The following is a 55,127-nucleotide window of genomic DNA, read 5'->3' as shown; positions in this document are numbered from 1 at the left end:
CAATGAACGAGCCGCCAAGAATCCAGCGCAAGACTTCGGGGCCGAGCCATCGGGTGATGTAGTTGCCGACGGCGCCCGCCAGGGCGTGGTTGATGAGGGTGGCGGCAAAGATGCCGAGCACGATGGGCCAGGGTTTCCTGAAACGGGCTGCGAGCAAGAGGGCCAAAAGTTGGGTCTTGTCGCCCATTTCGGCGAGCGCAACTACGCCGGTTGCTACGAGAAAAGCTTCCATGATGAACGTGGGTTCCTTGGGCCGAAGGACGCAATTGACCGTGCAACACCTTCGGCCATATTCCCGAAGTTGCACGGTCAAAGGTCTCGCCAGGTGTGTTCACTGCACGCGCCATGTCCTGTGTGGGGCAGGACAAGTCTGTTGACGCGGGCCCTTCTCGAAGTCGGAAGGCGGCTACTCCCCAATGACGGGCGAATTCTACCTGTAGCGCGAAGGACCTCGACTTTGGGTGTAAGCGTGCGCTAGCTTTTATTAGTTTTGACAAGTGCTACCTCAAGAAGCAATTTCCTGCTTGCTTTTCGGATATTTCACCCATAATGCACGAGCCTCCCTCTTCATTTTGGTCGGGGGGTAGTTCGGTGATCGGTCAGTTTCGCGCGACTCGACGGCTCTCGTTTGAGTGATGCTTTCGGGACTCCATCGCTTTTCTTGATGTGTTTATAGGAGTCCCTTGATGGGCAACAAACTGTACGTCGGCAACCTGCCTTACTCGGTGCGCGACGGTGATCTCGAACAGGCATTCGGGCAGTTCGGCGCAGTGACCAGCGCCAAGGTCATGATGGAGCGCGACACGGGCCGCTCGAAGGGCTTCGGCTTCGTCGAGATGGGCAGTGACGCAGAAGCGCAAGCAGCCATCGCCGGCATGAACGGCCAGCCCCTGGGCGGCCGCAGCGTCGTGGTCAATGAAGCACGTCCCATGGAAGCACGTCCCCCGCGCAGCGGTGGTGGCGGCGGCTACGGTGGTGGCGGCGGTGGTTATGGCGGCGGTGGTGGCGGAGGCTACGGCGGCGGCGGTGGTGGCTACGGTGGTGGCGGCGATCGCAGCGGTGGTGGCGGTGGCCGCTCCGGCGGTGGTGGCGGCTACGGCGGCGGTGGCCGCAGTGGTGGCGGCGGCGGCGGTGGTGGCGATGGCGGTTTCCGCAGCCCCTACGGTGCCGGTCCCCGTGGCGGCGGCGGCGGTGGCCGCAGCGGTGGTGGCGGTGGCTACGGCGGCGGCAACAGCGGCTACTGATCAGACCCGATCACCGCGCTTTCCGACCAAAGTGCACACAGGCAAAAGGCTCCTCACGGAGCCTTTTTCTTTGGGCCTGCGCCACACGGCGCGGCGCCTTCAACCCGCGTTCTTCAGGCTTCGCCGCTGCGCTTCTTGCGCTCGCGGCCCTGCACCGCGCGGTCGAGCACGGCATTGGGCAACATGCGCATGATCTTGGCGACCACGCCCATCTGCCAGGGAATCACCCGGTAGCTGGTGCCGGCCTCGATGGCGCGCAACGCCTGCGCGGCAAAGTCCTCGGCCTTCATCAGGAAGGGCATGCCGTAGCGGTTGCCCTGCGTGAGCGGCGTATCGATGTAGCCCGGGCAGAGCGTGACGACCTTGACGCCGCTGTTGTGCAACTCCCCACGCAGGCTCTCGCAGTACGCCACCACGCCGGCCTTGCTGGCGCAGTACGCGCCGTGGCCCGGCAGTCCGCGAATGGCGGCAACGCTGCCGATGCCCACCAGCCGGCCGCTGCCGCGCTCGACCATCGCTTTCACGAACGGATGGAAAGTCGCGGCCAGCCCGACGTTGTTGGTGGCAAAGGTCTGCGCCAGCACATCGAGGTCGGAGCGCTCGGCCGTATCGATGCCCACGCTGATGCCGGCATTGGCGATCACCACGTCGGGCAGCCCTTGCTGCGCGATGCATGCGGCGCCGGCAGCCACGATGCTGTCCGTCTGCGCCACGTCGGCGCTGTAGATCCGGTAGCGGTCGGCGCTCAGTTGGCGGCCATTGGCCCACGACTCGATCTCCGCCGTGCGCCGCGCGACCAGCGCGAGCCGATAGCCCGCGTCGTAGAAGCTCGCCGCCAGGGCCTGGCCGATGCCACTCGAAGCGCCGGTAATGAAAACTAGCGGGGACGTGGTCATGCGTTGGGGGCTTCCGGTAACGGCTGGCTTCAGCGTTTCTTGGCGGGCGCCGCGGCCATTGCAGGCGACGGCATCAGGAGGCCGCGCACCCGGCCGTTCAGGTTGGCCACGCCGCTCAGGTTGTCGTAGTCGAGCGTGTCGCCCGTGAACTGGTCGGTGCCGCGGATGAGCGTGACCGGCTTGTTCGATACCACCCGCTCGGTGTCGAGGAAGGTGTGCAGGAATTCGCCACGGAATTCGAGGCGCGGCATCGGCTTGCCATTGGGCGCCACCGAAGGGTCGCGGATGACGATGGCGTTGCCGAACAGCTGGATTTCGCTGCCGTCGGAATTGGACAGGCCGCGATTCGCCGTGGAGCGCGTGACCAGCCCTTCGGGCGACACGGAGCGCATGCGCACCTTGTCCACCTCGATGGTGTCGGTGTCGGGGTAGTGCCGGCCCTCAACACCATGGAGCTCGCTGCGCAGCTCGCCGCTGGGCAGGAAATTCTTGATCACGAAATCGCGCATGAAGTAGTCGGGCTCGTGCGTCGGCGCGACCTTGGCGGCGGGCGCCAGCAGCTTGGGCGCGTTGCGCACCAGCCAGTAGGTGCCGAGCGCCACGGCCGCCGTCAGGATGATCGGCAGGTAGATGGTCGCGCGGTCGAGCACGTCGCGCACCAGGTTCCACGCGCGTTTGATGTCGGTCATCGGTTCGGGCCCATGGCAGCGTCGAGCAGCGGCCGGTACTGGCCGCAGGCTGTCAGAAGCAGATCGCAGAATTCGCGCGCCGCGCCTTCGCCGCCGCGCGCCTGGGTGACGTAGCGCGCAATGCCGCGCACTTCGGCGTGCGCATTGGCGGGCGCCGCCGCAAAGCCGACGCGGGTCAGCACCGGCAGGTCGGGCCAGTCGTCGCCAATGGCGGCGGCCTGCGCCCAGGTGAAGCCCAGTTGGTCGAGCATGGCTTGCGCGGCGGGCAGCTTGTCTTCGGTGCCGTAGCGCACGTGCTCGATGCCCAGTGCTTCGAGCCGCACGCGCAGCGGCTTGGAATCGCGCCCGGTGATCACCGCCGGCGTGATGCCGGCCTTGCGCAGCAGCTTGAGGCCGTAGCCATCGAGGATGCTGAAGCGCTTGAGCGTTTCGCCGTGCTCGGTGAAGTACACGCCGCCGTCGGTCAGCACGCCGTCGATGTCGAAGAAGACGATGCGCACGTCCTGCGCAGCGAGCAAGGTCTCGGCCTGGAACGCGAGCGGCATCAGATGACCTTCGCGCGCATCAGGTCGTTGGTGTTGATCGCGCCGACGATCACGCCCGCGCCGTCGATCACGAACAGGCGGGTGATGCCGCATTGCTCCATCAGCTCGGCGGCTTCCACCGCCAGGGCGTCGACGCGGATGGTGCGCGGGTCGCGGTGCATCACGTCGGCGGCCTTGGGCGTGCGCAGGTCGGCGCCCGCTTCGATCAGGCGGCGCAGGTCGCCGTCGGTGAAGATGCCCGAAGCGCGGCCGTCGGGCTCGACCACCGCGGCGGCGCCGAAGCCCTTGATGCTCATGGCACGCATCAGCTCGCTGATGGTGGCGGAAGGCGGCACGCGCGGCACTTCGTCGCCCGAGCGCATCACGTCGCTCACATGCGTGAGCAGCTTGCGCCCGAGCGCGCCGCCCGGATGCGAGCGCGCGAAGTCTTCCGAGCCGAAGCCGCGCGCGTCGAGCAGCGCCACGGCCAGCGCGTCGCCCATCGCCATCTGGGCGGTGGTGCTCGCGGTGGGCGCGAGGTTGAGCGGGCAGGCTTCCTTGGCGACGCCGGCGTCGATCACGATGTCGGCGTGGCGCGCCAGGGTGGATTCAAGGCGGCCGGTCATGGCAATCAGGGGCACGCCCTGGCGCTTGACCACCGGCAGGATGACGGTGAGTTCGTCGACCTCGCCGCTGTTGGAGATGGCCAGCACCAGGTCGACCGACTTGATCATGCCGAGGTCGCCGTGGCTGGCCTCGGCCGGGTGCACGAACATGGCCGGCGTGCCGGTGGAGGCGAGGGTGGCGGCAATCTTGCGGCCGACGTGGCCGCTCTTGCCCATGCCCATCACGACCACGCGGCCGCGAACGTCGAGGATCTTGCGCACGGCCTCGACGAAGCTCGGGCCGACCCGGGTCTTCAGACCGAGAACGGCTTCGGCTTCGATGTCGAAGGTGACGCGTGCCCGAGCGAGGATGGCTTCGGGGTCGACCACATGGGCCGGGGCGGGGCGGGAGCTCATTGTCGGATTTTACGGGCCAGAGTGTTGCCCCCACGCCCGGCACTGCGCGTCCTCGCTGCCCCCCCGAGGGGGCCGCTTGCGCCTTGGGGCGACCCGGCGCCGCTCGGTGCCCTTCCGGACGCGTGCGCACAACTCTTGCTCTAGCATCGGCACCCATGTCTTCGTTCGATCTCACGCTGTTGTATTTGCTGGCCGCGGTGATCGGCGTGGTGGTCTGCCGGTCGCTCAAGCTGCCGCCGATGCTGGGCTACCTTTCGGCCGGCGTGCTGATCGGGCCGCATGCGCTCGCATTGGCGCAGAACTCCGAAGGCATCCGCCACCTGGGCGAATTCGGCGTGGTGTTCCTGATGTTCGTCATCGGGCTCGAATTCAGCCTGCCCAAGCTGCGGGCAATGCGCAAGCACGTGTTCGGGCTCGGCCTGCTCCAGGTGCTGCTGACCATGACCATCGCGACGGCCGGCGCGCTGGTCATCGCCACACAGTTGCCGCCGGCCTGGCGCCTCGGCTGGCAGACGGCGCTGGCGCTGTCGGGCGCGCTCACCATGAGCAGCACCGCCATCGTCGTCAAGCTGATGGCCGAGCGGCTCGAACTCGAGAGCGAACACGGCAAGCGCGTGATGGGCGTGCTGCTGTTCCAGGACCTGGCCGTGGTGCCGCTGCTGGTGCTGATTCCCGCGCTCGGCGCACCGCCCGAGGCATTGGCCAAGGCGCTCGGCCTGGCGCTGCTGAAGGCCACCTTTTTGATCGGCCTGCTGCTCTACGGCGGGCCGCGCATCATGCGCTGGTGGCTCACGCTGGTGGCCCGTCGCCGCAGCGAAGAGCTGTTCATCCTGAACGTGCTGCTGATCACGCTCGGCCTGGCCTGGCTGACCGAGCTGGCGGGCCTGAGCCTGGCACTGGGTGCATTCATCGCGGGCATGCTGGTGTCGGAGACCGAGTACAAGCACCAGGTCGAGACCGACATCCGCCCCTTCCACGATGTGCTGCTGGGGCTGTTCTTCATCACCGTCGGCATGTCGCTCGACTGGCACATCGTGGTCGAGCGCTGGCTGCTGGTGGGCGTGCTGCTGCTGGTGCCGCTGCTCTTCAAGCTGGGGCTGGTGACGGTGCTGGCGCGCGTGCTGGGCGCCACCTCGGGCGTGTCGCTGCGCACCGGCCTCTACCTGGCGCAGGCCGGCGAATTCGGCTTCGTGCTGCTGACGCTGGCGCAGGAGCGCAGCCTGCTGCCGCCCTGGCTGGCCAACCCGGTGCTGGCGTCGATGGTGCTGTCGATGCTGGCCACGCCGTTCATCATCATGTACAGCAACGCCGTCGTGCGAAAGCTGGTGGCCAGCGACTGGCTGCAACAGTCGCTGCAGATGACCAGCATCGCGCGAAAGACCATCAACACCGCCAAGCACGTGATCATCTGCGGCTATGGGCGTTGCGGCCAGAACCTGGCGCGCATCCTCGAGCGCGAAGGCATTCCCTACATGGCGCTCGACCTCGACCCCGACCGCGTGCGGCAGGCCGCCGCCGCCGGCGACTCGGTGGTGTTCGGCGACGCGGCGCGGCTGCAGGCGCTGATGGCCGCCGGCCTGGCGCGCGCCAGCGCCGTGGTCGTCACCTATCTCGACGTGCCCGGCGCCATGAAGGTGCTGGCCAACACCCGCGCCCATGCCGCGCACGTGCCGGTGATCGTGCGCACGCAGGACGACCACGACCTCGAAAAACTGCAGGCCGCGGGCGCGACCGAGGTGGTGCCCGAGGCCATCGAGGGTTCGCTGATGCTCGCGAGCCATGCGCTGGCGCTGGTCGGCGTGCCGATGCGGCGCGTGATCCGCGTGGTGCAGGACCAGCGCGATGCGCGCTACAACCTGCTGCGCGGCTATTTCCACGGCGCCGACGACGACACCTCCGACGAGATCGACCACGAGCGGCTCAACAGCTTCACCCTGACGCCCGGCGCCCGCGCCATCGGCCAGACGCTCGAACAGCTCGCGCTGCCGACGCTGAACGTGCGCGTCGCGGGCCTGCGCCGCCATGACGGCCAACCCCGCACGCCGGCCGGCGACACGGTGCTTTCGGACGGCGATACGCTGGTGCTGTCCGGCAAGCCCGCTGCATTGGCCGTCGCCATCGAACGCCTGCAAAAAGGCTGATTTCCCCCAGGGCGGCAGGCCCTGGCGCAGCTTCAGTTGATCAGCGTGGGATTGCGCTTTTCTTCTTCGATGCGCTGCTGGCGGCGCACCGCCTCGCACTGTGCGTGCGCCTTGTATTCAGGCTTCAGGCACTGGGAGGCCATGCACTGCGCCTTGGCGATGAAGTTGCGGTCGCCGCACATGGCTTGCGGTTCGGCTGGCGCGGCGGGTGCGGGCGGTGGCAGGACGGCCGCGACAGCCGGCGCGGGGGCCTCGGGCGCGCTCGATGGCGGAGCCGCAACCGCCGCCTGCTTGCGTGGCTTGGCGGCGGTCTTGGGAGTGGTTGCCGTCGCCGTCGGAGCGGGGCTCGCTTCCGCTTCCGGAGCGGGTGCAGGGGGCTCGGCCGCCTGAGGCGCCGAAGGCGCTGGCTCGGCAGCGGGAGTCACGACGGGAGCGGGGGCGGCCGCTGGCTCTGAAACAGGCGGCGCCGCATCCTCGACAGCCGCTGGCGTCTTGCGCGTTCCGTAGCCATACCAGCCGGCCACGATCATCACCAGCGCCACCACCAGCAAACCCAGCCACAGCAGGATCACGCGCTTGCGCGGCGGCCGTTCGACCGGCACCTTCCGCCGGACCTTGACCCGGGTTCTTTTTCTCTCGGCCCGCTCGGCCCGGTCTGCGTCCGATGCCGACGACGTAGCGGAAGAAGGCGAGGGCGCGCGCGTCGGCCCGCCCGGGGTCACGATCACGGTTCCTTCCTGCTCTTCCTCTTCGTACGCCGGTGGCGGCGCAACGGGCGCCTTGCCAAAGAAGGAACGCGAGGCCACCGGCTCGCCGGGATCGAAGAGCGGCGCCGGAATGGTCGGTGCGCGCAACTGGGCCGGTGCGGTGGTGGCCCACTCGCGCTCGGGGCTGGGAGCCGGCGGCATCCGGGTCGTCGTGGCGACCAGCGGGTCGCCGCAGCTTCTGCAGAAATTTGCGCCGTCACGGTTTTCCGTGCTGCAGACCGGACAGATCAAGGCCATGGCTTACTTACTGACTACTCTCGGGAACCAAAACGAAAACTTGCGGCGGCTGCCGCTACGGGCTGGCGTGGCCGGCTGCATCTCAGGGTCTGCGGGGGATAGGGTGCGCGGTATGCGTCGAGGCTTCAGGTCACGGCGACGCGCTTGGAGCGATGCGCCATGCGCTTGGCGATCACGGCGCCGAGCGCCATCGCGATTTCCAGCGCCAGGTTGGGCTGCCGGTTCGACATTTCCGCAAAGCGGATCGCAGTGAGCCGCCACACGCGGCCCGCGCCGGTCACCACCACGTTGGCCGAGTGCGGCTGGCGCGAGAAGAACGAGCCTTCGCCGACCACCGAGCCGGGCGTGAGCACGGCAAGGCGCATCTGCTCCTTGCTGCTGACGCGGTGCACGCTGATGGCGCCGCTCTCGATGAAGAACACCGAACGGTCCGGCGTGCCCTGCTCGATCAGCACGTCGCCGACACTGGTGTCGATGGGCTGCAAATAACCCACCAGCGTTTCCCATTGCTGGACGCTGAACGTCAACGCGAAAGCGTCGGTGCTCGTGTTCTCCGCGATGGCGCGGCTCAGGTTCTGAATGGACATGTTTTCTCAACCCCGCATCTGTGCCGAAGTATCCGCGATGGGCGTGAGATTCGGCTACAAGTGTTTACGGTTTGGCAAACCGCCTGTCGCCAAGTGTCGCTATTTCCCGATACAGAAGCGCGAAAAGATGACGCCCAGCAGATCGTCGGCGCCAAACTCGCCCGTGATCTCGTTGAGCGCGTTCTGCGCCAGCCGCAGCTCTTCGGCCAGCAGATCGAGCAGCTGGGCCTGCGCCGCCAGGTGGCTGGCGGCCAGCGCAAGGTGGGTTTCGACCCGGCCCAGCGCCTGTACGTGGCGCGCCCGCGCCAGGTAAACGCCTTCGGGCACCGACTGCCAGCCGGCCATGGCCAGCAACTGGTCGCGCAGCGCCTCGATGCCCAGCCCGGTCTTGGCGGACAGCGCAATGCCCTGCGCCGGATGGGCGGAAGGCGCCGCGTCCTGCTTGTTCCACACGTCGAGCACGGGCACGCTCGCGGGCAGCTTCTGCCTGAGGCTGCCCAGGATCTCGGCGTCGGCGGCGGCATAGTCCGGCTGGTCGGCGCGCGTCAGGTCGTGCAGGAACAGCACGGCGTCGGCGCTCTCGATCTGGCCCCAGGCGCGCGCCACGCCGATCTGCTCGACCTCGTCGCTGCTCTCGCGCAGGCCGGCGGTGTCGGCCACGTGCAACGGCACGCCATGGATCTGGATGGTCTGCGAGACCACGTCGCGCGTGGTGCCCGCCACCGCACTCACGATGGCCAGCTCGGCGCCGGCCAGCGCATTGAGCAGCGAACTCTTGCCCGCATTCGGCTGCCCGGCAATGACGACCTTGATGCCCTCGCGCAGCAACGCACCCTGCCTGGCGCGCTGCTGCACCGCCGCCAGCTGTGCCTGCAACCTCAGCAGTTGCCCGGCCGCATCGGCCTTTTGAAGGAAGTCGATCTCTTCTTCCGGGAAGTCGAGCGTGGCCTCGACCAGCATCCGCAGGTGGATCAGCGCATCGCGCAGCGTATGGATCTCGCGCGAGAACGCACCAGACAGCGAGCGCCCGGCACTGCGCGCCGCAGCCTCGGTGCTGGCGTCGATCAGGTCGGCAATCGCCTCGGCCTGGGCCAGGTCGATCTTGCCGTTGAGAAACGCCCGCTGGCTGAACTCGCCGGGCTCGGCCACGCGCAGGCCCGGCAGGCGCGGGCGTCCGGTGACCGCATCGGGCTCGGCCGAGGCTTCGAGGCAACGCGCCAGCAGCAGTTGCAGCACGACCGTGCCGCCGTGGGCCTGCAGCTCGAGCACGTCCTCGCCGGTGAAGGAATTCGGGGAAGGAAAGTGGATCGCCAGGCCGTGGTCGACCGGCTCGCCGCCGACATCGCGAAACGGCAGGTAGGTGGCTTCGCGCGGCTTGAGCGCGCGGCCGCACAGGGCCTCGATCAGCGGCGCCAGCCGGGCGCCCGACACGCGAACAATGCCGACCGCTCCGCGCCCCGAGGCGGTAGCGATGGCGACGATGGGATCGGTGGTGCGAGCGAAGGTCATGGCAACGCGATTCTTTCAGCAAAAAGGAAAAGGGCCGCGGATGCGGCCCTTTGCGATGGCGGAGGAGCTTGCGCGGCTTACTTGCCCAGCACGCCCAGCCGCTTGTTGATGAACCACTGCTGCGCAATCGACAGCACGTTGTTCGTGATCCAGTACAGCACCAGGCCGGCCGGGAAGAAGATGAACATCACGCTGAACGCGAGCGGCATGATCCACATCAGCTTGGCCTGCATCGGATCGGGTGGCGTCGGGTTGAGCCAGGTCTGGAACAGCGAGGTGAGCGTCATCACGACCGGCAGGATGTACCAGGGGTCCGGTGCCGACAGGTCGGTGATCCAGCCGAGCCACGGTGCGTGGCGCATTTCGACCGACGACAGCAGCACCCAGTACAGCGCGATGAACACCGGGATCTGGATCACGATGGGGAAGCAGCCGCCCATCGGATTGACCTTCTCGGTCTTGTAGATCCGCATCATTTCCTGCTGCATTTCCTGCGGCTTGTCCTTCAGCCGCTCGCGCATTTCCATGATCTTGGGGTTGATGGCCTTCATCTTGGCCATGCTGGCGTACGCCTTGGCGTTGAGCCAGTAGAAGGCGGCCTTCAGCAGCACCACCAGCGCCACGATCGACCAGCCCCAGTTGCCCAGGATGCCGTGCAGCTGGGTGAGCAGCCAGTACAGCGGCTTCGAGATGATCGCGAAGATGCCGTAGTCCTTCACCAGGTCCAGGCCCGGGGCGATGGCTTCGAGCTTCTTTTCTTCTTCGGGGCCGGCGAACAGCGCGCTGTTCACGACCTGCGTGGCGCCCGGGGCGATCTTCGGCAGCGTGGCCACCATGGCCACGGTGAAGAGGTTGTCGCCCAGGTCCTTCACGCGGAACTCGCGGCGCAGCTGTTCGCTGGCCGGGTCGCCCTTGAGCAGCCACGCCGATGCGAAGTAATGCTGCACCATCGCGATCCAGCCGTCGTTGGCCGGCGGCGGCGGCTCGATCTTGCCCTTGGCGATGTCCTTGAAGTCGAGCTTGTGGAACTTCTTCTCGTTGGTGTACGCGGCCGGACCGGTGAAGGTGTTGGTGCCGAACATGGTGCCGGCGGCCACGGTGCCGTGGCGCAGCAGCTGCAGGTACAGCTGCGCATCGCGCGGCTGGTCGCTCACGTTGACCACTTCGTGGCGCACGCCGATGACGTAGTCGCCACGGTGGAACACGTAGGTCTTGATGTACTTCAGGCCACCGACGGGCGCGCTCTCGAAGCCCACTTCCAGCGTGTTCTGGCCATCGGCCATTTCGCGCGGACCGGCCTTCGGCGTCATCGGCGTCAGGTGGTTGGGGAAACGCTCGCCGGTGTCGACCTGGTTCAACAGGCCCGTCTGCGCCACGTAGCGCGTGGCCGGCGAACCGTTTTCGAACAGCACGACGCGCTTGGTGCGGTCGGCCTCGTCGTACTTCTGCAGTTCGAGGTGGTTGACCGTGGCGCCTTCGCTGTCGATCGTTACCTTGAACAGGTCGGTGGTGACATTGACCTGCTCACGCGGCGCGGCCGCCGCGGCTTGCGTGGGCACGGTGTTGCCACCGGCCGCACCGGCGGCGGTCGGCACGCCGTTGTTGGCAGCGGGCGTGCCGGCCGGGGCGGTGGCCACGGCTGCCGGCTTGCTCGATGGCAGGAAGGTCGGCTTGTTGCCGTTGAAGACCTGCCATTGGTCCCACAGCAGCACCAGCGAGAACCCAAAAATCACCCACAGGATCGTGCGGCGGATATCGTTCATGACGAAGACTTCTTGTCGGAGGAGAGAAGAGACGAAAACAGCGATCCTGACTTGTCAGTGCGACGCTGTGATTTCGGGGGAACCGGATCGTGGCCGCCCTGGCACCAGGGCTGGCAGCGCGCGATGCGGTGCAGAGTGAGGTAGCTGCCCTTGAGCGCGCCGTGCACCTCGAGCGCTTCGATCGAATACACCGAGCAGGTCGGCGTGAAGCGGCACGACTGGCCGAGCCAGGGGCTCAGCAGCAGGCGGTAGCCCTTCACGAGGCCGATCAGCAGGCGTTTCATGGCGATCCGGAAGAAGGCGCGGAAGAAGAGGGTGAACGTTCGGCGCGCTCGCGCGGCGGCGCCGGCGGGCGCGCGGCACGCGCCAGCAGTTGCTGCAATTCGGCGCGCACGGCGGCCTTGAGCTTGTCCGAAGAGGCGCTCACGAATTCCTTGCGGTCGAATCCCGCGCGCAGCCGCACCACGTGCGCGGCACGAGGCAGGCCGACGCCGGGCGCGGCACTCACGGTATATATCTGCCGCTTGATGGCGTTGCGCGTGACCGCGCGGCGCGCCCAGCGCTTGGGCACCATGGCACCCAGCCAGACATCGTCGGACGCGAACAACGGCGGTGCGCCCGATGCGAGATCGAGCGCACAGCGGTGCAATGCGAAATGAGCAGTGCGCGCCACGGTGGCACCTGCGAGGACGGCCTGGAATTGCGCGCGGGTCTTGAGCCGCTGCATGGAAGCCGGGCCGGGCAGGTCAGACGCGATGGCTGCGGGAGCCTGCGCTGGCGTGTCGGCTGCTGGCAACGGCAGGTGGGCTGCCGTCAGACAGCCAGGCGCTTGCGGCCCTTGGCGCGGCGTGCGTTGATGACGGCACGGCCGCCGCGGGTCTTCATGCGGACCAGGAAGCCGTGGGTACGGGCGCGGCGGACTTTAGAAGCTTGGTAAGTGCGTTTCATGGTGATTTCCTAATTCCCTGTTCGCGCTGACTCTTCGTACGGAAAGCATGAAGAACCTGCGGGGCGCCGGGGGAGCGAGTTGGGATGACCCCTGAGCTCCTACCTGGTGACGCTCGGAACGAGCGCAAAGAGGTTTTCAGGGAAACCCGCAATTATCGCAAACATTGGCGCCGGGAACAATCTTCGACTGGATTTGCGGGCCTTTCGCCGCCATCGGCAGCGTGTGGATAAGGTTTTGACAAGTTAGAATGCCGGGCGCCTTCCAGCAGAGAATATCCACAATACCTATACCAAGAAATGCCCGAAGGTTTCCTCACTTTTTCAAGCGCTCATGTCAACTGACGGCATCGGCGAAAGCCTCTGGCAGGCCTGCGTCGACCAGCTCGCGCAGGAACTGTCCGAGCAGCAGTTCAACACCTGGATCAAACCCCTGACAGCGCAGGTCGCCGACGACCTTTCGCGCATGACGGTGTTCGTTGCCAACCGCTTCAAGCTCGACTGGATCCGGGCCCAATACGCCGGCAAGATCGCGGCCATGGCCGAGAAGATGTACGGCCAGCCGGTGGCTGTCGAGTTAGCGCTCGCTCCGCGTGAAGCGCCCGTGCGCTCTGCGCCTGTCGCCGTTCTGGCCGAAACCGATGTGCCCCGCGATGTGGCCGGGCCGGGCGAAGAGCCCGCCGCCGCCGGTTTCAAGAACCGGCTGAATTCGGGCCTTACGTTCGACACCCTGGTCGAAGGCACGGCCAACCGCATGGCGCGCGCCGCGGCCATGCACGTGGCGGGCATGCCCGGCCATCTTTACAACCCGCTTTTCATCTACGGCGGCGTCGGCCTGGGCAAGACCCACCTGATGCACGCTGTGGGTAACCGGCTGCTGGCCGACCGGCCCGATTCCAAAGTTCTCTACATCCACGCCGAGCAATTCGTGTCGGATGTGGTCAAGGCCTATCAGCGCAAGACTTTCGATGAGTTCAAGGAACGCTACCACTCGCTCGATCTGCTGCTGATCGACGATGTGCAGTTCTTCGCCAACAAGGACCGGACGCAAGAAGAATTCTTCAACGCGTTCGAAGCCCTGCTGGCCAAGAAATCCCACATCGTGATGACCAGCGACACCTATCCGAAGGGCCTGGCCGACATCCACGAACGCCTGGTTTCGCGTTTCGATTCGGGCCTGACCGTGGCCATCGAGCCCCCCGAGCTCGAAATGCGCGTGGCCATCCTGATCAACAAGGCGCGCGCCGAATCGGCCGAAATGCCTGAAGAAGTAGCCTTTTTCGTCGCCAAGAACGTCCGCTCCAACGTGCGCGAGCTCGAAGGCGCGCTGCGCAAGATCCTGGCTTACTCGCGTTTCAACCAGAAAGAGATCTCGATCGCCCTGGCCCGCGAGGCGCTGCGCGACCTGTTGTCGATCCAGAATCGGCAGATCTCGGTCGAAAATATCCAGAAGACGGTGGCCGATTACTACAAGATCAAGGTCGCCGACATGTACAGCAAGAAACGCCCGGCCAGCATTGCGCGGCCGCGGCAGATCGCGATGTACCTGGCCAAGGAGCTCACGCAGAAAAGCCTGCCGGAAATCGGCGAGCTGTTCGGCGGGCGCGATCACACGACGGTGCTGCACGCGGTGCGCAAGATCTCGGGCGAGCGCCAGCAGCTCACCGAGCTCAACCAGCAGCTCCACGTGCTCGAACAGACGCTCAAGGGCTGAAGCCGGATGTCGTTCAAAGTGTCCCTTCGGACAGCGGAGAATGGCGGCTTCGACGGGGCGGGTGAGGCTCCGATCTACGACTACCAAGCAGATTCAAAGAGATAAAGAGAAGAGGTAAGCAGACATGATCGTTTTGAAGGCAACCCAAGACAAGGTCCTCGCTGCGCTGCAGTCGGTAGCGGGCATCGTGGAACGGCGCCATACCCTGCCGATCCTGGCGAACGTGCTGATCCGCAAGACCGGCGGCCAGCTCCAGCTGACCACCAGCGACCTCGAAATCCAGATTCGCACCACCGCCGAGCTCGGCGGCGACGAAGGCAACTTCACCACCACCATCGGCGCGCGCAAGCTCATCGACATCCTGCGCACCATGCCGTCCGACCAGACCGTGAGCCTCGAGTCGAGCGCGAGCAAGCTGGTGCTCAAGGGTGGCAAGAGCCGCTTCACGCTGCAGTCGCTGCCCGCCGAAGACTTTCCGCTGGTGCAGGAGGCCGCCAATTTCGGCCCCGTGTTCAGCGTGCCGCAAAAGACGCTGAAGGACCTGCTCTCGCAAGTGTCCTTCGCAATGGCCGTGCATGACATCCGCTACTACCTGAACGGCATCCTGTTCGTCGCCGAAGGCAAGCAGCTGAGCCTGGTCGCCACCGACGGCCACCGCCTGGCTTTCTCTTCCGCCACGCTCGACGTCGAAGTGCCCCGGCAAGAAGTCATTCTTCCGCGCAAGACCGTGCTCGAAATGCAGCGCCTGCTGTCGGACGCCGAAGGCGCCATCGAGATGCAGTTCGCCAACAACCAGGCCAAGTTCAGCTTCGGCGGCATGGAGTTCGTCACCAAACTGGTCGAGGGCAAGTTCCCCGACTACAACCGCGTGATTCCCAAGAACCACAAGAACACCGTCACGCTGGGCCGCGCGCCGCTGCTGGCCAGCCTGCAGCGCACCGCCATCCTGACCAGCGAGAAGTTCAAGGGCGTGCGCCTGAACATCGAGCCCGGCACGCTTCGCATTGCGTCGAACAACGCCGAGCAGGAAGAAGCACAGGACGAGCTCGACATCGACTACGGCGGCGACGCCATCGAGATCGGCTTCAACGTCACCTACCTGATCGACGCTCTGTCGAACATGGACCAGGACATGGTCAAGCTGGACCTGGCCGACTCCAACAGCTCGGCCTTGTTAACCATCCCCGAGAACGCATCTTTCAAGTACGTCGTGATGCCGATGCGTATCTAGAAGACAAACCACACAGCGCCTTGCGCATACAGCCCGCGGCCCTCCGCGGGTTTGCGCTTTCAAGAGGCGGCGAATTGAGTTCTTGAGAGCCCGAAAAATCACGTCAATGCCGTGAGAGATAGAGGAATATCCGAATGAGTGCAGAAGAAAACAAGCCCGAAGTCCCGCACACCGAGCCGGTCTACACCCCTGAAATCCAGGTCGTGGCGCCCGAAGCCATTCCCGCCGACACCAGCTACGGCGAAGGCTCCATCACCATCCTCGAAGGGCTCGAGGCCGTGCGCAAGCGCCCCGGCATGTACATCGGCGACACCTCCGACGGCACCGGCCTGCACCACCTGGTTTTCGAAGTCGTCGACAACTCCATCGACGAAGCACTCGCCGGCCATTGCGACGACATCGTCGTCACCATCCATTCCGACAACTCGATCTCCGTCACCGACAACGGCCGCGGCATCCCGACCGGCGTGAAGATGGACGACAAGCACGAGCCCAAGCGCTCGGCCGCTGAAATCGCGCTGACCGAGCTGCACGCCGGCGGCAAGTTCAACCAGAACAGCTACAAGGTCTCGGGCGGCCTGCACGGCGTGGGCGTGAGTTGCGTGAACGCGCTGAGCGTCAAGCTGCGCCTGATCGTGCGCCGTGAAGGCAAGATCCACGAACTCGAATTCAGCCGCGGCTTCGTGCAGAACCGCCTGCTCGAAACCGTGAACGGCTTCGAAGTCTCGCCCATGAAGATCATCGGCGACACCGACAAGCGCGGCACCGAAGTCCACTTCCTGCCCGACACGGAAATCTTCAAGGAAAACAACGATTTCCACTACGAGATCCTGAGCAAGCGCCTGCGCGAGCTGAGCTTCCTGAACAACGGCGTGCGCATCCGCCTGCTCGACGAACGCACCGGCAAGGAAGACGACTTCTCGGGCGCCGGTGGCGTGCGCGGCTTTGTCGAGTTCATCAACAAGGGCAAGACTGTCCTGCACCCGAACTCGTTCTACGCAGCGGGCGAAAAGCCGGCCGACACCTACGGCGGCATTCCCGGCACGCACATCGGCGTCGAAGTGGCGATGCAGTGGAACAGCGGCTACAACGAGCAAGTCCTCTGTTTCACCAACAACATCCCGCAGCGTGACGGCGGCACCCACCTCACCGGCCTGCGCGCCGCGATGACCCGCGTCATCAACAAGTACATCGAAGAAAACGAATTCGCCAAGAAGGCGAAGGTCGAAGTCACCGGCGACGACATGCGCGAAGGCCTGTGCTGCGTGCTGAGCGTGAAGGTGCCCGAGCCCAAGTTCTCCAGCCAGACCAAGGACAAGCTGGTGTCCAGCGAAGTGCGCGCACCGGTGGAAGACATCGTCGGCCGCCTGCTCACCGACTACCTGCAGGAACGCCCGAACGACGCCAAGATCATCTGCGGCAAGATCGTCGAGGCCGCCCGCGCCCGCGAAGCCGCCCGCAAGGCCCGCGAAATGACGCGCCGCAAGGGCGTGCTCGACGGCATGGGCCTGCCCGGCAAGCTGGCCGACTGCCAGGAAAAAGATCCCGCACTGTGCGAGGTCTACCTGGTGGAGGGTGACTCCGCCGGCGGTTCCGCCAAGCAGGGTCGCGACCGGAAGTTCCAGGCCATCCTGCCGCTGCGCGGCAAGATCCTGAACGTCGAGAAAGCGCGCTACGAGAAGCTGCTCACCAGCAACGAAATTCTCACCATGATCACCGCCCTGGGCACCGGCATCGGCCGCGCCGGCGCGACCACGGCGGGCGGTGGCGCGGACGACTTCAACGTCGCCAAGCTGCGCTACCACCGCATCATCATCATGACCGACGCCGACGTCGACGGCGCCCACATCCGCACGCTGCTGCTCACGTTCTTCTACCGCCAGATGCCCGAGCTGGTCGAACGCGGCCACATCTACATTGCGCAACCGCCGCTGTACAAGGTCAAGGTCGGCAAGGAAGAGCAGTACCTGAAGGACGGCCCCGCGCTCGACGCCTTCCTGCTCAAGGTGGCGCTGAAGGACGCGAGCATCCAGACCGGCGGCGCCAACTCCACCACGCTGAGCGGCGACACCCTGGGCGAACTGGCGCGCAAGCACCAGGTGGCCGAGGCCGTCATCGCGCGGCTGCGCAACTTCATGGACGCCGAAGCCCTGCGCGCCATCGCCGACGGCGTGGCGCTCGACCTCGACACCACGCCCGCCGCCGAAGCCTCGGCCGTGGCGCTGCAGGCCAAGCTGCGCGAGCTCAACACCACCGGCGTGCCAGCCGAGGTGAGCAACGAGTTCGACGCCCGCACCGACAAGCCGTTGCTGCGCATCAGCCGCCGCCACCACGGCAACATCAAGAGCAGCGTGATCACGCAGGACTTCGTGCACGGCGCCGACTACGCGGCCCTGGCCGAGGCGGCGAACACCTTCCGCGGCCTGCTGAGCACCGAGGGTGCGCTGGTCAAGCGCGGCGAGGGCGAGCGCGCCAAGGAAGAAAAGGTCGACGACTTCCGCCAGGCCATGAAGTGGCTCATCAGCGAAGCCGAACGCGCCACCTCGCGCCAGCGCTACAAGGGCCTGGGCGAAATGAACCCCGAGCAGCTGTGGGAAACCACCATGGACCCGACCGTGCGCCGCCTGCTGCGCGTGCAGATCGACGACGCGATCGAAGCAGACCGCGTGTTCACGATGCTGATGGGCGATGAAGTGGAGCCGCGTCGGGAGTTCATCGAGCAGAACGCGCTGCGGGCTGCGAATATCGACGTTTGATCTAAAACGCCGATTCGCGTCGGGGCCGATACATGGAGTGGTCGCGGGAAGAAGTCGAAGCCATCGTCGCCGACTATCTTCAGATGCTCACGCTGGAGCTTGCAGGGCAAAGCTTCAACAAGTCGGCGCGTCGGCGGGCCTTGTTGCCCAAGCTCGATGGACGCAGCGAAGCGTCCATCGAGTTCAAGCACTGCAACATCACCGCTGCTCTTCAAGACCTCGGTATTCCCTCGCTGTCCGGCTACAAGCGGCGCGCCAACTATCAGGCCCTGCTGCTGGATGTTGTCGTGAGCCAGATCCGCCAGCAATCGATATTGGACGAAGCCGCCCTGGCGGCGGTGGAACGCCCAGCGGTCGAGCCCCCGCAGACCGATTTCTCCAAAGTGAAGTCGGAAGCGCCACGACGTCAACATCGTGTGGCCGAAGCGCCTCACCCGAGCACCTTCGTCGGCGTCAAACGCGACTACCTGGAGCGCGAGGCCCGCAATCGCTCGCTTGGCTCCGCGGGCGAAGCGTTCGTGATCCATTTCGAGCAATGGCGTCTCGCGCAGTTCGGGCAGGAACAACTGGCAAAACGCGTCGAGCGGGTCTCCGTCTCGAAGGGCGACGGGTTGGGCTTCGACGTGCTGTCCTTCGACGCCAGCGGCCGGGAACGGTACATCGAAGTCAAGACAACGAGCTTCGGCGGCGATACGCCTTTCTTTGTCTCGCAACGCGAACTGGCCCTTTCCAAGCACGAGCAAACCCAATTCCATCTCTATCGGCTGTTCGAGTTCCGCAAGGCGCCGCGAATGTTCGATCTGGTCGGCAACCTGGAACAGCATTGCCAGCTCGACCCTGTGAGCTACTGCGCCGCTTTCAACTGAACTTCGCTGCTGCCACTATGGGCAGCCCAACCTGAACTGCCTGTCCCGCACTCGCTTGCGGTCATCCCGCAGCCGGTCGTGCTGGTACGTGTCCTGTGGCTGGCGCGCTTCGGCGTCGATCGCCCTGATCCGCTCGGCCAAGCCGCTGCACTCGCTCATCGCGTTGCCGACGTTTTGCGCTACTTGCCGCTCGTATTGCTGCTGTTGCGCGGCAATGACCGCGTTGTCCCGATTCGAGGCCTCGCGCTGCTCGACGCTCATGCCATCCGCCAGATTCACGTCACGGCGCAGCCGGACTGTTGTTGCCCGCGAACCTTCGGGGCAGGGGCCGTCCGAGTAGGCCGCCTTGCCCGACGGGGTGAGGCACTTGGTCACTTCGAAGGTATCGGGTGCTGCGGCATCCATGGAAGTACCGGGCGCTGAAGGCACGGTGCGCATCGTCGGCGGAGGCGGGTTCGCACGCGGAAGCTCGGTGGTCGACAGCTCCGGTTTCTTCTCCGCCTGCTGCCGCGCCAGCAGCCACTCGGCGCCGCGATAGAGCAGGAACACCGTCAGCACCGCCAGCGCCAGCCACAGCACCCAATGGCGCTCCGGCTTCGGCCGAAGGCCTTGCTCCCAAGCCGTCATCGCCTCACGGCGCTCGCGCAATGGGTCGGGTGGCTGGTCGTCGGTACTCATGGAAACGCAGTATCTCCGCTGCAAGCACCTCGACACCGCGGTTAGCGCAGCTGACTGCTACCGCTTCGGGACCGCGCCCCCGGCACCCCTCACGCCCTGCAACCCCCGCGCCAATCGCGCAATCCCTCCCGTCCCACTCGCCGCACGCCCGATCAGCGCCCCGCCGGCCGCGCCCGCCGCAATCCGGGCAAGAAAAGACCGGCTGCGCCCAGCGGCCAGCAGCAGCAACACGCCCGCGCCCAGCACCACCAGGTGCTCGCCAGGAAAGTCCGCCCGCTGCGCGTCCACCTTCTTGAATTCGTTGATCGTCGATTCGAGGGTCATGTCAAAGCTCCTTTGCTGTTCATCAGCCCTTCATAGCCCGTGCAACCATGCACCGCCGTAGGCGCCGGCCCTGCCCAGGCCCGGAATCGTGCGCAAAACACCGCGTCTCAGGGTTTCCGTGAGGTGACGGTCACGGAATTGACTTCACGCCCGTCACACGGGCGTCACCAGCTATGAAAACAATAGCATTCAACTTCAATCCGAGGATCGTTCCTCGTAAACGCTATATCTAGCCCGACTCTTGCTAAGCAAAATCCTCGACGGATTTCACGTCACGCAAGATCGAGGACCACACAGCAATGAACCCATCGCGTCTCCGGCAGCCACTGGCTGCCCTGGTATTGGGCGGTACAGCAGCATTCCTCGGGGCCCTGTCTTTCTCGGCCCACGCGTTCACGAACCCGCCCATCCAGGTGGCGCAGGGCATCGAGTACATGAGCGGGGGCGCCGCCAGGGATGAAGCCGCCTTCATGGAAATGGTGTCGCCGCGCTGGGCCGCGACCATCGAGTTCGGCGTGAGCGACGGCAAGGGCGCGCAGCAGCCGGGCTTTCCGGCCAAGGCGCTGGTCGAGGTTCGCCAGAAGTACACCGGCCAGGTGGTGATGGACGTGCAATCGCAAGCGCCGTACATGCTGGCGCGGCTCAATCCGGGCGCCTACGATGTGAACGTGACGCTGGGCGGGCTGACGCTCACGCAGTCGCTGGTGGTGATCGCCGGCGTGCCGGCGCGCGCATCGTTCGTCTGGCCGTCGAATTTCGACATGGCCTCGGTGACGCCGCCGCTGCCGCAAACGCAGGCGCTGGCGCAGACCTCCGCCGCCCGCTAAGACTATCTCTCCCTAAAAAGCACGGCCACGCCCCTGCGGCGTGCCTGCCGTGTTGCCGGTCAGCCTTTCCTAAGCTGCGCGCCGCACAGTGGCCGCGTGGCCTCTCGCCACAACGACGAAGACAAGGAAAGGACCCAGACCATGACCTCCCGTTTTTCATCATCGCGCACGCGGCCCCTGGCGGCTGCGGTGCTGTGCGGCGCCGCCGTGCTGCTGCTGGGCGCGCTTTCGCCGGCCCACGCCGCGGTGAATCCGCCGATCTACATGGCGCACGGCATCGAATACATGAGCGGCGGCATCGGCAGCGACGAAGCACAACTGATGGAAACGGTATCGCCGCGCTGGCCCGCCACTTTCGAGTTCGCGATCAAGGACCGCAAGGGTGCCGATTTCGCGGCCAACGTGCACGTGACGGTGCGCGACGGAAGCGGCGCCGCGCTGCTCGACAACGTGGTGTCGGGCGGCCCGTTCATGGTGGCGCGGCTGGAGCCGGGCAACTACGAAGTCGAAGCGCGAATCGGCAGCCAGATGCTCAAGCAACCGCTGCATGTGCTGCAGGGCGCGCCCGCCAAGGCGACCTTCGTGTGGCCCGCGGGCACCGACATGGCTTCGGCCAGCACGCGCACGGTGCAGTGATACGGTGAAAGTGGGCGCAGGCACCGCTTTTCGCCGGCGCAAAATTGCGGGCTTTGCAGGGCCAAGACGACCGCTATCCGGGCGCCTCGCGCTATAGAAAAAATAGCGACCACGGCGCCTTTCACCGCCTTGAATGCGCGGCATGCGCCTTGCAGATGGTGTATCCCGGGCAGTGCCCGACCCCATTGCCCCGATGCCGATTCGTCTCCTGAGCGTCCTGACTGCATTGCTGCACGTCTACATCGCGCTGCGCCTGCTGCCCGCGCTGGCCGCGCTCACGCCTGCGTGGCCGTTGGCGCTGCTCGCGCTGGCGGTGTCGGCGCTCACCATTCCCTTGCCCTTCGTGTCTCGCCGCATTGCGCGCAATGCCTCGGTGGGCGACGTGCTCAAGTGGGTCGGGCTGATCAGCATGGGCTGGTTTTCGTCGATGTTCGTGCTGACGCTGGTGCGCGATGCCGGCCTGTTGCTCGCCTGGCTGGCGAGCGCGGTGGGTGGCCTGCAGGTGCAGTGGAACGCGCTGCTCCCATGGAGCGCGCTGGCGGTGCTGGCGATGGCCACGGCCACGTCGCTCGTGGGTTTCGTCAACGCGCGCCGCACGGCCGGCGTGAAGCGCGTCGACGTGCCGATCCGCGGCCTGCCGCAGGCGCTCGAGGGCTTCACGATCGCGCAGTTGAGCGATATCCACGTGGGCCCGACGATCAAGAGCGCGTACATCCAGCGCATCGTCGACGCGGTCAACCGGCTGGGCGCCGACGCCATCGCGATTACCGGCGACCTGGTCGACGGCAGCGTGCCCGAATTGCGCGAGCACATCGCGCCGCTGGCCGACCTGCGCGCACGCCACGGCACCTTCGTGGTGACGGGCAACCACGAGTACTACGCGGGCGCGCACGCCTGGATCGACGAGCTGCGCCGGCTCGGCCTGAAGGTGCTGCTGAACGAGCACGTGGTGCTGCAGACGCGCAACGTGCGCGGCGCGCAAACCGACGAAGAGCTGTTCGAAAGCGCGCTGGTGCTGGCCGGCGTGACCGACTTCACTGCCGGGCACTTCGATGCGGCGCATGCGAGCGACCCGCACCTGGCGTTGTTCGACGCGCCTCCGCTGGTTCACACGCGCGTGCTGCTGGCGCACCAGCCGCGCAGCGCGCCGTTGGCGGCTGCGGCGGGCTACCAGTTGCAGCTGTCGGGCCACACGCATGGCGGCCAGTTTTTCCCGTGGAATCTGTTCGTGCCGATGCAGCAGCCCTTCACGGCGGGCCTGCATCGGCTGCATGACATGTGGATCTACGTGAGCCGCGGCACCGGCTACTGGGGACCGCCGAAGCGCTTTGGCGCGCCGTCCGAAATCACGCTGCTGACCTTGGTGCCGGCGCGGCCCTGAGCGCTGGCGGCCGCTCCCGCTTCTTCTTTTTCTTTCTCGTCCCCGAACCCGTCAGGCTTGCAGCTCGGCCAGGCGCCGCGCATTCGACGTGGCCGCGGCATGGATGGGCTTGAGCCCTTCGTGCGCAATGCAGGCCGCGGCATCCGACAGCTCGCTGGCCGCGATCGCGGTGCCTGCCGTGGCCTGAACCAGCGCGTCGCTGTGCACCGCCGCCTGGGCCGGCGTGACGCTGCCGGCCAATGAGAAGAAAGCCGTGGTGCCCTGCAGCCATTGCTGCAGCGCGCGGTTCGCCAGCGAGAAATGGCTGCTGTGCCACTGCCTGGCCATCGCCATGCCCGATTCGCTCGCGGCCGCGAGCTTCTCGTGGCCCATCAACTGGAATTCCTCCAGGTCGACCGCGCTGGGCAGCAGCCCGGCCTTGGCGATGCGCTCGGTGCGCATGCGGATCACCGAGCCGGAAGACAGCAGCATCTCGTGGGTCTTGACGGCCAGGTCGACCCATTGCATCAAGGGATCGGTAAGGCGGGCGGCGGAAATGAGCGATGGCATGGGGTGTGGCCCGTGGAGGTGGTCGGCCCACTATAGGCTTCGTGCGTTTCGATTGTTGCACTGCAACAAAAAGGTCCGTTTTCAGTGAAGAAGTCGCGCATTTCCGGCTCTGAAGTGCGCGCTGATCGCACGCTTTGCTGCTGCTCGGCGTTACGAATGACCCGACCGAAGCCGCCGGGCCCGCATCTCGGTGACCAGGTAGCCCAACGTGGCCACCACCAGCGGCAGCAGGTAATAAAGCCCGCGATACGCCAGCAGCGCCCCCAGCAGCTTCGTTTCCGCCACCTGGTGCGACAGCAGCGCCACGAACACGGCCTCGAGCACACCGAGCCCCGCCGGCACATGCGTGACCACGCCGGCCACCGCCGCCACCAGCAGCACGGCCAACACCTGCGGATAGTCGACCTTGCCCTGCAGCAGGAACCAGATCACGCCGCCCATCAGCGACCAGTTGAGGCACGACATTGCCAGTTGCAGCATCGCCATCGGAAGCCCCGGCGCACTGAATTCATGGCCGCGCACGCGCCACGTGCGGCCCCTCGAGAACGCGCACAGCGCCACGTAGGCCGCGGCCAGCAACAGCAACGCCGCGCCCAGGATGCGCAGCCCCTGGTTGTCGATCTTCCAGTCGGGCGGCAGCGCCATCGGCCAGAAGCAGAAGGCCGCGCCGGCCACCACCAGGTAGCCCAGCCAGTTGGTCAGCATGCTGAAGCCCAGCACGCGCGTGATGGTGTCGTTCTCGAGCCCCAGGCGCGAATAGAGCCGGTAGCGAAACGCCACGCCGCCGACCAGCGAGCCGAGGTTGAGGTTGAAGGCGTAGCTGATGAAGGTCACGCCCATCACCGTGCCGGTGCCGAGCTTGTGTTTGGTCACATGCCGGCCCAGCAGGTCGTAGGTGCTGTAGAGCGCAAAGCTGCAGGCGGCCAGCGCGCCTGCCGCGAGCAGGGTGGACGCGGGCAGCGCGCCAATCGCGTCGAGCACCTCGTCCCATTCGATGGTGCGCGCCTGCTTCACCAGCAGCCACGCGATCAGCCCGAAGAAGCCCCACACCGCCACACGGCGGGCCCAGGGCCACCACGACTGGCGGGTGAGGGTGAGGCCGAGGGTGCTCACTTCGTATCCGAGGTCATCAGGCCGCGTCCGTCTGCGTGGCGCCGCCGGTCGGGTTGCTCTTGCCGGTGTCGCGCCGGCTCGCAAGGTCGGTCGCCTCGGCGGGCGTCAGGCGTGGCACGTGGCGCGGCAGCCGCCCCAGCAGCGCCGGATACCAGCGCAGGATGTGAAAGACGAAGAAGCTGCGCACCAGCCGCCAGCCGCTCCATTCGCTCGCAAGGTCGGCCGTGTCTATCCGCTTGCAGCTGTGCTGCATCAGCTGGTCCATGCGCTCCCACAGCACCTTGTTGAAGGCCGCGTCGCGCACGATCACGTTGGCTTCGAGGTTCAGCGACAGGCTGAGCGGATCGAGGTTGCTCGATCCCACCGTGCTCCACTGGCCGTCCATCAGCGCGACCTTGCCGTGCAGCGGCCGGTCGCAGTACTCGTAGATGCGAACGCCGGCGTGCAGCAGGTGGTGGTACAGCATGCTGGCGGCCGTCTTGACGATCGGCATGTCGGGCTCGCCCTGGAGAATCAGCCGCACGTCCACGCCGCGCCGCGCCGCGCGCCGCAGCTCCTTGATGAGCCGGTAGCCCGGAAAGAAATACGCGTTGGCGATCACGATGCGTTCGCGCGCGGCACGGATGGCGGCGCGGTACTGCTGCTCGATGTCGTTGGTGTGGCGCCGGTTGTCGCGCGTGACGAACATCGCGTCGGCTTCGCCGGCATGGCTGCCGCTCGCGGGCGGGGCCTGCTTCAGGCGGCGCCGGAACCAGCCCGCGCCCTTGCCGCCGAGCGCGATGGCGCGCAGCACGAACTGGTGAATCTCTCCCACCACCGGGCCAGCCAACTCGACCGCGTAGTCCTGCTTGGCCTTTGGGCCGAAGTCGAGCAGGTGGTCTTCCGAATAGTTGATGCCGCCGACGAAGGCGCGCTCGCCATCGACCACCACGATCTTGCGGTGCATGCGGCGGAACACGTTGAGCCGCTGGCCCATGAAGCGCTGGCCGGGGTCGAACACCCGTACCTTCACGCCGACCGAAGTCAGGCCCTCGATGAACTCGCGCGAGAGGTCGGGCGAGCCGAAGCCGTCGATCATCAGGTCGACCTTGGCGCCGCGCTGGGCCGCCGAGCGCAGGGCGGCGTGCAGCTGCAGGCCGACCTTGTCCTCGAACAGGATGAAGGTCTCGACGATCACTTCGCGCCGGGCCTCGCGGATGGCATCGAACACGCGCGGAAAAAATTCTTCGCCGTTCTCCAGCAGCTCGATGCGGTTGCCGCCGATCCAGTGGTTGTTGTTGTTCATGTCGCCGGGGTTCACAGGTCGATGTCCGCCACCAGCGGGGCGTGGTCCGACAGGTGCGACCACGGCTTGCGCGGCAGCACCACGGGTGCATGCACGCCAGCGTTGCGCACGTAGATGCGGTCCAGCGGCAGTACCGGAAAGCGCGCCGGAAAAGTGTTGGCGGCGCGTCCGTTGGCGTGCACGAACACCTCGCGCAGCGCGGCGCCTTTCTCCAGCACGTCGTGCGCACGGGCACGCCAGTCGTTGAAGTCGCCGGCCACGATCAGCGGCGCATCCGCCGGCACTTCGTCGCGCACGATGTGGCACAGCAACTCCAGCTGCTGTTGCCGGTGCGCCTCGGCCAGCCCGAGGTGGGCGCAAATGACGTGCACGTCGACGATGCGGCCCGGCAGGCGCAGCACGCAATGCAGCAGGCCGCGTTTTTCGGGGCCGCTCACCGACACGTCGTGGTTGCGGAAATGCACGATCGGAAACTTCGACAACACCGCGTTGCCGTGGTGGCCCTTCGGATACACGGCGTTGCGCCCGTACGCGAACTGCGGCCACATGGTGTCGGCCAGGAATTCGTAATGCGGCGCGTCGGGCCAGTTGCTCACCTTGCGCGAATGCCGCGAGTGCGTGCCCAGCACTTCCTGCAGAAACACCACGTCGGCCCCCACCGTGCGCACCGCATCGCGCAGCTCCGGCAGGATGAACTTGCGGTTGAGCGCGGTGAAGCCCTTGTGGGTGTTCACCGTCATGACCTTGAGCGAGGCCGGCGCGGGGGCGGTGGCAACGGGAATGGGGGAAGAAGACATCGGTCCTGGGGTTGTACGTTGCCGCGCCCGCCGCGCCTGTAGGAACGCGCCACCTTCTAGGGCGGCTTTCATGCCTGGGCGGCCGACTCCTACAGGCAAGCCTGCCGCACCCCCACACGGCACCTTTTTTCAGCCTCCTACGGTGATTTCAGGGCTTGAGAAAAGAGCAGCCCACGTTTCCATCCATTCATCCATCGATTCGAGACAGACAGGCAGACAAGCCAAAGGAGCATTCCATGAAGCAGTCAATCTTTCACGCCACCGTTCTTGCCGCGCTACTGGGCACGGCAGGCATTGCCGGCGCCCAGACCACCTCGGTTCCCGCCCAGCCCGATCCCTCGGTGGGCGGCCAGGCCAGCACCATGACGCCGGCCGGCGTGGCAAACCCGACGCAGCGCCCCGACAACTCGATGCCCGCGTCGCGCGAAGCCGTGAAGGCCGAAGCGCGCACGCAGAACCGCAACAACGCCAACAGCATGGTGCCCAAGGGCGAGGCCACGACCACCGTCAACCACCAGCCGAACGCCATGCCGCAACCCACCGGCGAGCGCTCGCGCGCCGAAGTGAGCCAGGAGGCCCGCAAGGTGAAGCCGCAGTTCGGCCAGAAGGGCGAACGCCCCGACGTGGCGACCAACCCGACCGACAAGACCGGCACGCCGAAGTAACCGTTCGACGAACCGAATCACAGGCAAGAAAAAGCCCGCAGCGCTTTCGCGTTGCGGGCTTTTTCGATGGCGCCACGAATGGCGCACCGGGCGCGCGGATCAGCCCTTGGCGGGCGCCGCACCGCGCGGGCCGCCGTGTTCACCGTGGTGACCGCGATGGCCGTGGCCGCCGAAGTGAACGGTCTCGGCATCGAAGGTCTTCTGCTGCTCGGGCGTCAGCGCGGCATAGAAGGTTTTCGTGGCGTCGGCACGCTTGGCGAACATGGCGCTGCGTTCGGCCTGGCGGGCCTGCATGCGCTCCAGGCGTTCCGGCGTGGTCAGCTTGGCGAACTCGGCGCGGTCCATGCGCGGACGCGGTCCGGCACCTGCGGGCGGCTGGCTGGCGGCAGTGAAGGTGCTCCACGCGCCTTCCTGGGCCGAGGTCAGCTTGAGCTTTTCCTTCAGCGCGGCAAGGCGCTTGGCGCGGTGGGCCTGCATGCGCTCCATGCGCTGTGCGGGGTCCATGCGCTTGTGCTCGGCCTTGGCCTTGGGGGCCGCAGCCGTGCCGTCGGCCTGGGCCACCGCGGCGGCCGGTGCAGCGGGTGTGGCGGGAGCGGCCGGCGCTTGAGCGAAGGCGCCCGAAGAGGCGAGAGCGGCCGAACCCAGCAGGCTGGCCCAGACGATGCGTTGGCGAAGAGAAATCATGAGAAGTGCTTCCTTTCGAAGAAGCCCGCCACCGAGGGGCAGCAGGTGAGACGAAGTGTGGAAGCGCTCTGTATCGCCACCGTTAGCCGGGAGTGAGCTTGCGTAAAGAAGAATGAACTAGCCGCCCAGCTTGCCGTTCTGGAAGTCGTGCATCGCCTGCTTGATCTCTTCCTGCGTGTTCATCACGAAGGGGCCGTATTGCGCAATGGGCTCGTGCAGCGGCTTGCCGGCAATCAGCAGTGCGCGCGCGGGGCTGTGGTTGGTGGCGCCGGCGCGCAGCAGCACGCCGTCGCTGTCCGGGTCGTTGGCCAGAATCGCCATGCGGCGCGTCGGCACTTCGCTGCCGGCAATCCACAGCGATTCGCGGAACACGTAGACCAGCACGTTGTGGTCGGCCGGCAGCGGCTGCGCGAATTCGGCGCCGGGCGGCAACGTGATGTCCAGGTACAGCGGCTCGGTGTGCTCGCGCCGCACCGCGCCCTCGATGCCGTGGCTCGCACCGGCAATCACGCGCACGTGCACGCCGGCGGCGGTGGTGTATTCAGGGATCTCCTCGCTCTGGATGTCGCGGTACCAGGGCTCGCGCATCTTGTCTTTCGCGGGCAGGTTGAGCCACAGCTGAAAGCCTTCCATCAGGCCTTCTTCCTGCTCGGGCAGCTCGCTGTGCACGAGGCCGCGGCCGGCGGTCATCCATTGCACGCCGCCGTTTTCGAGCAGCCCTTCGTGGCCCTCGCTGTCGCGGTGGCGCATGCGGCCGGCAATCATGTAGGTGACGGTCTCGAAGCCGCGGTGCGGGTGGTTCGGAAAGCCGCCGATGTAGTCGCCCGAGTTGTCGCTGCCGAAGGCATCGAGCATCAGGTACGGGTCGAGCCGCTTCTGCAGCGGCTGCTGCAGCACGCGGGTGAGTTTGACGCCGTCGCCATCGCTGGTGGAAACACCGGCCACGATGTGGTCGATGCCGCGCGGCGTGGCCACGGGATCGGTGGGGTGGTTGGCATGGTGATTGGCGTTCTTCATGCGGCCATGGTGGCACTAACGCGGCCGCCGCGCCACCCATGGCCACGCGGCCCCCTGGCGGGAGGTGCTCAGCCGCCGGTTATTTCGGCCACTGCTGGCGCTGCCAGTAGCAGTACTGCCATGTAGTCTCGAAACCCGCGCGCCGGTACAGCGCCAGTGCCGGCGGGTTCGCCGCATCGACCTGCAGGAACACGCGCTCGAAACCGTTCGCCAGTGCCGCCTGCGCCAGCCCGGCCAGCACGCGCCCCGCCAGCCCCCGGCCGCGTTGCGCCTTGTCGGTCCGCATGCCGTGCACGCTGGCCCAGCCGTGGCCAAAAGCCATCGCACCCGCCGCGACGGTGCGGCCGCCTTCGCGCACGCTGGCGTAGAGCGAGCCCTTGGCGCGCGCCAGCGTTCGCACGCGGTGCGCGCCGTCCACCGGGTCGAACCCCTCGCCGAGAAACAGCGCCGCCCAGGCATCGTCGGGCGTGCGGTCGACATCGGCCAATGCGCCGCCGGGCGCCACCACCTGGCGCATCTGCTTTGCGGAGCCGACCTGCACGCAGGTCGGGCTGTCGTGGGTGTAGTGCCGCCGCGCCAGTTCGCTGCGCAGGCCGTCGAAGCAGGCCGCGTCGGCCAGCCGCAGCGCGGGTGCAACCTGACGGCTGTCGTAGCGGTCTTCGATGCGGTCCAGCGTGGCGTGATCGACGGCGCCGCGGTGCAGCGGCACGGCCGACCGGGCGCGCTTGACGGTGCCGCCGTCGAAGGGCAGCAGCCAGCCGTCGAGTTCTTCGGTTATTTCGGGCGACACCGCCGCGACGGTGGCGCGCTCGATGGCTTCGACGTCCGCTTCGGTCACAAGAACGGTCATTGCATTGCTTTCATGCCTGGCAGGTATTGCGGTGGCGCTCAGGGCGTTGCCGGCGGCGCCGAGAACTTCGCGGCGGCCACGCCCTTGAGCATCGCCTCGCGCTGGTTGCGGCTGATGCCGCGAATGCCTTCCGCCACCCACTTGGTGCGTTCGGCGTCGATCTGTCCGTCGCGCCGCCACTGTTCGAGCACGGCCTGCGGCTTGTGCAGCATCGCGGCCAGCCAGACGGCCTGCGCCGGTTCCAGCGTGCGCGCGCTGCGCTTGAAGTAGCGGCGCGCCGCGGCCTCGGCACCGCAGATGTTGCCGCCCCAGGGGGCGTTGTCCAGGTAGAGCTGCAGGATGCGGGCCTTGCCCAGCGTCTGCTCCATCTCGACCGCGTAGAGCATCTCGCGCAGCTTGCGTTCGGCGGTGCGGTCGCTGCCGGTCACCAGCAGCTTGGTGAGCTGCTGCGTCAGCGTGCTGCCGCCGCGCCGGACCTGGCCGGGCTTCTGGTTGTTGTCGATCGACGCGAGGATCTCGGTCAGGTCGTAGCCGGTGTGCGTGAAGAAGCGCTGGTCTTCCGCCGCGATGACCGCGCGCGCCAGCCAGCTGTCGTTGGCCAGCCTGGCCGACGGGCCGCAGCTGGTGCGCGCGTCCAGCATGGCTTCGGTGCCCAGCCCCTCGACCGTGAACTGGCTGATGGCCGGCAGCACCGAGAACGTGGCCTCGGGCAGCACGAGCTGGCCGTGCAGCGCCAGCGTGCCGCCGATGCGGGCGCGCTGCAGTTCGGGCAGCGTGGGCACCAGCACCGCGTACCAGCGCGCAATGGGCGCGTCCTGCACGTTGGCGCTGAGCTGCAGGTTCTTCGGCGTGAGCTTGCCTTCCCAGTGGCCCTGGAGCCGGGTGGTGTCGGTGCTCTGCGGCGTGGCTTCGAGCGCGCCGCTCAGCACGTTGCCGTCGCGCCGCACGGTGGCGACCAGGCGCTCGACCTTGATCGGCTGGCTGCCGAGCGCCGACACCTCGGCGCTGCAGGGTGCGCAAGTCATCTCGAGCATTTCGCCGGCCGGTTTCCAGGCAAAGCGCACGGTGCCGAAACGGGTGTCGAGCGAATGGCCGTCCAGGCGCGGCGAGAACCAGGGCGAGGTGGCCAGGCGCAGCGCGGTGGGCACGCCGATCTCGAAATTCAGCGGGCCCGCCTTCACCGTGGTGCTCCACTCGCCGGCGGCCGGCGCAAGCACCAGCTTAACTATCAAAAAGATAGCTACAAGTGCAGTAATGACAAGGGCCAACAGCCCGAAAAGCAAAAATCGCAGGGTCTTCTTCACAGACACATTCTCAGGTCGTCAGATGGGTTTTGCCACGGTGACCGCTTGCCATGGGCCATGCGACTGGCCGCTGGCCGCTGCCCAGTACCAGGCTGAAGTGTCGGTGAAAGCCGCGCCCTGGGCGTCCACGATGCGCTCGCAAACGCGGATCTTTTGCGCTCCGTGCCGTTGCGCAACAAAACAGCGCCACAAACGCTCCTGCGCGTCGCGTTCCAGCCGCGCCTGCTCGATGCGGTAGCCCAGCGCGCGGTAGCAGTCCACCGCCGGATGCAGCATGCGCGTGGGCTGCTTCACCTGGCGCATCACCAGGGTCTGGGTGCCGTCGGTCATGCGGCCGATGGCACCCGGAAAGCGGTCGGCAAAACGCTGCTCGACCTCGCTCAGGGCGAGCGGGCGCAGCGGCAGGCCGTCCCACCGGCTCGGCCATTCGTGCGAAACCGCGGCAACGTCGGCTGGCTCGGCCGGCGCGCGCAGCGCCGCCGCGGTCGACCACAGCATGCACAGCAGCATCGCCAGTGCAAAGGCCGTCTTGTGGCCGATGCGGTTGATGAAATGGTTGGCGAACCAGCGCTCAAAGAACGGTGTCGACATGGCGGCCTCCTTGCGTGGTGATCAGGCCCGGGACCGGGTGTTCGAGCGGCTCCGGCGCGGGTCGGGCCGGCACCATCAGGCGGGCGATGGCGCCGCACACGGCCGCCAGCACCACCAGGCCCAGCGCGTTGTGCGCCCACGGCGCCAGCGGATGGCCGGCGCCTTCGAACGCGATCAGCACGCTGTTGCGCAGGATGTTCCCGCCCAGCACCAGCAACCCGACCATCGGCAGCCCACGCAAAAAGCCGCGATCGCTGCGGCGCGCCCACAGCGCGACGGCGCAGGCCGTGAAGTAGCCGAGCCACACCATCTGCACGCCCGAGCACGGCGCGTCGACGATCACCAGCCGGCCATCGACCATCAGGCTGGTGCCTTCGCGCGCCACGTCGAAGCCCGGTGCCAGCAGCCAGCGGCTGGCCTCGGCCGTCACCACGCGCAGCGGATAGCCCGCATAGAACTGCAACGACGACAGCAGCGGCAACGCCAGCACCGCCAGGCCGACCACTGGCAACGTGGCCACCTTGCGCGGCAGGAAGGCCAGCAGCCCGCAGGCCAGCGACAGCACGGCCACCAGCCCGGCCGCCAGCGGCGGCAGCGCGGGCACCACGCCCAGCCCGGTGCGCAGCAGCGTCGCCAGCACGGTGCCCGCGCCCGCCGTTGCCAGCCAGCCCAGCCGGGGCGACGCACGCAGTTCGTGCCGGCGATGCCACACCAGCGCCGCCAGTGCGACCAGCGCCACCAGGCCCAGCGGATCGTCGGAGCCGTCGCGCATGCGCTGGACCATCCACACCCAGGTCGGCATCAGTGCGACGAACTGCAGGCCCAGCCAGCCGGCGGCCGGCGTGCGATCGATGTGGATGCCCCAGTCCACGATGCGCGGATGCCGGTGGGCGAGCATTGCCAAAGACATTTTTCTTCTCTCTGCTTTTTTTAAAAAAAGGATTCAGGACGTGAAGCGGCGCGCGTCGTTGCGGCGCGCACGGCGGCGCAACATGGCCAGCATCGACAGCACCACGGCAATGGCGCCCAGCGTTTCGGGTTCCGGCGTGCTCGGCACTTCGGCCCCCAATTCCGCGACGGCCATGTCGCTCACGCCTTGCGGCATCGGCAGCGGCTGGTTCACGTCCACCCTGTTCTGCGGCGCCAGGTTGCGCACCACCTTGTCGACCGCAATGAAGCTCGTGTACTGCGTGAGCAGGCTGTACTTCAGGCCCAGCTCGGTGATGCGTTCCTTGAATGCGGTGCCGCCTTCCAGCGTTTCCTGGTCGCTCAGCGCCTGGATGCGGTGGCGGGCCCACAGCGTGCGCAGCGCGGCCGTGTCCTGCCGGGTGCGCTCGTTGATGCGCACTTCCTGGCGGTACGGGCCGCTGGCGCCCTGGCCTTCGATGATCACGCGGCCCTTGGCTTCACCACGCCACTTGCCGAACACGATCACCGGGCGTTCGCCCAGCACGTCGGGCAGGGCCTGCGGCTCCACGTCGTACACGTCGAGGCCGCCGAAGGTGGCCCTCACGCTGGTGAGCACCGGCGACTCGACCATGCGGCGAAAGCGCGCCGCCTGCTCCGGCGCCTGTACCGGGTCGGTGATGATGAAAGGCTCGCCCATGCCGGCACGCGCAATGCCCTCCATCAGGCTGCGGTTCACCGAGGAGCCGATGCCGAAGGCAAACACATTGGCCTTCGACAGGTTGTTGCGCACCAGCTCGAAAGCCTCGCGCTCCACCGTCACGTAGCCGTCGGTCACCACCACCACGGTGCGCGACACGTTCTCTTCCTTCGGCTCGGCGTAGACACGCTTGAGCGCCGGAATCAGCTCGGTGCTGCCGCTGCCGCTGTAGTTCTTGATGGTGGCCAGGGCCTGCTCGATGTTGGCGCGCGTGGCCGGCACCGACTTCGGCGACAGCATCTTGTTGCTGCCCGAGAACAGCAGCACGTTGAAGGTGTCGCTGGGGCGCAGCCCGCCGATCAGCCGTTCGAGCACGGTCCTGGCGGTGTCCAGCGGAAAGCCGTGCATCGAGCCCGAGATGTCGACCACGAAGATGTAGTCGCGCGGCGAAATGGCGCTGGCAGCCACGGCCTTGGGCGGCTCCACCATGGCCAGGAAGAAGTTCTCGGCGCTTCCATCCAAATTTTGGCCTTGCCCCTTGTAGAGCATCAGGCCCGATTCGATCTTCTCGCCGGCCAGGCGGTAGTCGAGCACGAAGTCGCGGTTGTCGGCGGGGCGGCCATCGGCTGCGAGCACGATGTCGGCGTGCTGGTCTTCATCGCTCTTCTTCACGTCGATGGCGTGCGTGGCCGAGCGGATTTCCTTCAGGCCCATCGGCGTGTCGATGGTGGCCTTGAGCTTGAAGCTGGTGTTGGGCACCGCGCCGGCCGCCAGCGTGGGTTGCGCGACCCACCTGGCCTGTGCGTTCGACGATTGCGGGCTGTTGTAGCGCGGGCCGACCACGGTCGGGAACACGAATTCGTAGTTGCCCGATTGCGGCACCAGCAGCTCGGTGTAGCGCAGCTCCACCTTTACGTCGTCGCCCGGCATGATGTTCGCGACGTTCATCTGGAACACGTTCGGCAGGTGCTGCTCGAGCAATGCGGCGGTCTTGCCTTCTTTCTTGGCGGTGTCGTATTCGATCCGCGCCTGCTGCTTCTCGCGGATCTGCGCGGTGATCAGCCGGTCGGCCAGCCGCACGTTCAGGCCGCTCACCGCCGCCTTGGCCGAGCCGGGAAACACGTACTTCGCCTCGATGGCGCGCTGGCCTTCGTTGCGGTAGGTCTGCGTGACCGTCACGTCGGCGATCACGCCCGAAATCTTCACCGACACCTCGGTGCCCTTGAGCGGCAGGCGGTCGACCGAAGGGTCGTCGCTCTTGACGAAGAAATACGGGCTCTCGGTCTTCAGGCGCGGGCCGGCGGGCGCTTCCTGCGCATGCAGCGGGCGCACGCCCAATGCGATGAAGCCCGCGGTCGCCAGGCTCACGGTGGCGAGCCAGAGCCAGCGGCCGGGGCGTGGGGTGGTGTGGGCATCCATGGCGGGGGTCCTTGTCCGTGCGAACTTGCACAGCCCCGACTGTCGGCAGCGCAGGAGAAGCCAGTAGGAAGGCTCCTTGAAGTCGCAACCCGCGAATGCCCGCTGTGTGAAGTCTGTGTGAAGTGAAGCGGCGCGGGTGCTTCACACGGCCTTCGGGTCGGGCGCCGAGCATCGCCGCATCGCTACAGACGAGGAGAGAAAAAATGCTTCAGTTCCTGCGCGCCCTTCAGGGCTCGATGCTGGTCAAGGTGGCCGGCCTGTTCTTCCTGGTGTTGCTGCTGTGCATTCCGCTGGCCGAGATCGACTCGATCAACCGCGGGCGCGGCGAAAGCCAGCGCGAGGCGGCACAGGAACTCGCGGCCACCTACGCCGGCCGCCAGACCATGGTCGGCCCGCTGCTGCTGGTGCCGTATGTGGAGCGCTGGACCGAACCGCTGCGCGACGCGCAGGGCAAGCTGATCGGCCAGGAGCCGCGCAGCAAGGAAATGGCCCACGTGGTGTTTCCCGACAAGCTGCACATCAAGGGCACCATGGCGCCGCAGGAGCGCTACCGCGGCATCTTCAAGATTCCGTTCTACACGCTCAACGCCACGCTGACCGGCGGCTACGCGGCCTTCGATCCCAAGGCCGTGGCGCACAGCGAAACCGATTCGACGATCGAGCTGAAGGCGCCTTTCATCGCTTTCAACGTGAGCGACCTGCGCGGCCTCGACGGCTCGCCGGCGCTGGCGATGAACGGCGAGGCGCTGCGCTTCAGGCAGCGCGTGCCGGGCATTGCCGACGACGCCTGGTTCGCCAACGGCATCCACGCCCCGGTGACCGGCGCCGCGCTCGCGGCATGGCAGGCCGGTACCGCGCTGCCCTTCGAGATGACGCTGGGCCTGGTCGGGCAGGACACGCTGGCCATCGCGCCCATTGCCGAGGAAACCACGGCACACCTGAGCTCGCCCTGGGCGCACCCCAGCTTCGGCGGCCGTTTCCTCGCGTCGGAACGCCGCGTGACGCCGGGCGGCTTCGACGCGCACTGGCGCGTGTCCTCGCTGGTGACCACGGCGCGCGAGCAGGTGCGCGCGGGGCTCGCCGGGCGCGGCTTCGATCCCGACAGCGATGCCCAGGCCGTTGCTCAGCCCGCCACCCAGCCCGCCGGTGCAGCGCGCCGCAACCTGGGCCCGCTGCAAACCTTCGACGTGTCGCTCGCGCAGCCGATCAACGTCTATTCGATGAGCACGCGTGCCGGCAAGTACGGCATGCTTTTCATCGGCCTGGTGCTGATGGCCGCCTTCATGTTCGAACTGTTCCGCAAGCTGCGCCTGCACCCGATCCAGTACGGCCTGGTCGGCCTGTCGATTGCGCTGTTCTTCCTGCTGCTGCTCGCGCTGTCTGAAAAGTTCGCCTTCTGGATGGCCTATGCGGGCGCGGCCACGGCCAGCGTCGCGTTGCTGGCCGTGTACTTCAGCGCGGTGCTCGGCGGCTGGCGACGCGGCCTGTCGTTCGGTGCTTTCGTGGCGTTGCTTTACGGCGCGCTCTACGGGCTGCTCGCTTCGGAAAGCAATGCGCTGCTGCTCGGCGCGCTGCTGATCTTCGGCATGCTGGCCACGCTGATGCTGGTCACGCGCAAGGTCGACTGGTATGCGCTGTCGCGTCGCGGCGATGCGGCCACGCAAGCGGCATGAAACTGCTGCGGGTCATCGGCGGCGCAATGGGCTGGCTGGCCCTGGCCACGCTGTGGTTCTGGGCCTGGCACCTGAAAGACCCGCACCTGCGCTTCATGCGCGCCTGGGAGCTGCCGCTGCTGCTCGGCGCGCTGGCCATCGGCATCGCGCTCGCATGGCGGCTGGCACGGGGCTGGGTGCGTCCCGTGGCGCTGGGGCTGGCCTTCGGTGCGCTGCTGACGGCGCTGTGCAACGAAGCCGCTTCGGTCCAGCACCGGGCCCAGGTGAACGCCGCATCGGGTCCGCTGGCGCAGGCGCTCGGCGCCCACTTCATCGTCGGCTACGACGATGCGAAAAATCTGCGCGAACTGGCGCGCAAGGGACTGATCGGCGGAATCTTCGTGACCGGGCGCAACGTGCGGGGCCGCACCGCCGCCGAACTGCGCGAAGAAATCGCCGAGCTGCAGGCCCTGCGCCGCGAAACCGGCCTGCCGCCGCTGGTGGTCGCGACCGACCAGGAGGGCGGCGCTGTGTCGCGCCTTTCCCCACTGGTCGAACGCCAGCCGGCGCTGGCCACGCTGCTCGACGCCGACCTGCCGGCCGAACGCGCCCATGCCTACGGCGCACAACAGGGCAGGGCGCTTGCGGCGCTGGGCATCACGCTCAATTTCAGTCCGGTGGTCGACCTGCGCCCCGGCCGCGCACCGGGCCGCTGGGACCTTCACACCCGCATCGACGAACGCGCCATCTCGGCCGACCCCGTGCTGACCGCGCAGGTAGCGCTCGCTTATGAAAAAGGCCTTGAATCGGCTGGCGTGCGAGGCACGCTGAAGCACTTTCCGGGTCTCGCCGGCGTGACCGAAGACACCCATCACTTCGCCGCCACGCTGCGCACGCCGGTCGCCCGGCTTGCAACACATGACTGGAAACCATTTCAAGAAGTGTCGAAACAATCTGACGCAGCCATCATGCTGGGGCATGTGATCCTTGCGGAACTCGATGCGGACTCTCCGGCTTCTTTCTCGCGCAAAATCGTGCAGCAGGTGATTCGGGGCGAATGGGGCTACCAGGGCCTGCTCGTCACCGACGACCTCACGATGGGCGCGGCCTACAACCACGGCCTGTGCAATGCCACCGTGCGTTCGCTGAACGCCGGTGTGAACCTGCTGCTGATCGCCTTCGACCACGACAAGTATTTCGACGCCATGCATTGCGCGCAGCAGGCCGCGCAGCGCGGCGCACTAGACCTCTCGATGCTGGAACGCGGCAACGCGCGGCGGCTCCAATCCTTTCGCTAGACAGTCTTTCCTATGCCCAAAAGTCCTACCCCTCCAACGCCCGACGACGCCGACCACGCCGGCGGCAACGGCCCCGCGCCAGACGGCGACGGCGACCCCAACCGCCGCTGGAAACGCCTCGCGGGGTGGGGCGCCATCGCCACGGGCGCCGGCGCGCTGGTGGTGATCGTCGCCGCCATCGTGGCCGTGGTGGCCATCTACCCGAAGCTGCCCGACGTGTCGGAGCTGTCCGACTACCGGCCCAAGCTGCCGCTGCGCGTGTACTCGGCCGAAGGCCAGCTGATCGGTGAGTTCGGCGAAGAGCGCCGCAACCTCACGCCCTTCGCCAACATTCCGAAGGTCATGAAAGACGCCGTGCTGGCAGTGGAAGACGCGCGCTTCTACGACCACGGCGGCGTCGACTACAAGGGCTTTCTGCGTGCGGCCGTGGCCAGCCTGAAGGGCGGACGCAAGCAGGGTGCCTCGACCATCACCATGCAGGTGGCGCGCAACGTGTACCTGAGCTCCGAGCGCACGCTGAGCCGCAAGACCTACGAGATATTGCTGGCGCTGCGGCTCGAACAGCAGCTCACCAAGGACCAGATCCTGGAGATCTACCTGAACCAGATCTACCTGGGCAACCGCGCCTACGGTTTTGCCGCCGCCTCCGAGGCCTACTTCGGCAAGCCGCTGCAGAACGTCACCACCGCCGAAGCCGCGATGCTGGCCGGCCTGCCGAAGGCGCCCGGTGCCAACAACCCGGTGGCCAACCCGCGCCGTGCGCGGGCGCGCCAGCTGTATGTGATCGACCGCATGCAGGAAACCGGCTTCATCACCGCCGAGCAGGCCGCCGCCGCCAAGAAAGAAGAACTGCACCTGCGCGATGCCGCCGACCCGAACCGCCTGCATGCGGAGTACGTGGCCGAAACCGTGCGCCAGATGATGTACGCGCAGTACGGCGACAGCATCTATACCAGCGGCCTGAAGGTCTACACCTCGCTGGTGGCGGCCGACCAGGCTGCGGCCTACAAGTCGCTGCGCAAGGGCATCATGGATTACGAGCGCCGCCAGGTCTATCGCGGTCCCGAGAAGTTCGTCGACCTGCCGACCGAGCAGAAGGAAGTCGATGAAGCCGTGGACGACGCGCTGGCCGAACACCCCGACAACGGCGACGTGATCGCGGCCGTGGTGCTCGATGCCAATGCAAAGGAAATCAGCGCCGTGCGCGCCAACGGCGAAACCATCCAGATCACCGGCGAAGGCTTGAAGCCCGCGCAGTCGGGCCTGGCCGCCAAGGCGCCGCCGAACATCAAGATCCGCCGCGGCGCGGTGATCCGCGTGGCGAAGACGCCGAAGAACACCTGGGAGATCACGCAGTTGCCGGAAGTGGAAGGCGCCTTCATCGGCATGGACCCGCGCACCGGCGCCATCAAGGCACTGGTCGGCGGTTTCGATTTCGGCAAGAACAAGTTCAACCACGTCACGCAGGCCTGGCGCCAGCCGGGCTCGAGCTTCAAGCCCTTCATCTATTCGGCCGCGCTCGAAAAGGGCTTCTCGCCGTCGACCATCGTCAACGACGCGCCGCTGCATTTCGACGCCAGCGCCAACGGCGGCCAGCCGTGGGAGCCGAAGAATTTCGAAGGCACCTACGAAGGCCCGATGCCGCTGCGCACCGCGCTGATGAAATCGAAGAACCTCGTCACGCTGCGCGTGCTGCAGTCGATCGGTGCACCCTACGCGCAAGACTGGGTCACCAAGTTCGGCTTCGACAAGGACAAGCACCCCGCCAACCTGCCGATGGGCCTGGGCGCCGGCTCGGTCACGCCGATGCAGATGGCGGTGGGCTACTCGGTGTTCGCCAATGGCGGCTACCGCGTCAATCCGTACCTGGTCACGCGCGTCACCGACATGAAGGACAAGGTCATCATGGAAACCGAGGCGCCCGTGCTCGACGAAACGCGCCGCGCCATTCCGCAGCGCAACGCCTTCATCATGGATTCGCTGCTGCAAAGCGTGGTGAAGAGCGGCACCGGCTTCAAGGCCCACCAGGCCCTGAAGCGCGACGACCTCTACGGCAAGACCGGCACCACCAACGACTCCTTCGACACCTGGTTCGCGGGCTTCCAGCCGACCATGGTCGGCATTGCCTGGATCGGCTACGACACGCCGCGCCAGCTTGGCGTGCGCGGCGAAACCGGCGGCAGCCTGAGCCTGCCGATCTGGATCGGCTACATGCAGACCGCGCTGCAGGGCGTGCCCGTGACCCAGCCGGCCGAACCGCCGGGCGTGGTCAACGTCGACGGCGAGTGGTACTTCGACGACTTCACGCCGGGCCACAACGTGGCGAGCCTGGGCCTTGAAAATGCCGAGGCCGTGCCACCACCGGTGGAAGAACTCACCGGTGCCCCCATCGGCGCACCACCGCCACCCGAAGAACGCAACCGCATCCTGGACATCTTCAGGTAGCGGCGGGCGGCGCAATACAAAAAAGCGGAAGCGGGTTGCGGTGCCTACACTCGGTACTGCCTCCCGCTTCTTCTTTTTTCTCTCCCCCACGCATTCATGGAAATCCTCACCCTGGTGGCGTTGATCGCCGCCGGCGCCTACATCCTCAAGTCCAGAGACCAGCGCCAGCGCATCGCGCTGCTGGGCACCCACCTGGGCCGCTACCAGATCGAGAAGCTCATGGAGAGCCTGACTTCGGGCTACCTGCGCTGCCTCGGCGAAGACGACCCCGAGCGCCGGCAGCAGATCTGGAGCCTGCTCGATTCCACCGAGGAAAAACTCTCGGCCCAGTTCAACAGCTTTGCCGCCGAATTCGCGCGCACGCCCGAAGCCGACACCCGCGTGAGCAAGCTGCCGGTGGCCATTCCCTTCGCGCACAAGCTGTTCCCGGCCGCGACCTTCGACCTGCGCCAGGCGCTGGCCATTCATGCGCGCGGCATTGCCGGCGTGATGAAGAACGAAGCGCAGCGCTCCGCCAAATCGAAGGCCTTCACCATGTCGGCCGAACTGTTCCTGATGCAGCACACCTGCCACTGGTATTGCAAGTCGAAGACCGTGGCATCGGCCCGCATGCTGGCGCGCCACCAGACCTCGTACGAGCAACTGCTGGACGCCGTCAGCCCCGAGACGCGCGAGGCTTATCGGGCGCTGACCGGTTCCTGAAGTCCCGCAGTCCCGATATCCTCGGGCCTCCCCGTCCCGCCACCTCAGTGATGTGACGAAGGCAGCAGCGGCAGCGTGAGCGTGGCCACCGCGCCGCCGCGCGACGCATTGCCCAGCTCGATGCGGCCACGGTGCAACGCCGCGATCTCCTTCACGAACGCGAGCCCCAGCCCCGTGCTTTTCTTCTGGCTGTGCGGCCGCGCGAGCGAATAGAACTTCTGAAAAACTTTTTCCTGCGCGTACTCCGGGATGCCCGGGCCGTGGTCGCGCACGCTCACGCGGGCCAGCTTTGAAGTCGTTTCCAGCGTGAGCAATATCTCGCTGTCGCGCGGCGAAAAATCGAGCGCGTTGTCCAGCAGGTTGCTGATGGCGCGGCGCAGCAGGAACGGGTCGCCTTCGGTGTGGGCTTCGTCGCGAATGTTCACCAGCAGCCGGATGTTGCGCTTGGCCGCGGCGGGCTGCGCGCTGATGGCGATGTCGTCGATCAGCGAAGCCAGCGACACCGGCTCGGTGCGGTCCAGCGTGCGCCGCGTTTCGAGTGCCGTCAGCTCCATCATGCGGTCGACGATTTCCTGGATGCGCTGGGTTTCGCGTTCGATGTTCTTCAGGAATCGTTCGCGCTCCGCATGCGGCATCGACGGCTCCTGCAACAACTCGGCCGCGCCGCGAATGGCCGACAGCGGACTCTTCACTTCGTGCGTGAAGGTCTGCACGTAGTCGGCCACGTAGTTGCGGCCGGTGAGCGCATCGCGCATTTCGCTGAAGCCGGTGCGCACCGCATCGACCGCGCGGCGCGCCATGCGCGACAGGCTCAGGGTGCGCTGCGCGCGCGCCCAGCGCCAGTAGTCCGAAATCAATCCGAAGGGTCGTACTAGCCACACCGACACGATCACCGCGAGCAGCAACAGCGCCAGGCCAGAGCCCACGCCGACCCACAGCGTGCGGGCCCGCGCGTCCTGCACGAACTGGCCGAAGCTCTGCACCGGCTTGCCGACGCTGACCATGCCGACGATTTCGTTGTTCCAGCGGATCGGCGCGCCGACGTACATGACCGAGGTGAGCGGATCGCCATCGACGTCGCGCGAAGTGCGCGCGCCGTACTGGCCGTCGAGCGTGCGGCTGACGTCGCTCCACCGCGAATAGTCGGCGCCCAGGTGCCGACCGAGCGAGTCGAACATCACGCGGCCGTTGCGGTCGGTGACGTACACGCGCAGCTCGACGCGGTTCTTGTGCAGGTTGTAGATCTGCGCCGAGAACTCGCGCGCATAGACCGTGCGGAACAGCGGCTCGAGCCGCGCGGTGTTGATGGCGCCGGCAATCACGTCCTGCTCGACCAGGCTGGCCACGAGCTGCGAGGTTTCGACCAGCGACTCCTCGGCCGATTCGCGGTAGCGCGGATCGATGTCCGCCACCACGCGGTACAGCAGGAAGGCAATGCCCGCCGTGTAGATCAGCAGGATGCCGATGAAGATCCGCGTGCGTCGGGTCACGCCCTGGTTCTCCCCCAGGCTTGCCCACTTGGTGTGGCCTCCAGCCCCCTCGCCGGGGGCAATACCAGCGGCCCGGCAAAGCCGGTTCCGCGGTATTCCACGAAAAGGCAGGCCGGGCCCTGTCTCATGCCTTGGAGGGAAGTTCTTCGTTCAGCGCGTAGCCGGTGCCGCGCAGCGTGCGGATCGGCTCCACATCGGGCGCGACGGCCTTGAGCTTGGCGCGCAGGGTCTTGATGTGCGCATCGACCGTGCGGTCGAAGCTGTCGCTGGCGTCGTCCCAGACCATTTCGAGCAATTCGTCGCGCGTGAACACGCGGCCGGGGCGCTGCACCAGCAGCCGCAGCAGGCCGTATTCGTAGCGCGAGAGTTCGAGCAGCCGTCCGTAATACCGGATTTGCATCCGCTCGTTGTCGAGCGAAAAGGGCATTGCGGGGGCCTGTGGCGCCGCTGGCGACGCCACAGGCGCGTTTTGATGGGGTACCCCATGGTTCGGCGTAGCAGTCACTGGCGAGGCTCCTGCGCCGTTTCTCGCGCTTCGCCGCAGGATGGTCCTGACGCGAGCGACCAGCTCGCGCGGCGAAAACGGCTTGGCAATGTAGTCGTCGGCGCCCAGTTCCAGGCCCACCACGCGGTCTATTTCGTCGCTGCGGGCCGTCAGGAAGACCATGGGTACCTCCGGGCCGCCCATCGACTGGTTCAGCGCCTGGAGGCGCTTGAAGAGCTCGAAACCGTTCAGGTCGGGCAATCCGATGTCCAGGATGGCCAGCGCCGGCGGTTCCTGCGCGAACTGCGCAATGGCTTCTTCGGCCGTGGCGCACCAGACCGGGGTGAATCCGTCGCTTTTCAGGACGTACTGCAGCGTGTCGGCGATGCCCGATTCGTCTTCGGCAATCAGGATCCGGGGTTTGAAGCTCATCCCACGGATGTTAGCGAGGGGAAGCCGCGAAATACGGGCGGGGAAGGGTGGGGAATGACGGGAAACGGCGCGGGAAAGTCGGAACGGACCAGGGCCGGCCGGTTTTTTGCCCGGGGCGCCGGAGACCGGCGCGGCCTTTCGCGGCTTTTTTTTTGGCGCGGCGCTTTCCCTGTTCCCTATTTCTTATTCTTCTTATTCAAATTAGTAGTAGTAGATAAGGGTTGGCCTCTTCTGTGGACAGGGCACTTTTTTCGTTATGCGACAAGGAGTTGTCATGCCTGCGTCACTGTGCGCAGCCGCGCTTCCAAGGTGTACCCGGCAAATGAACAACATTGGGTAACCCGCCGGCGCTGTGGATAACCGATGGCTTGTGCAAAAACTGTCCCCAGAGTTGTCCTTTGACACCCCCTGGAAAATCTGCGAAAGACGGTTTTCGGGCAAAGAAACCCAGTGCCCAAAATTTGAGCAGACTGTAGATTTCCCTTGTAGATCAATGACTTGCAACGCCCCTACACAGCAGTGCCGGGGTTATCCACAGAGTTGCCCCAGTTTTGTGGGGAGAACCGTTCGAAGGAACCTTCGGGCGGCCCGGCAACCGAACTTCGTCCTTCCTTATGACGAAAAGCGCGAACATGACACCTTCAGAAACAACTGCCATCGTGACCCTGAGCCTGCTGGCGGCTTTCGTCGACGGCGAAAAGCACGAACGCGAGCGCGCGGAGATCAAGCGCATCGCCGAAGGCCTCTCGCAAGCCGACGGCCTGAACCTGCCGACGCTCTACCAGGACGTGCTCATGAAGCGCGTGTCGCTGGCGTCGGTGGCAGGGGAGCTGAAGAGCACCGAGTCGCGGCAGCTGGCCTATGAAATGGCGGTGTGCGTGTGCGATGCCGACGGCACGCAGTCGGAAGCCGAGCGCATGTTCCTGATGGACGTGCGCACCTCGCTCGGGCTGGACGCGTCGTCGGCGGCCGGGTTCGTGGCGCGGGCGGAAGAAATCGCGGCCGTGCCGGTGGGCGCGGCGGTGGGAACGGCCACGGCCGCGGGTGCCACGGCGGCAGCCGTCGCCAATGCGCCCGACAGCGCCGAGCTCGACAAGTCGATCCTCAACGCGGCCATCCTCAACGGCGCCCTCGAGTTGCTGCCCGAGACGCTGTCGACCATGGCGATCATTCCGCTGCAGATGAAGCTGGTGTATCGCATCGGCCAGGCGCACGGCTACCAGCTCGACAGCGGGCACATCAAGGACTTCCTGGCGACGGTCGGCGTGGGCCTGACCTCGCAGTACCTGGAACAGGCCGGGCGCAAGCTGCTCGGCGGACTGCTGGGCAAGGTGGGCGGCGGCTTGCTGCGCGGGCTGGGCAACCAGGCCGTGAGCTCGGGCATGAGCTTCGCGTCGACCTACGCGCTGGGCCACGTTGCCAAGCGCTACTACGCCGGCGGCCGCACGCTGTCGACGCAGATGCTGAAAGAAGCCTTCTCGGGTGTCGTGAAGGAAGGGCAGGGCTTGCAGACGCAGTACCTGCCGCAGATCCAGGAGAAGGCCCGCACGCTGGATGCGGGGAAAATTCTTTCGCTGGTGCGCGGCGCCTGATCGTGCCCCGCTAGACCTTGCTCAGGTCATCGAGGATCGGGCAGTCCGGCCTCGCGTCCCCGTGGCAACAGTGAACCAGATGGGCCAGCGTGTTGCGCATCGACTGCATGTCCGCAATGCGCTGCTCCAGTTCACCCAGGTGCTTTTCGGCCACGCGCTTCACGCTGGCGCTGGTGCGGCGGCGGTTGTGCCACAGCCCGACCAGCTCCGCGATTTCTTCCATCGAGAAACCCAGGTCGCGTGAGCGCTTGATGAAGCGCAGCGTGTGGACGTCGGCGTCGTTGTACTGCCGATAGCCGCTCTCGGTGCGTGCCACCGCCGGCAGCAGGCCCAGCCCTTCGTAGTGCCGGACCATGCGCGCCGACACGCCCGACAAGCGCGCGGCCTCGCCGATGGCGACCTGCCGGCCGGCCGTGGCCGCAATGCCCGTCATTGAACGGCGTAGCCCGCGTTCTCGATCGCGGCCACGATGTCCTTGCGCGGCTGTTCGCTCAGCACGTCGACGTGGCCGGTTTCGAGGTCGACCGTGACCTGTGCTTCGGGATCGACCGTTTGCACCGCGTTCTGCACCGCGTTCACGCAGTGGCCGCAGCTCATGCCCGTGACCTGGAATTTCTGGCTCATCGTCGTGGCTCCTTCTTGGGATGGATGAATGAATGAATGAATGAATGAGTGGTCCTCGAACCGTTCGAGGCAAGGCATCAGTTTGAACTTTCCCACGATGTCAATGTCCAGCAAAGGGACACTTTTTTCAAGGCTTGACCTTGCCATGGTGTGAGGCTTTAGCCTTGGCACATGGAAAACCTGCAGCAGCAACCCTCTTCGGCGGCCACCGCCACGCTGGACTTCTCGGTCGGCGGCATGACCTGCGCTTCGTGCGTGATGCGCGTCGAACGCGCACTCAAGAACGTGCCGGGCGTCCAGGACGTCAGCGTCAACCTCGCGACCGAGTCGGCCCGCGTGACCACAGCGGCAACCGGCAGCGACGACATGGATGTGCGCCTGCGCCGCGCCGTGCGTGCCGCCGGCTATGAGCCGCGCGCGGCAAGCAATGCGGCCGACGAGGCCGCGGCGCTGTCGCCCTGGCACGGCTTCGGCCCGGTGGCCGTGGGCCTGGCGCTGTCGATTCCGCTCATGGCACCGATGCTCGGTGACCTGATTGGACAAGACTGGATGCTTCCCCCCTGGGTGCAATTGCTGCTGGCCACGCCGGTGCAGTTCTGGCTGGGCGCGCGTTTCTACCGCGCGGGCTGGCATGCGGCCAAGGCCCGCACCGGCAACATGGACCTGCTGGTGGCACTTGGCACCAGCGCGGCCTTCGGCTTGTCGCTGTGGCTGTGGTGGCGTGCAACCACCGGCGAGCATGCGGGCCACGGCATGGTGCCGCACCTGTACTTCGAGGCCTCGGCGGTGGTGATCACGCTGGTGCTGCTCGGCAAGTGGCTGGAGGCGCGTGCCAAGCGGCAGGCCACCTCGGCCATTCGTGCGCTGCAGCAGCTGCGGCCCGAAGTGGCGCACCTGGTCGGTTTGCGCGGCAAGGAAAGCGATGTGCCGCTGGCCGAAGTGATGGTCGGCGACCGGCTCGCGGTGCGCCCCGGCGAACGTGTGCCGGCGGATGCGCGCGTGATCGAAGGGCAATCCGAGGTCGATGAATCGATGCTCACCGGCGAGCCGCTGCCGGTGGCCAAGGGCCCCGGAGATGCGTTGACGGGCGGTGCGGTGAACGGCGACGGCCGCATGGTCATCGAGGTGAGCGCGGTCGGCGCCGAGAGCGTGCTCGCGCGCATCATCCGGCTGGTCGAAGACGCGCAGGCCGCCAAGGCGCCGATCCAGCGATTGGTGGACAAGGTGGCGGCGGTGTTCGTGCCCGTGGTGCTGGTGATCGCGCTGCTCACGCTGGCCGGCTGGCTGATGGCGGGCGCCGGCATCGAGACGGCGTTGATCCACGCGGTGGCGGTGCTGGTCATCGCCTGTCCGTGTGCACTGGGCCTGGCGACGCCGGTGGCGGTGATGGCCGGGACCGGCGTGGCGGCCAAGCACGGCATTCTCATCAAGGATGCGCGTGCACTGGAAATTGCGCACCGCGTCGACACCGTGGCGTTCGACAAGACCGGCACGCTGACCCTGGGCCGCCCCGTGCTCACGGCCCTCGTGAGGGTGGCGGGCAGCGATGCCACCGAAGACCAGTTGCTGGCAACGGCTGCCAGCCTGCAAGGCGGCAGCGAACACCCGCTGGCCAAGGCGGTGCTGAATGCCGCGGCCGAGCGCGGCCTGCAGGCGCCACCGCTCGCTGCGATGCAGGCCATGCCGGGGCGCGGCGTGCGCGGTGAAGTCGATGGCGCCACCTGGGCCATCGCCAGCCTGCGCTGGTGCGGCGAACTCGGCGCGATGCCCGAGGCCGCCGATGTCGAGGGCCTGCAGGCGCAGGGCGCGACGGTCTCGGCACTGCTGCGTTTCGACGAAAACGGCGCGGCCCATGCGCAGGCGCTGCTGGCCTTCGCCGACGAACCCAAGCCTCAGGCGGCCGAAGCGATTCGCACGCTGCGTGCGCGCGGCCTGCGCGTGGTGATGATCTCGGGCGACAACCTGCGCGCGGCGCAGGCCATGGCGGCGCGCCTGGGCATTCCGGCCGAGGACGTGCGCGCCGACGTGCTGCCGGCCGACAAGGCCGAGCAGGTGAGTGCCTTGCGAAAGAACGGGCACGTGGTCGCGATGGTCGGCGATGGCGCGAACGATGCTCCCGCGCTGGCTGCGGCCGACGTCGGCATCGCGATGGCGCCTTCGGGCGGCGGCACCGACGTGGCGATGGAAGCGGCCGGCATCACGCTGATGCGCGGCGACCTTGCGCTGGTGGCCCAGGCCTTCGAGCTGTCGGCCCGCACCGTGGCGAAGATCCGGCAGAACCTGTTCTGGGCCTTTGCCTACAACGTGGCCGGCATTCCGCTCGCCGCCTTCGGCTTGCTGAGCCCGGTGGTCGCCGGCGCGGCCATGGCGCTGTCGAGCGTGAGCGTGATGGCGAATGCGTTGCTGCTGCGGCGCTGGAAGGCCTGAACGCTCTGAAGGCGGCGATGCGGAGCGAGCCGCTTCGCATCGATTTTTTCAGTCGACCAGCAGCGCCATCATGTGGTCGTCGATGGCTTCCGCGGCACCGGCCCGCTTGTAGAACTTGCGCAGCGTGCCTTCGCGCTCGAAGCCCAGCTTTTCGTAGAAGCGCAGCGCTGGCGCGTTGTCGCTTTCGACGATGAGCTCGATGCGCCGCACGCCGGCCGCTTTCAGCGCGTCGATGGCCTCGGTCACCATGGCCAGCGCAATGCCCTGGCCATGCAGCGCCGGGTCGACCGCGAGCGTGCCGAGGCTGGCCACGTGGTGCACGCGGCCCGGATAGCGCGTGGCGCGATAGAAGCCGGCGATGCGTCCGTCGCGCTCGAAGATGTAGAAGCTGCCACCGTCGAGCAGTTCCTGGTAGATGGCGCGAAAGTCTTCGAGCGGCATCGGGTCGTAGCCCAGGTAGGGCACGACCTTTTCGTGCATGTAGAGGGTGAAGACGGTGTCGATGTCTTCAGGGGTGGCCAGCCTGCGCATGTGGGGAGCCTGAAAGCTTTGGAGCGCCGAGCATAGCGAGGCCCGCGCGTGCCGTGAAGAAGCTACCGGCTCAGGCCAGCAGTACCGCCGACAACGCCAGCAATGCCGCTTGCGCGCACCAGGCCCATCGCAGCCGGATGCGCGAATCCAGCACCGTGCCGATCGCCCAGAACCCGCCGGCCGAAAGCGCCAGCAACAGCAGGCCGGCCCGCTGCGAAAGATCGTCGGCATTCCACAGGAAGGCCAGCGTCACGCCGACCCAGGCGGCGAAGTGCAGCGCGGCCGACACGACCTGCGCACGGGTCAGCGCCGGGTCGTGCAGTTGCTTTGCGTCTTCGAGCGAGAACGCGGGCTCGGGAAACCGCGCCGCCACGTCGGCCGGGCGCCAGCCCGGTGGCTTGAACCACACCGCGAGCTTGTCGCGCCAGCGCCGTGTGTACCAGCTGTCGCGCAGCAGCGGTGCATAGGGTCCGAAGATCGCGTGCAGCGGGTCGAAGCTGGCGAGCGCCTTGCGCGTGCCGTAGACGCAGCGTTCGCTTTCTTCCGCGAAGGTACCGAACAGGCGGTCCCATACCACCAGCATGCCGCCGTAGTTGCGGTCGACGTAGCCATCGTTCACGGCGTGGTGTACGCGGTGGTTGGAAGGCGACGAGAACACGCGGTCGAACCAGCCGAGCTTGCCGACGTGCTCGGTGTGGATCCAGAACTGGTAGACCAGCACGATCAGCCCCGCCAGGCCGAACTGCTCCGGCGGCACGCCGACCACGGCCATCGGCAGGTAGAAGGCCCAGCCCAGGAAGGCCACGGTGCTCTCTTGCCGCAGCGCGGTCGAAAAGTTGAAGTGCTGGCTCTGGTGGTGCACCGAGTGCGCGGCCCAGAACACGGCCGACTCATGTCCCGCGCGGTGCAGCCAGTAGTCGAAGAAGTCGAACAGCAGCACCGCGGCGATCCAGCCCATGGCGCTGTCCCAGAAGCTGGGCCGCGTCCACAGGGCGACGGCCGGGTAGACCATCGCGTACAGGCCGATCTGGAAAAGCTGCGTGCACACGGCAAGCGCCTGGCTCAGCATGCCCTGGCTCAGGCTGCCGAGCGTGTCGTTGAAGCGGTAGGTGTTGCGCCGCTTCAGCCAGCCCCATGCGAACTCGCACGCCATGAGCAGCGCGAACACGGGCACGATGAAAACGACCAGCCGGTGCACCGTGTCGATTTTTCAGGAAGTCTTCAGCGAATCTTCAGCGATCGGACGCGCGACCGGCCACGATGACCGCGTTGGTGCCGCCAAAAGCGAAAGAATTGGACAGCGCATAACGGATGCCCTTGGCCTCGCGCGCCTCGCCTTGCACGAAGTCGAGATCGAAAGCCGCATCGGCTGTCTGCAGGTTCGCGATGGGCGGCAGGCTCTCGCGTGCCAGCGCGCGCAGCGTCGCAATCAGCTCGATGGCGCCACCGCCGCCGAGCACGTGGCCGTGGATGGCCTTGGTGGCGCTCACCGGTGCGCCCTTGCCGAACACTTCGCGGATCGATGCGGCTTCGGCGGCATCGCCGGCCGACGTGGCCGTGCCGTGCGCGTTGATGTGGCCGATGTCAGAGGCCTCGATGCCCGCGTCGCGCAGGGCGGCGCGCATGGCGCGCACCTGGCCGCCGGCGTCGGGGTTGGTGATGTGCGTGCCGTCGCAATTGGTGGCGTAGCCCGCGAGCACGAAGGGCGCGGTATCGGCGCCGCGCGCCAGTGCGTGCGCCGGCGATTCGAGCACCAGCGCGGCCGCGCCTTCGCCGATGGCAAAGCCCGCGCGGTCGCCCGAGAAGGGGCGGCAGGCCGACGACGGTGCATCGGCCGGCGGCGGCGCCATCACGCGCATGGCGTGCCAGCTGGCCATCACGCCGGGCGTGAGCATGGCGTCGTGGCCACCGACGATGGCCACGTCGATCCAGCCGCCGCGAATGGCGCGCATGGCCTCGCCGATGGCCACGGCCGAAGAGGCGCAGGCACAGGCGTAGGCAATGGCCGAGCCGCGCGCGCCGAAGTGCAATGCCAGCTCCGCCACGGCGGCGTTGGGCATCACGGTGAGCACGGTGGTCGGGCGCATGCGGCGCTGCTCGCCGTAGAGCGCGCTGGTGGTGTTGTCGAAGCTGCCGGCACCGGCCAGGCCGCTGCCCCAGAAGATGCCCAGGCGGTCGCGGTCGATGGTGTCCAGGTCGAGCTTGGCTTCGGCCGCGGCGTCTTGCGCGGCGGCCAGCGCCATGGCGGTGCCGCGATCGAGCGGCAGGCGCGAGGTGCTGCGCACGCCATCCGATTCGAAGTCGCAGGCGGCAACGGCGAGCCGCATCGGGTCCATGCCCTTGATCTCGAGCGTCTGTGCGCGCACGGCCGAGCGGCCCGCGAACAGGGCGTCGTCGAAGGCTTCGACGGTGCGGCCGATGGGCGTGATGAAACCGAGGCCGCTCACGCGAACCGGCGCGGAAGCGACGCCCGCGGCCGAGGCGGCAAGCATGGCGTGGGCGGCTCCGCTGCTCATGCGTGGGCTTCGTTGGTTTGCGCCGCGGGCGCGGCCGCAGCGCCGCTGCTCTCCGCGTCGATCACTTCGCACAGGCGTTGCAGCGTGATGCCGGCTTCGCGCGGATCGAGGCGGTCTTCGGGAATGCGCAGGTGGAAGGCGTCTTCGACGGCGAAGACGAATTCCATCAGCGCGAGCGAATCGAGGCCGAGGTCGGACAGCGCGGTGGCCGGCGAGATGGCCGAGCGCTCGACCTTGAAGTCGGTCTCCAGAATCGTCGCGATGCTGTTGAAGGTGGGCGAAGTGGAATCGGAAGAAGACATGGAAATGGTGTCCTTTCAGACGTGTTCAGGCGGGGTCATGCGTACAGGGGATGCTCCGGCATCGTGCCATGCGCCACCGCATCCGCAAACGACACTGTTTCGCGCACAACCTGTTGACGATCGTTGTCGATCGTGATCATGTGATAGCTGTTGGCCACCACCACGGTGCGGAATGCGCGGCAACGAAGCCCGCGCGCCAGGATGTCGAGGTTGGCGACGCTCGCCACCTCGTCTTGTTGGGCATGCAGTGCCAGCACGTTGTCGCACTGCACGCTGTTCAGGTGGCGCCGCACGTGGCGGATCAGCCGGTCGTGCTCGCGCAGGTGGCCCACGCCGATGACCGAGCTGCCCGCGCGCGAGACCTTGCGGTGGCGCAGCTCGCGCTCGATCCAGGCCCGCACGCGTTCGTTCTTCACGCCATAGGGCGGGCGTTCGCGGTATTGCCAGAAGCGGCCCAGCGGCGTGTAGAAGGCCAGTGGCAGCAGGAACTGCGTGCGCGGAATGGCCCAGCCGTCGAAGCGCAGGGTGGTCGACATGAGCACCAGCGCGTCGACGTCCTTGCCGCAGCGGATGGCCGCGCCCAGCGCCAGCGACGAACCGGCCGAAATGCCGACCAGCATCACGCGGTCGTGCTGTGTGCGCAGCGCCTTCACCTGCGCCTGGATGATGTCGATCCAGCGCTCGTAGGGGGCGGCGTGCTGCAGCGGCGCGTTGGTATCGAACGAGTAGCCTTCGATCGACAGCGGGTGAACCGGGTAGCCGCGGCTGCGCAGCGCCGATTGCACGGTCAGCAACTCGTCAGGCGTGCTGCATAAACCATGCAGCAGGACCACCGCGGTGCGTTGCACCTGCGGTGGCACGAGGCTCAACTGATCGGAGGGTTCACGCGCACTCATCGTGTCGCGTCGGCCATGAAAATGGCCCGTGTTTCATATTGCTGTCGTATGCTCATGTTGCGTTTATCGCTTGGAGCGACTGACCGGCTGCTGACCCGTCCTTCGCTAGGGCAGATTACCCCAAACACTCAAACACCATGCGAATTCTGCTTGTCGAAGATGACGCCGTACTGCGCGATGTGATGCTGCGAAGCCTCGCCGATGCCGGCCACCGCGTCGATGTGTCCACCAACGTGGAGGATGCCGACCATCTCTGGCGCGTGCAGCCCTTCGATGCGGTGCTGCTCGACCTCAACCTGCCGGCCACCGCCAGCCCCACCAGCGGCCTGGCCAGCGGCCTCACCGCGTTGCGGCAGGCCCGCGCACGCGGCGACCGCACGCCGGTGCTGGTGCTCACCGCGCGCGGCCGCACCGAGGAACGCATCGCGGGCCTCGATGCCGGCGCCGACGACTACCTGGGCAAGCCCTTCGACCTGGCCGAGGTCGAAGCCCGCCTGCGCGCGCTGGTGCGCCGCGCCAAGGGCACCGAAGACATCGTGCTGCTGGGCCAGCTCAAGCTCGACCGCAAGGCGCGGCGCTTTTCCACGGCGAGCGGGCCGCTCGATCTGCCGGCGCGCGAGTTCGAGGTGCTGTGGGAGCTGATGAGCCCGCCGGGCCGCACGGTGAGCAAGCGCGCGCTGTCCGACAAGCTCTCCAGCTTCGACGAGTCGCTGGGCGACAACGCGCTCGAAGCCTTCATCTCGCGCCTGCGCAAGAAGCTGCAGGGCACCGGCGCAAGCATCCGCACGCTGCGCGGCATCGGCTACCTGCTCGAAGCCGAGGTCTGATCCGCGCGTGACCGAGCCGATCGAGCCGACCCAGGACAAGCAGCCCGAGGCGCTGCGCCCGGCGCCTTCGCTCACGCGGCGCGTGCTGCGCAACGTGCTGGTGCCATTGGCGCTCACGTGGATGGTCGGCGCCGTCATCGCGCTGGTCATTGCCAACTACTTCTCCGAACAGGCCTTCGACCGCGGCATGCTCGACGATGCCTATGCGCTGTCGGCCAACGTGCAGGCGGGAGAGCGCGGCATCGAGCTGCTGCTGACGCCGCGCGAAGTGGCCACCGTGCTCTTCGACCAGGTCGACAAGGTGTACTTCGCGGTGCAGCGGCTCGATGGCAGCCTGATCTCGGGCCAGCCCGGCCTGCAGGCGCCGCTGCCGGTGGACGGTTCGCGCTATCGCTTTTCCGACGTGGAATACGAAGGCAGCGTGCTGCGCGCCGTGGTGCTCGAGCACGATGCCGAACCCGACATCAGCATGCCGTACCGCGTGGTGGTGGCGCAGACCACGCTGAGCCGCACGGCACTGGTGCGGCAATTGCTCGGCTATGCGCTGGCACCGCAGATCCTTTTGCTGGTGCTGCTCGCCGTGTGGCTCTGGTACGGCATCCGCAGCGATTTGCGGCCACTGGCCGAGCTGCAGCGCGCCCTCGACCGGCGCGACGTGCGCGACCTTTCGCCGGTGGCCGTGGCCCAGACCTCGCGCGAACTGCAGCGCCTGGGCAATGCGGTCAATGCGCTGTTCGACCGGCTCGGGCAGAGCCTGCAGGCGCAGCGCGAGTTCGTCGGCAACGTGGCGCACGAACTGCGCACGCCGCTTGCCGGCATTCGCGCGCTGGCCGAATACGGCCTGGCCCAGCACGACGCCAAGGTATGGCGCGAGCAGCTCGAACGCGTGTCCGAGCGCCAGTCGCGCGCGAGCCACCTGATCGACCAGCTGCTGGCGCTGGCACTCGCCGAAGAGGCCCGTACAGGCCTCGAGCGCGTGCCGGTGCGGCTCGACGTGCTGGCCGAGCAGACGGTGCTGCGTCACCTGGCGCGCGCCGATGCGCGTGGCGTCGACCTGGGCGCGCGTGGCCTCGACGACCCCGTGGTGGTGCATGCCAACGAAGCGCTGGTGGAAGGCATTCTCGACAACCTGATCGACAACGCGCTGCGCTATGGCGGCCGCACCATCACGGTCGAACTGGCGGGCCAGACACTGAGCGTGATCGACGACGGCCCCGGCATTCCGCTCGAAGCGCAGCGCGACCTGATGCAGCGATGGGCCCAGGGCCCCGCCGGCGAAAAGCTGGGGCAGGGCTCGGGCCTGGGCTTGTCGATCGTGTCGCGCTATGCCGAGCTGCTGGGCGCGGAGCTGCGGTTGGAGGCCGCGGAGCCGACGGGGTTGCGCGTGAGCGTGGCGTTCGGCGAAGTCGGATAGCAGCCAGCAGCATTGGCCTGCGCAGCAGCGGGCCGCGTCAGACCGTCAAATCAAAGCGGCGTGCCCTGGTGAAACGCCATGCGCCAGCGGCCACCCCGTTGTCGCCACAGCGAACTGCGCAGCGAATCCGCGGACGGCCGTTCCGCCGTGGCCTCGCGGTGTACGCGGTAAGTAACCAGCGCCACATCGGACGCCATTCGCTGCACACGAAAGTCCGACATCGTGCGTTCCGAAAAAGCTTCGTCGCGCAGCGCCTCGACGATCGCGGGCCGGGTCCAGACGATGCCGGAGATGCCAATTTCCTGGAAGTCGTCTTCGAGTATTTCCTCGAGCCGCGACGCGCTCGCCCGCACGTCCTGAAGATGAAGGTCGCCTTCGAGTTTCATGAGCAACGCATGAAGATCGCCTGCTGGAGCGGCTTCGTAGAGTTCCAGCGGCAAGCCATCGGGATCGGTGAAGAAGGTGAAGCGCCGGCCGGTGAACTCGTCGGTGCGCAGCGGCTCGACCGCAATGCCTTGTGCAGCGAGTTCGTCGGCTGCGGCTTGAACGTCATGCACTTCGAAGGACAGATGACGCAGGCCTTGTGCTTCGGGCCGCGTGGGGCGCGAGGGCGCATCGGGAAAGGAGAAGAGTTCGATCTGCGAGCCATCGGGCACGGCGAGGTCGAGCTTGTACGAGTCGCGTGCGGCGCGGTAGTTTTAAGCGACGACGCGAAGACCCAGGACCTCGGTGTAGAAGCGCTTCGATGCCGCGTAGTCGGCGCAGATGATGGCTACGTGGTGGATTCCGTTCAGCTGCATGGGCTTGTTCGTTTCGGTTGCTTGGTTGTGCTCTTGTGTTGTGTTGCGCGCTGCTGGGGTGCGGGGTCATTCTTTGGC

53 protein-coding genes, 1 pseudogene and 1 riboswitch (1 of these 55 running past the window's edge) are annotated in these 55,127 nt (G+C 66.9%); of the genes and pseudogenes, 18 read left to right on the top strand and 36 right to left on the bottom strand.

All coding sequences use genetic code 11. From position 1 onward, the window contains the following. Nucleotides 1-232, bottom strand: the start of a protein-coding gene (locus DBV14_RS14070) for a TMEM165/GDT1 family protein (protein ID WP_124459791.1). The gene continues 332 nt to the left of window position 1, outside the view; the window shows 232 of its 564 coding nt (coding positions 1-232); its start codon is at nt 230-232; its stop codon lies off the left edge, out of view. Between the two features lie 17 nt (nt 233-249). Beyond that, a riboswitch (yybP-ykoY riboswitch) is annotated at nt 250-427 on the bottom strand. A 259-nt stretch (nt 428-686) separates the two neighbouring features. On the opposite strand from DBV14_RS14070, the gene DBV14_RS14065 reads away from it, so the two are divergent. Then, entirely contained in the window at nt 687-1,244 is a 558-nt protein-coding gene (locus tag DBV14_RS14065) for an RNA-binding protein (protein WP_124459790.1), read from the top strand. Nucleotides 1,245-1,357: 113 nt separating this feature from the next. On the opposite strand, the gene DBV14_RS14060 is transcribed toward DBV14_RS14065, so the two are convergent. Genes DBV14_RS14060 through DBV14_RS14045 form a run of 4 tightly spaced genes read right to left on the bottom strand, consistent with a single transcriptional unit; the run spans nt 1,358 to nt 4,375 of the window. After that, a complete protein-coding gene (locus tag DBV14_RS14060; protein WP_124459789.1) occupies nt 1,358-2,140 on the bottom strand; it encodes an SDR family oxidoreductase in 783 nt (260 codons plus the stop codon). 29 nt (nt 2,141-2,169) lie between these two features. After that, nucleotides 2,170-2,829, bottom strand: coding sequence for an LPS export ABC transporter periplasmic protein LptC (gene lptC, locus DBV14_RS14055; protein ID WP_185546014.1), 660 nt, complete (start codon nt 2,827-2,829; stop codon nt 2,170-2,172). Further along, nucleotides 2,826-3,374, bottom strand: coding sequence for an HAD family hydrolase (locus DBV14_RS14050; RefSeq protein WP_124459788.1), 549 nt, complete (start codon nt 3,372-3,374; stop codon nt 2,826-2,828). The genes lptC and DBV14_RS14050 overlap by 4 nt, the downstream gene beginning before the upstream one ends. Then, complete coding sequence (locus DBV14_RS14045; protein WP_124459787.1) at nt 3,374-4,375, bottom strand: SIS domain-containing protein; 1,002 nt, start codon at nt 4,373-4,375, stop codon at nt 3,374-3,376. The genes DBV14_RS14050 and DBV14_RS14045 overlap by 1 nt, the downstream gene beginning before the upstream one ends. A gap of 155 nt (nt 4,376-4,530) precedes the next feature. Here DBV14_RS14045 and DBV14_RS14040 point away from each other — a divergent pair, with 155 nt between their 5' ends. Further along, a complete protein-coding gene (locus tag DBV14_RS14040) occupies nt 4,531-6,516 on the top strand; it encodes a monovalent cation:proton antiporter family protein (RefSeq protein WP_124459786.1) in 1,986 nt (661 codons plus the stop codon). Between the two features lie 32 nt (nt 6,517-6,548). On the opposite strand, the gene DBV14_RS14035 is transcribed toward DBV14_RS14040, so the two are convergent. From DBV14_RS14035 to rpmH, 7 genes are all read right to left on the bottom strand, one after another. Then, complete coding sequence (locus DBV14_RS14035; RefSeq protein WP_124459785.1) at nt 6,549-7,520, bottom strand: zinc ribbon domain-containing protein; 972 nt, start codon at nt 7,518-7,520, stop codon at nt 6,549-6,551. 125 nt (nt 7,521-7,645) lie between these two features. Beyond that, nucleotides 7,646-8,107, bottom strand: a complete 462-nt coding sequence (locus DBV14_RS14030; RefSeq protein ID WP_124459784.1) for a Crp/Fnr family transcriptional regulator — start codon at nt 8,105-8,107, stop codon at nt 7,646-7,648. 99 nt (nt 8,108-8,206) lie between these two features. Beyond that, on the bottom strand, nt 8,207-9,616 hold the full coding sequence (gene mnmE, locus DBV14_RS14025) for a tRNA uridine-5-carboxymethylaminomethyl(34) synthesis GTPase MnmE (protein WP_124459783.1): 1,410 nt from the start codon (nt 9,614-9,616) through the stop codon (nt 8,207-8,209). 77 nt (nt 9,617-9,693) lie between these two features. Beyond that, a complete protein-coding gene (gene yidC, locus DBV14_RS14020) occupies nt 9,694-11,379 on the bottom strand; it encodes a membrane protein insertase YidC (protein ID WP_124459782.1) in 1,686 nt (561 codons plus the stop codon). After that, a complete protein-coding gene (gene yidD, locus DBV14_RS14015) occupies nt 11,376-11,663 on the bottom strand; it encodes a membrane protein insertion efficiency factor YidD (protein ID WP_056574909.1) in 288 nt (95 codons plus the stop codon). Before yidD ends, yidC begins: the two co-directional genes overlap by 4 nt. Then, on the bottom strand, nt 11,660-12,106 hold the full coding sequence (locus DBV14_RS14010; protein WP_124459811.1) for a ribonuclease P protein component: 447 nt from the start codon (nt 12,104-12,106) through the stop codon (nt 11,660-11,662). The genes yidD and DBV14_RS14010 overlap by 4 nt, the downstream gene beginning before the upstream one ends. Nucleotides 12,107-12,192: 86 nt before the next feature. After that, entirely contained in the window at nt 12,193-12,327 is a 135-nt protein-coding gene (rpmH, locus tag DBV14_RS14005) for a 50S ribosomal protein L34 (RefSeq protein WP_007834827.1), read from the bottom strand. A gap of 331 nt (nt 12,328-12,658) precedes the next feature. Here rpmH and dnaA point away from each other — a divergent pair, with 331 nt between their 5' ends. The 4 genes from dnaA (at nt 12,659) to DBV14_RS13985 (ending at nt 18,891) form a co-directional block, all read left to right on the top strand. Next, a complete protein-coding gene (gene dnaA / locus DBV14_RS14000) occupies nt 12,659-14,038 on the top strand; it encodes a chromosomal replication initiator protein DnaA (protein WP_124459781.1) in 1,380 nt (459 codons plus the stop codon). A 124-nt stretch (nt 14,039-14,162) separates the two neighbouring features. Then, nucleotides 14,163-15,269 carry a DNA polymerase III subunit beta gene (dnaN, locus tag DBV14_RS13995; RefSeq protein WP_124459780.1) on the top strand — a complete coding sequence of 369 codons (1,107 nt, stop codon included), beginning with the start codon at nt 14,163-14,165 and terminating at the stop codon, nt 15,267-15,269. Between the two features lie 134 nt (nt 15,270-15,403). Further along, entirely contained in the window at nt 15,404-18,025 is a 2,622-nt protein-coding gene (gene gyrB, locus DBV14_RS13990) for a DNA topoisomerase (ATP-hydrolyzing) subunit B (RefSeq protein WP_124459779.1), read from the top strand. A gap of 32 nt (nt 18,026-18,057) precedes the next feature. Continuing rightward, on the top strand, nt 18,058-18,891 hold the full coding sequence (locus tag DBV14_RS13985; protein ID WP_260397024.1) for a DUF3883 domain-containing protein: 834 nt from the start codon (nt 18,058-18,060) through the stop codon (nt 18,889-18,891). A gap of 15 nt (nt 18,892-18,906) precedes the next feature. On the opposite strand, the gene DBV14_RS13980 is transcribed toward DBV14_RS13985, so the two are convergent. Both DBV14_RS13980 and DBV14_RS13975 read right to left on the bottom strand, forming a co-directional pair. Then, nucleotides 18,907-19,569 carry a hypothetical protein gene (locus tag DBV14_RS13980; protein WP_124459778.1) on the bottom strand — a complete coding sequence of 221 codons (663 nt, stop codon included), beginning with the start codon at nt 19,567-19,569 and terminating at the stop codon, nt 18,907-18,909. 57 nt (nt 19,570-19,626) lie between these two features. After that, entirely contained in the window at nt 19,627-19,893 is a 267-nt protein-coding gene (locus DBV14_RS13975) for a hypothetical protein (protein ID WP_124459777.1), read from the bottom strand. 299 nt (nt 19,894-20,192) lie between these two features. Between DBV14_RS13975 and DBV14_RS13970 the strand changes: the two genes are divergently transcribed. The 3 genes from DBV14_RS13970 to DBV14_RS13960 all read left to right on the top strand — a co-directional run bounded on the left by DBV14_RS13970 (nt 20,193) and on the right by DBV14_RS13960 (nt 22,737). Beyond that, complete coding sequence (locus DBV14_RS13970; protein ID WP_124459776.1) at nt 20,193-20,720, top strand: hypothetical protein; 528 nt, start codon at nt 20,193-20,195, stop codon at nt 20,718-20,720. Between the two features lie 141 nt (nt 20,721-20,861). Continuing rightward, on the top strand, nt 20,862-21,356 hold the full coding sequence (locus tag DBV14_RS13965; RefSeq protein WP_124459775.1) for a hypothetical protein: 495 nt from the start codon (nt 20,862-20,864) through the stop codon (nt 21,354-21,356). A gap of 133 nt (nt 21,357-21,489) precedes the next feature. Next, nucleotides 21,490-22,737, top strand: a complete 1,248-nt coding sequence (locus DBV14_RS13960; RefSeq protein ID WP_124459774.1) for a metallophosphoesterase — start codon at nt 21,490-21,492, stop codon at nt 22,735-22,737. A 51-nt stretch (nt 22,738-22,788) separates the two neighbouring features. On the opposite strand, the gene DBV14_RS13955 is transcribed toward DBV14_RS13960, so the two are convergent. The 4 genes from DBV14_RS13955 to DBV14_RS13940 form a co-directional block, all read right to left on the bottom strand. Continuing rightward, the gene (locus DBV14_RS13955) at nt 22,789-23,286 is read right to left on the bottom strand and encodes a polyhydroxyalkanoate granule-associated phasin (protein WP_124459773.1); all 498 of its coding nucleotides are present in this window, start codon (nt 23,284-23,286) and stop codon (nt 22,789-22,791) included. Between the two features lie 150 nt (nt 23,287-23,436). Then, nucleotides 23,437-24,399 (bottom strand): lysylphosphatidylglycerol synthase domain-containing protein, encoded by a 963-nt coding sequence (locus tag DBV14_RS13950; protein WP_124459772.1) that lies wholly within the window; start codon nt 24,397-24,399, stop codon nt 23,437-23,439. 16 nt (nt 24,400-24,415) lie between these two features. Then, nucleotides 24,416-25,684, bottom strand: a complete 1,269-nt coding sequence (gene clsB, locus DBV14_RS13945) for a cardiolipin synthase ClsB (protein WP_124459771.1) — start codon at nt 25,682-25,684, stop codon at nt 24,416-24,418. Between the two features lie 11 nt (nt 25,685-25,695). Beyond that, nucleotides 25,696-26,481, bottom strand: a complete 786-nt coding sequence (locus DBV14_RS13940) for an endonuclease/exonuclease/phosphatase family protein (protein WP_124459770.1) — start codon at nt 26,479-26,481, stop codon at nt 25,696-25,698. Nucleotides 26,482-26,717: 236 nt separating this feature from the next. Between DBV14_RS13940 and DBV14_RS13935 the strand changes: the two genes are divergently transcribed. Further along, nucleotides 26,718-27,146: a serine/threonine protein kinase gene (locus DBV14_RS13935; RefSeq protein ID WP_124459769.1), complete on the top strand. Its 429-nt coding sequence runs from the start codon at nt 26,718-26,720 to the stop codon at nt 27,144-27,146. 99 nt (nt 27,147-27,245) lie between these two features. On the opposite strand, the gene DBV14_RS13930 is transcribed toward DBV14_RS13935, so the two are convergent. The 7 genes from DBV14_RS13930 to DBV14_RS13900 form a co-directional block, all read right to left on the bottom strand. After that, the gene (locus tag DBV14_RS13930) at nt 27,246-27,830 is read right to left on the bottom strand and encodes a Spy/CpxP family protein refolding chaperone (protein WP_124459768.1); all 585 of its coding nucleotides are present in this window, start codon (nt 27,828-27,830) and stop codon (nt 27,246-27,248) included. Nucleotides 27,831-27,947: 117 nt separating this feature from the next. Then, the gene (locus DBV14_RS13925) at nt 27,948-28,847 is read right to left on the bottom strand and encodes a pirin family protein (protein ID WP_124459767.1); all 900 of its coding nucleotides are present in this window, start codon (nt 28,845-28,847) and stop codon (nt 27,948-27,950) included. A gap of 79 nt (nt 28,848-28,926) precedes the next feature. Further along, nucleotides 28,927-29,697, bottom strand: a complete 771-nt coding sequence (locus DBV14_RS13920) for a GNAT family N-acetyltransferase (protein WP_124459766.1) — start codon at nt 29,695-29,697, stop codon at nt 28,927-28,929. A 38-nt stretch (nt 29,698-29,735) separates the two neighbouring features. Beyond that, on the bottom strand, nt 29,736-30,914 hold the full coding sequence (locus DBV14_RS13915) for a biosynthetic peptidoglycan transglycosylase (RefSeq protein WP_260397023.1): 1,179 nt from the start codon (nt 30,912-30,914) through the stop codon (nt 29,736-29,738). A 105-nt stretch (nt 30,915-31,019) separates the two neighbouring features. Continuing rightward, nucleotides 31,020-31,592 (bottom strand): hypothetical protein, encoded by a 573-nt coding sequence (locus tag DBV14_RS13910; RefSeq protein ID WP_124459764.1) that lies wholly within the window; start codon nt 31,590-31,592, stop codon nt 31,020-31,022. After that, nucleotides 31,573-32,502, bottom strand: a complete 930-nt coding sequence (xrtQ, locus tag DBV14_RS13905) for an exosortase Q (protein WP_124459763.1) — start codon at nt 32,500-32,502, stop codon at nt 31,573-31,575. The genes DBV14_RS13910 and xrtQ overlap by 20 nt, the downstream gene beginning before the upstream one ends. Before the next feature lie 33 nt (nt 32,503-32,535). Beyond that, nucleotides 32,536-34,617 carry a VIT and VWA domain-containing protein gene (locus tag DBV14_RS13900; RefSeq protein ID WP_124459762.1) on the bottom strand — a complete coding sequence of 694 codons (2,082 nt, stop codon included), beginning with the start codon at nt 34,615-34,617 and terminating at the stop codon, nt 32,536-32,538. Between the two features lie 203 nt (nt 34,618-34,820). Between DBV14_RS13900 and creD the strand changes: the two genes are divergently transcribed. The 4 genes from creD to DBV14_RS13880 all read left to right on the top strand — a co-directional run bounded on the left by creD (nt 34,821) and on the right by DBV14_RS13880 (nt 40,714). After that, nucleotides 34,821-36,290 (top strand): cell envelope integrity protein CreD, encoded by a 1,470-nt coding sequence (creD, locus tag DBV14_RS13895; protein ID WP_124459761.1) that lies wholly within the window; start codon nt 34,821-34,823, stop codon nt 36,288-36,290. Beyond that, nucleotides 36,287-37,567, top strand: a complete 1,281-nt coding sequence (locus DBV14_RS13890; RefSeq protein ID WP_124459760.1) for a glycoside hydrolase family 3 N-terminal domain-containing protein — start codon at nt 36,287-36,289, stop codon at nt 37,565-37,567. The genes creD and DBV14_RS13890 overlap by 4 nt, the downstream gene beginning before the upstream one ends. A 12-nt stretch (nt 37,568-37,579) precedes the next feature. Next, the gene (locus DBV14_RS13885) at nt 37,580-40,012 is read left to right on the top strand and encodes a penicillin-binding protein 1A (protein ID WP_124459759.1); all 2,433 of its coding nucleotides are present in this window, start codon (nt 37,580-37,582) and stop codon (nt 40,010-40,012) included. A gap of 96 nt (nt 40,013-40,108) precedes the next feature. Beyond that, a complete protein-coding gene (locus DBV14_RS13880) occupies nt 40,109-40,714 on the top strand; it encodes a hypothetical protein (RefSeq protein WP_124459758.1) in 606 nt (201 codons plus the stop codon). Between the two features lie 44 nt (nt 40,715-40,758). On the opposite strand, the gene creC is transcribed toward DBV14_RS13880, so the two are convergent. Continuing rightward, nucleotides 40,759-42,204, bottom strand: a complete 1,446-nt coding sequence (gene creC / locus DBV14_RS13875) for a two-component system sensor histidine kinase CreC (RefSeq protein ID WP_124459757.1) — start codon at nt 42,202-42,204, stop codon at nt 40,759-40,761. Nucleotides 42,205-42,328: 124 nt separating this feature from the next. Then, nucleotides 42,329-43,120: a two-component system response regulator CreB gene (gene creB / locus DBV14_RS13870; RefSeq protein ID WP_124459756.1), complete on the bottom strand. Its 792-nt coding sequence runs from the start codon at nt 43,118-43,120 to the stop codon at nt 42,329-42,331. 632 nt (nt 43,121-43,752) lie between these two features. On the opposite strand from creB, the gene DBV14_RS13865 reads away from it, so the two are divergent. Continuing rightward, nucleotides 43,753-44,712 carry a YcjF family protein gene (locus tag DBV14_RS13865; RefSeq protein WP_124459755.1) on the top strand — a complete coding sequence of 320 codons (960 nt, stop codon included), beginning with the start codon at nt 43,753-43,755 and terminating at the stop codon, nt 44,710-44,712. A gap of 10 nt (nt 44,713-44,722) precedes the next feature. On the opposite strand, the gene cueR is transcribed toward DBV14_RS13865, so the two are convergent. Then, nucleotides 44,723-45,145, bottom strand: coding sequence for a Cu(I)-responsive transcriptional regulator (gene cueR, locus DBV14_RS13860; RefSeq protein WP_124459754.1), 423 nt, complete (start codon nt 45,143-45,145; stop codon nt 44,723-44,725). Beyond that, nucleotides 45,142-45,336 carry a heavy-metal-associated domain-containing protein gene (locus DBV14_RS13855; protein WP_019653627.1) on the bottom strand — a complete coding sequence of 65 codons (195 nt, stop codon included), beginning with the start codon at nt 45,334-45,336 and terminating at the stop codon, nt 45,142-45,144. Before DBV14_RS13855 ends, cueR begins: the two co-directional genes overlap by 4 nt. A gap of 171 nt (nt 45,337-45,507) precedes the next feature. Between DBV14_RS13855 and DBV14_RS13850 the strand changes: the two genes are divergently transcribed. After that, a complete protein-coding gene (locus DBV14_RS13850; RefSeq protein ID WP_124459753.1) occupies nt 45,508-47,763 on the top strand; it encodes a cation-translocating P-type ATPase in 2,256 nt (751 codons plus the stop codon). A 48-nt stretch (nt 47,764-47,811) separates the two neighbouring features. Here the strand turns inward: DBV14_RS13850 and DBV14_RS13845 are convergent, their stop codons facing one another. The 5 genes from DBV14_RS13845 to DBV14_RS13825 form a co-directional block, all read right to left on the bottom strand. After that, nucleotides 47,812-48,294, bottom strand: coding sequence for a GNAT family N-acetyltransferase (locus tag DBV14_RS13845; RefSeq protein WP_124459752.1), 483 nt, complete (start codon nt 48,292-48,294; stop codon nt 47,812-47,814). 70 nt (nt 48,295-48,364) lie between these two features. Beyond that, nucleotides 48,365-49,492 carry a sterol desaturase family protein gene (locus DBV14_RS13840; protein ID WP_124459751.1) on the bottom strand — a complete coding sequence of 376 codons (1,128 nt, stop codon included), beginning with the start codon at nt 49,490-49,492 and terminating at the stop codon, nt 48,365-48,367. 34 nt (nt 49,493-49,526) lie between these two features. Further along, complete coding sequence (locus DBV14_RS13835; protein WP_124459750.1) at nt 49,527-50,810, bottom strand: beta-ketoacyl synthase; 1,284 nt, start codon at nt 50,808-50,810, stop codon at nt 49,527-49,529. Beyond that, a complete protein-coding gene (locus DBV14_RS13830) occupies nt 50,807-51,112 on the bottom strand; it encodes an acyl carrier protein (RefSeq protein WP_124459749.1) in 306 nt (101 codons plus the stop codon). The genes DBV14_RS13835 and DBV14_RS13830 overlap by 4 nt, the downstream gene beginning before the upstream one ends. A 35-nt stretch (nt 51,113-51,147) precedes the next feature. Next, nucleotides 51,148-52,008, bottom strand: coding sequence for a carboxylesterase (locus DBV14_RS13825; protein ID WP_124459748.1), 861 nt, complete (start codon nt 52,006-52,008; stop codon nt 51,148-51,150). 137 nt (nt 52,009-52,145) lie between these two features. Here DBV14_RS13825 and DBV14_RS13820 point away from each other — a divergent pair, with 137 nt between their 5' ends. Together DBV14_RS13820 and DBV14_RS13815 are read left to right on the top strand one after the other, a co-directional pair. Further along, nucleotides 52,146-52,835, top strand: coding sequence for a response regulator transcription factor (locus DBV14_RS13820; RefSeq protein WP_124459747.1), 690 nt, complete (start codon nt 52,146-52,148; stop codon nt 52,833-52,835). Between the two features lie 7 nt (nt 52,836-52,842). After that, nucleotides 52,843-54,249, top strand: a complete 1,407-nt coding sequence (locus DBV14_RS13815) for a sensor histidine kinase (RefSeq protein ID WP_260397022.1) — start codon at nt 52,843-52,845, stop codon at nt 54,247-54,249. A 50-nt stretch (nt 54,250-54,299) separates the two neighbouring features. On the opposite strand, the gene DBV14_RS33880 is transcribed toward DBV14_RS13815, so the two are convergent. Both DBV14_RS33880 and DBV14_RS33875 read right to left on the bottom strand, forming a co-directional pair. Next, the gene (locus DBV14_RS33880) at nt 54,300-54,635 is read right to left on the bottom strand and encodes a DUF4440 domain-containing protein (RefSeq protein ID WP_260397026.1); all 336 of its coding nucleotides are present in this window, start codon (nt 54,633-54,635) and stop codon (nt 54,300-54,302) included. Nucleotides 54,636-54,665: 30 nt separating this feature from the next. After that, a pseudogene (locus DBV14_RS33875) lies at nt 54,666-55,049 on the bottom strand (VOC family protein); the annotation flags it as partial. Nucleotides 55,050-55,127: the final 78 nt, after the last annotated feature.

It is taken from the genome of Variovorax sp. KBW07, assembly GCF_003852515.1.
Classification (GTDB): domain Bacteria; phylum Pseudomonadota; class Gammaproteobacteria; order Burkholderiales; family Burkholderiaceae_C; genus Variovorax.
Note: the sequence above shows the minus strand (reverse complement) of the source record. Positions and strands in the feature narration are given on the sequence as shown.

Excerpts from the sequence above, each read along its gene's own strand:
- DBV14_RS14065 (WP_124459790.1), top strand. The coding sequence starts at position 687 with ATGGGCAACAAACTGTACGTCGGCAACCTGCCTTACTCGGTGCGCGAC.
- DBV14_RS14060 (WP_124459789.1), bottom strand. The coding sequence starts at position 2,140 with ATGACCACGTCCCCGCTAGTTTTCATTACCGGCGCTTCGAGTGGCATC.
- lptC (WP_185546014.1), bottom strand. The coding sequence starts at position 2,829 with ATGACCGACATCAAACGCGCGTGGAACCTGGTGCGCGACGTGCTCGAC.
- DBV14_RS14050 (WP_124459788.1), bottom strand. The coding sequence starts at position 3,374 with ATGCCGCTCGCGTTCCAGGCCGAGACCTTGCTCGCTGCGCAGGACGTG.
- DBV14_RS14045 (WP_124459787.1), bottom strand. The coding sequence starts at position 4,375 with ATGAGCTCCCGCCCCGCCCCGGCCCATGTGGTCGACCCCGAAGCCATC.
- DBV14_RS14040 (WP_124459786.1), top strand. The coding sequence starts at position 4,531 with ATGTCTTCGTTCGATCTCACGCTGTTGTATTTGCTGGCCGCGGTGATC.
- DBV14_RS14035 (WP_124459785.1), bottom strand. The coding sequence starts at position 7,520 with ATGGCCTTGATCTGTCCGGTCTGCAGCACGGAAAACCGTGACGGCGCA.
- DBV14_RS14030 (WP_124459784.1), bottom strand. The coding sequence starts at position 8,107 with ATGTCCATTCAGAACCTGAGCCGCGCCATCGCGGAGAACACGAGCACC.
- mnmE (WP_124459783.1), bottom strand. The coding sequence starts at position 9,616 with ATGACCTTCGCTCGCACCACCGATCCCATCGTCGCCATCGCTACCGCC.
- yidC (WP_124459782.1), bottom strand. The coding sequence starts at position 11,379 with ATGAACGATATCCGCCGCACGATCCTGTGGGTGATTTTTGGGTTCTCG.
- yidD (WP_056574909.1), bottom strand. The coding sequence starts at position 11,663 with ATGAAACGCCTGCTGATCGGCCTCGTGAAGGGCTACCGCCTGCTGCTG.
- DBV14_RS14010 (WP_124459811.1), bottom strand. The coding sequence starts at position 12,106 with ATGCAGCGGCTCAAGACCCGCGCGCAATTCCAGGCCGTCCTCGCAGGT.
- rpmH (WP_007834827.1), bottom strand. The coding sequence starts at position 12,327 with ATGAAACGCACTTACCAAGCTTCTAAAGTCCGCCGCGCCCGTACCCAC.
- dnaA (WP_124459781.1), top strand. The coding sequence starts at position 12,659 with ATGTCAACTGACGGCATCGGCGAAAGCCTCTGGCAGGCCTGCGTCGAC.
- dnaN (WP_124459780.1), top strand. The coding sequence starts at position 14,163 with ATGATCGTTTTGAAGGCAACCCAAGACAAGGTCCTCGCTGCGCTGCAG.
- gyrB (WP_124459779.1), top strand. The coding sequence starts at position 15,404 with ATGAGTGCAGAAGAAAACAAGCCCGAAGTCCCGCACACCGAGCCGGTC.
- DBV14_RS13985 (WP_260397024.1), top strand. The coding sequence starts at position 18,058 with ATGGAGTGGTCGCGGGAAGAAGTCGAAGCCATCGTCGCCGACTATCTT.
- DBV14_RS13980 (WP_124459778.1), bottom strand. The coding sequence starts at position 19,569 with ATGAGTACCGACGACCAGCCACCCGACCCATTGCGCGAGCGCCGTGAG.
- DBV14_RS13975 (WP_124459777.1), bottom strand. The coding sequence starts at position 19,893 with ATGACCCTCGAATCGACGATCAACGAATTCAAGAAGGTGGACGCGCAG.
- DBV14_RS13970 (WP_124459776.1), top strand. The coding sequence starts at position 20,193 with ATGAACCCATCGCGTCTCCGGCAGCCACTGGCTGCCCTGGTATTGGGC.
- DBV14_RS13965 (WP_124459775.1), top strand. The coding sequence starts at position 20,862 with ATGACCTCCCGTTTTTCATCATCGCGCACGCGGCCCCTGGCGGCTGCG.
- DBV14_RS13960 (WP_124459774.1), top strand. The coding sequence starts at position 21,490 with ATGCGCGGCATGCGCCTTGCAGATGGTGTATCCCGGGCAGTGCCCGAC.
- DBV14_RS13955 (WP_124459773.1), bottom strand. The coding sequence starts at position 23,286 with ATGCCATCGCTCATTTCCGCCGCCCGCCTTACCGATCCCTTGATGCAA.
- clsB (WP_124459771.1), bottom strand. The coding sequence starts at position 25,684 with ATGAACAACAACAACCACTGGATCGGCGGCAACCGCATCGAGCTGCTG.
- DBV14_RS13940 (WP_124459770.1), bottom strand. The coding sequence starts at position 26,481 with ATGTCTTCTTCCCCCATTCCCGTTGCCACCGCCCCCGCGCCGGCCTCG.
- DBV14_RS13935 (WP_124459769.1), top strand. The coding sequence starts at position 26,718 with ATGAAGCAGTCAATCTTTCACGCCACCGTTCTTGCCGCGCTACTGGGC.
- DBV14_RS13930 (WP_124459768.1), bottom strand. The coding sequence starts at position 27,830 with ATGATTTCTCTTCGCCAACGCATCGTCTGGGCCAGCCTGCTGGGTTCG.
- DBV14_RS13925 (WP_124459767.1), bottom strand. The coding sequence starts at position 28,847 with ATGAAGAACGCCAATCACCATGCCAACCACCCCACCGATCCCGTGGCC.
- DBV14_RS13920 (WP_124459766.1), bottom strand. The coding sequence starts at position 29,697 with ATGACCGTTCTTGTGACCGAAGCGGACGTCGAAGCCATCGAGCGCGCC.
- DBV14_RS13910 (WP_124459764.1), bottom strand. The coding sequence starts at position 31,592 with ATGTCGACACCGTTCTTTGAGCGCTGGTTCGCCAACCATTTCATCAAC.
- xrtQ (WP_124459763.1), bottom strand. The coding sequence starts at position 32,502 with ATGTCTTTGGCAATGCTCGCCCACCGGCATCCGCGCATCGTGGACTGG.
- DBV14_RS13900 (WP_124459762.1), bottom strand. The coding sequence starts at position 34,617 with ATGGATGCCCACACCACCCCACGCCCCGGCCGCTGGCTCTGGCTCGCC.
- creD (WP_124459761.1), top strand. The coding sequence starts at position 34,821 with ATGCTTCAGTTCCTGCGCGCCCTTCAGGGCTCGATGCTGGTCAAGGTG.
- DBV14_RS13890 (WP_124459760.1), top strand. The coding sequence starts at position 36,287 with ATGAAACTGCTGCGGGTCATCGGCGGCGCAATGGGCTGGCTGGCCCTG.
- DBV14_RS13885 (WP_124459759.1), top strand. The coding sequence starts at position 37,580 with ATGCCCAAAAGTCCTACCCCTCCAACGCCCGACGACGCCGACCACGCC.
- DBV14_RS13880 (WP_124459758.1), top strand. The coding sequence starts at position 40,109 with ATGGAAATCCTCACCCTGGTGGCGTTGATCGCCGCCGGCGCCTACATC.
- creB (WP_124459756.1), bottom strand. The coding sequence starts at position 43,120 with ATGAGCTTCAAACCCCGGATCCTGATTGCCGAAGACGAATCGGGCATC.
- DBV14_RS13865 (WP_124459755.1), top strand. The coding sequence starts at position 43,753 with ATGACACCTTCAGAAACAACTGCCATCGTGACCCTGAGCCTGCTGGCG.
- cueR (WP_124459754.1), bottom strand. The coding sequence starts at position 45,145 with ATGACGGGCATTGCGGCCACGGCCGGCCGGCAGGTCGCCATCGGCGAG.
- DBV14_RS13855 (WP_019653627.1), bottom strand. The coding sequence starts at position 45,336 with ATGAGCCAGAAATTCCAGGTCACGGGCATGAGCTGCGGCCACTGCGTG.
- DBV14_RS13850 (WP_124459753.1), top strand. The coding sequence starts at position 45,508 with ATGGAAAACCTGCAGCAGCAACCCTCTTCGGCGGCCACCGCCACGCTG.
- DBV14_RS13845 (WP_124459752.1), bottom strand. The coding sequence starts at position 48,294 with ATGCGCAGGCTGGCCACCCCTGAAGACATCGACACCGTCTTCACCCTC.
- DBV14_RS13835 (WP_124459750.1), bottom strand. The coding sequence starts at position 50,810 with ATGAGCAGCGGAGCCGCCCACGCCATGCTTGCCGCCTCGGCCGCGGGC.
- DBV14_RS13830 (WP_124459749.1), bottom strand. The coding sequence starts at position 51,112 with ATGTCTTCTTCCGATTCCACTTCGCCCACCTTCAACAGCATCGCGACG.
- DBV14_RS13825 (WP_124459748.1), bottom strand. The coding sequence starts at position 52,008 with ATGAGTGCGCGTGAACCCTCCGATCAGTTGAGCCTCGTGCCACCGCAG.
- DBV14_RS13820 (WP_124459747.1), top strand. The coding sequence starts at position 52,146 with ATGCGAATTCTGCTTGTCGAAGATGACGCCGTACTGCGCGATGTGATG.
- DBV14_RS33880 (WP_260397026.1), bottom strand. The coding sequence starts at position 54,635 with ATGAAACTCGAAGGCGACCTTCATCTTCAGGACGTGCGGGCGAGCGCG.